We start from the raw sequence: 42,220 nt of genomic DNA, 5'->3' as shown, positions 1-42,220 counted from the left end.
GGGTGGATCTTGGCTGGGGGCGTCAGGGGCGGCTGGCTCGGTGTCCTGGGCTGGGCGGCGTTGGGGTCGGGCGGGCCGGGTGATCCCGGCTGGGGCATCACGGGTGGGCGCCCCCGGCCTCTTCCTCCGACGTACTGCGGGCGGTCCGGGTGGTTGCAGCCGGCAGGGGCGGCTCAGTCCAGCAGTCGAGCCGCCTCCTCCGCGCAGCCCCAGGCCACCGTCACACCCGCGCCGCCGTGGCCGTAGTTGTGGATCAGGGGCCGGCCGTCCGGCAGGGCGTCGCGCTCCAGGCGGACCGCGGGGCGCGTGGGGCGCAGCCCGACCCGGTGTTCCAGGACGCGCGCCCCGGCGATCTCCGGCCGCAGGGCCGCGCAGCGGCGGATGATCGCCTCGGCCGTCGCGGGGTCGGGTTCCAGCGACCACGCGTCCTCCTCCGCCGTACCGCCGAGGACGAGCCCGCCCGGCTGCGGAAACATGTACGCGTGCTCCCCGGCCGCGTCGGTGGAGGCCAGCCAGGTGTCGATCCCGGGGTTCTCCACGACGACCAGCTGCCCGCGCACGGGCCGCACGGACGGATCCGGCACCAGCTCCCGCGCGGCGAGCCCCGTGCAGTTGATCACGACCGGCGCGTCGGCCTCGGCCAGCCCGGACACCGTACGAGCCTCGACGACACCGCCCGCCGCCACCAACCGCTCCCGCAGCCACGGCAGATGAGCCGGCATGTCGATGAGCGGCAACCGCGCCCGGATCCCCGACCCCGCGTACTCCCCGGCCGTGGCCGCCCGCAGCTCCGGCACCCGCTCCGCCAGCCACCCGTCGACCTCGTCGAGACGGGTCTCGCCCAGTACTCCTTCGACCATGCGTACGCCGCTCGCCCCCGACCGCGCGGCCAGCTCCTCGTACACCTCGAGCGACCGCAGCGCCCACACCCGCGCCAGCGCGACCGGCTCGATCCGGTACGGCCACCACAGCGCACCCGCAACCGCTGAGGTGGTCGCCTCTACGGGGTCCCGCGTCCACACCCGTACCCGCCGCCCCCGCTCGGCGAGAACCACCGCGGTCGTCAGCCCGACCACCCCGCCACCGACCACCACGATCTCGCCACCGCGCTCACCATCCATGCCCGGACCGTAGCGGAATGTGTCATGCCGTGCTCACATCACGCGCAGTGTGGGGATACTCACAGCATGTGTGCCGAGTACACGACCTTCGGCCTGGCACCCGCGATGCGGGCCGGCGGAGTCCTCACAGACGGTGGTTACCAGGTCCACCGGGACTTCGTGGACTTCATCGTCGACGGACGCCCGCTGCTGTTCCAGCTCTCCGACCTCGACGCGGTCTCCCCGCTCGCCTCCGACGTACCACCCTCGATCTTCACCGCGCAGGTCCGCAGCCTGCTCCTGGAGAGCCCGGCACCGCTGCCCGGCGGCCGGTACGTCGTCTACGGCTGCCCCGAGTGCGAGGACCTGGCCTGCGGCGCCGTCACCGCGGTCATCCGCCGGGACGGCGAGGACTTCATCTGGCGGGACTTCGCCTGGCAGACCGACGAACACGCCGACCTGGAGCTCAACGGATACCACGGCATTGGCCCGTTCCGCTTCCGCGGCGCCGAGTACCGCGCGGCGCTGAGCGCCCTGCTGAACGGCTCCGCCCCGGACACCCGCCGCCGCGTCCTGCTGATCGGCGCCCGCGTCGCCGTCCTGGCCAAGCTCGCCGCGGCGCTGCGCACCATCGGCGTCGGCGCCGACATCGCCCACGACGCCGACCACGTGCCCGCCGACGAACTGCGCGGCTACGGCGCCGTCGTCTTCGGCCGCGGGACCGGCGAGCAGGAACGTGCCGCCGTCCGCCGCGCCTTCGAACGCGCCGAGGTCCCCGTCGCCCATGTCGACGGCCTCGCCCCGATCGTCCCCCTCCTCGTCGCCCAGATCGAACACGCCCTGGACCGCAGCCCGCAGGAGCAGCGCCGCCTCACCGGCCTGACCGCCACCGACGTCGAGGCCGACGTCGAGGTCACCTCCGCCTGCCGGGTCACCCTCACCGCGTACCGCCTCGACCGGTTCTCCCGCACCCACACCCACGAGATCTTCGACGGCGTCCTGGAACCGGGCCGCCACCGCATCGCTCTCGACCCCAAGGCGGTGAAGGGGCAGTCCTTCCTGGTGGCGCGCGCCGGCACCAGCGTGCTGGTGACGGCCGTGACCCCCTGAAACCCGTCCGCGGACCGCTCCGGACGGCCGTTAGGATCGCGGTCTGATGACTGCCACCCTCGTCGCCAAGAACCTCGCCGCCGGCCACGGCGACCGCTCCCTGTTCACCGGACTCGACCTCGTCGTCGCGCCCGGCGACGTGATCGGCCTGGTCGGAGCCAACGGCGCCGGCAAGTCCACCCTGCTCAGGATGCTCGCCGGACTCACCGCCCCCGAGCAGGGCGAGCTGCGCCTGTCCCCACCGACCGCCACCGTCGGCCATCTGCCGCAGGAGCCGGACCGCCGCCCCGGCGAGACCGTACGGGCGTTCCTGGCCCGCAGGACCGGCGTCGCCGAGGCCCAGCGCACCATGGACGAGGCGACCCAGGCCTTGGTCGACGGGGCGTCCGGCGCCGACGACGCCTACGCCGCGAGCCTGGAGCGCTGGCTCGGACTCGGCGGCGCCGACCTCGACGAACGCGCCGAGGAGGTCGCCGACTCCCTGGGCCTCGCGGTCGATCTCGACCAGCCGATGATGTCGCTGTCCGGCGGCCAGGCCGCCCGCGCCGGCCTCGCCTCCCTGCTCCTGTCCCGCTACGACGTCTTCCTCCTCGACGAGCCCACCAACGACCTCGACCTGGACGGCCTGGAGCGCCTCGAACGCTTCGTGAGCGGCCTGCGCGCCGGCACGGTGGTAGTCAGCCACGACCGCGAGTTCCTCACCCGCACCGTCACCAAGGTCCTCGAACTCGACCTCGCCCAGCGGCAGATCAACCTCTACGGCGGTGGCTACGAGGCCTACCTGGAGGAGCGGGAGGTCGCCCGCAGGCACGCCCGCGACGAGTTCGAGGAGTACGCCGACAAGAGGTCGGCCCTCCAGGACCGTGCGCAGATGCAGCGCTCCTGGATGGACAAGGGCGTGAAGAACGCGCGCCGCAAGGCGGGCAACGACAACGACAAGATCGGCCGCAAGTTCCGCAGCGAGGCCAGCGAGAAACAGGCCGCGAAGGCCCGGCAGACCCAGCGCATGATCGAACGGCTGGACGTGGTCGAGGAGCCCCGCAAGGAGTGGGAGCTGCGCATGGAGATCGCGTCGGCCCCGCGCTCGGGCGCCGTCGTGGCGACCCTGCGGGACGCGGAGGTGCGTCGCGGCGGCTTCGTTCTCGGCCCGGTGTCCCTCCAGATCGACTGGGCGGACCGGGTGGCGGTGACGGGCGCGAACGGCGCCGGCAAGTCCACCCTGCTCGCCGCCCTGCTCGGCCGTGTCCCGCTCGACGCCGGGCACGCGGGTCTCGGCTCGGGCGTCCTGCTCGGCGAGGTCGACCAGGCCCGCAAGCTGTTCCACGGCCAGGAGCCCCTGATGGACGCCTTCCGCGCGGCCGTCCCGGACACCGAACCGGCCGAGGTCCGCACCCTCCTGGCCAAGTTCGGCCTCAAGTCGGACCACGTCCTGCGCCCCGCGGCGACCCTCTCCCCGGGCGAGCGCACCAGAGCGGCCCTGGCACTGCTCCAGGGCCGCGGCGTCAACCTCCTGGTCCTCGACGAGCCGACCAACCACCTCGACCTGCCCGCCATCGAGCAGCTGGAGTCGGCCCTCGACTCCTACGAGGGCACGCTCCTGCTGGTCACCCACGACCGCCGCATGCTCGACGCCGTACACGTCACCCGCCGCCTCGACGTGGCGGACGGCAAGGTGACCGAGCGCTAACGAACCGTCAGACGGGTGGCCAGCGAGGGGTACTCCACGACGTACCCCTCCTCGTCGAACTCCAGCTCGCTGCGGAAGTCGCCGGAGGCGTACCGGACCTGCCCGGGTCCGAGATGCGTGTAGGTCTGCCGGGACGGCCGCACCGTCAGATCCGGCACCGACACCCAGGCCATCAGGAACTCCATCTCGCCCGGCGCCTGATGGAGCCCGTGCCGGAGCACCGGCATGGTGTTGGTGAGCGGGCACAGCCCGAGATCGCAGTCCAGGGCGCCGTCGACATCCGGGAGCCGCTCGCCGTCGGCGGTCCACGCGCCTCCGCCGTCGTGCCGCAGATCGAGCGTGCGGCTGCCGTCGGCGGACTCGGCCGTCACCCGCAGCCGACGGGTCACGAACCCGTCGGCCGTGTCGAGGTCGTACGTGACCCAGTACGGCTCCGGATCGGTCCCGACGGCTCGGCCGCGTGCCAGCAGCACGCCGTCCCCCACCTGGACCCAGGCGGTCTCGAACCCCCGGCTCGCGGACACTTCCCAGGTGATGGCACGCGAAGCGAACATGACGGTCACTCTAGGTGAGAAGGGCGCGTCGCGCCCCTTCAGGGGCGCGGGGAACTGCGCGACCAGCCCCAACGGACCCGCAGCTCCCCACGCCCCCCGGCGGAGCCGTCAGCGGCCGTTCTTCGGGTCGACCAGACCGGCGCGGCGCAGCGCGTCGGCCATCGCGCCGTTGGAGGGCGGGGGCGCCTGACGCGAACCGCCGCCGCCACGGCCGCCACCGCCGCCGCCACGACCGCCCTGCCGCTGCTGCGGCGGACGCCCGCCACGCTGCCGGCGCTCGCCGGAGCCGCCCTGCCCCTGCGGAGCCGCCTCGTCGTCCAGGCGCAGGGTCAGCGAGATCCGCTTGCGCGGGATGTCGATGTCGAGGACCTTCACCTTGACGATGTCCCCGGGCTTCACCACGTCCCGCGGGTCCTTGATGAACGTCTTCGACATCGCGGAGACGTGCACCAGACCGTCCTGGTGGACACCGACGTCCACGAACGCGCCGAACGCGGCGACGTTCGTCACGACACCTTCCAGGACCATCCCGGCCGACAGGTCGGAGATCTTCTCCACGCCCTCCTTGAAGGCGGCCGTCTTGAAGGCCGGTCGCGGGTCGCGGCCGGGCTTCTCCAGCTCCTTGAGGATGTCGGTGACCGTGGGCAGACCGAACGTCTCGTCCACGAAGTCCTGCGGCTTCAGCGAGCGCAGCACCCCGGTGTTGCCGATGAGACCCGCGACGTCCTGCCCGGCGGTCTTCACCATGCGCCGGACGACCGGGTAGGCCTCCGGGTGCACGCTGGACGCGTCCAGCGGGTCGTCACCGCCGCGGATCCGCAGGAAGCCCGCGCACTGCTCGTACGCCTTCGGGCCCAGCCGCGCCACCTTCTTCAGCTCACCACGGGACTTGAACGGGCCGTTGGTGTCCCGGTGCGCCACGATGTTCTCGGCGAGCCCGGAGGTGATGCCGGAGACCCGGGCGAGCAGCGGTGCCGACGCCGTGTTGACGTCCACGCCCACGCCGTTCACACAGTCCTCCACCACCGCGTCCAGCGAACGCGACAGCTTCACCTCGGACAGGTCGTGCTGGTACTGGCCGACACCGATCGACTTCGGGTCGATCTTCACCAGCTCGGCCAGCGGGTCCTGGAGCCGCCGGGCGATCGACACGGCGCCGCGCAGCGACACGTCCATGTCGGGCAGCTCCTGCGAGGCGAAGGCGGACGCCGAGTACACGGACGCGCCGGCCTCGGACACCATCACCTTCGTGAGCTTCAGCTCCGGGTGCTTGGTGATCAGTTCCCCGGCGAGCTTGTCGGTCTCGCGGGACGCCGTGCCGTTGCCGATGGCGATCAGCTCGACCGCGTGCTCCTTCGCGAGCCGGGCCAGCTTGGCGATGGCCTCGTCCCACCGGTTGGCCGGGACGTGGGGGTGGATGACGTCCGTGGCGACGACCTTGCCGGTCGCATCGACGACGGCGACCTTCACACCCGTACGGAAACCGGGGTCGAGACCGAGCGTCGCGCGCGTGCCCGCCGGGGCGGCGAGCAGCAGGTCGCGCAGGTTGGCCGCGAAGACCCGCACGGCCTCGTCCTCGGCGGCCGTGCGCAGCCGCAGCCGCAGATCGATGCCGAGGTGGACGAGGATGCGGGTGCGCCAAGCCCAACGGACCGTGTCCAGCAGCCACTTGTCGCCGGGCCGGCCCCGGTCGGCGATCCCGAACCGGTGCGCGACCATCCCCTCGTACGACGACGGGCCGTCGGTCGGCTCCTCCGGCTCCAGGACGAGGTCGAGGACCTCCTCCTTCTCACCGCGCAGCATCGCCAGGATGCGGTGCGAGGGCAACTCGGTGAACGGCTCGGCGAAGTCGAAGTAGTCGGCGAACTTCGCGCCCGACTCCTCCTTGCCCTCCCGCATCTTGGCAACCAGCCGCCCGCGCACCCACATGCGCTCGCGCAGCTCGCCGATCAGGTCGGCGTCCTCCGAGAACCGCTCGGTGAGGATCGCCCGGGCGCCGTCCAGGGCCGCCTGCGGATCGGCCACGCCCTTGTCGGCGTCGACGAACGCGGCGGCCGCGGCGACGGGCTCGACGGACGGATCGCCGAGCAGCCCCTCCGCCAGCGGTTCGAGACCTGCCTCACGGGCGATCTGCGCCTTGGTGCGCCGCTTGGGCTTGTACGGGAGGTAGATGTCCTCGAGGCGCGCCTTGGTCTCCGCGCCCTGGATCCGCGCCTCCAGTTCCTCGGTGAGCTTGCCCTGCTCGCGCACCGACTCCAGGATCGCCGCCCGCCGCTCCTCCAGCTCCCGCAGATAGCGCAGCCGCTCCTCGACGGTGCGCAGCTGCGCATCGTCGAGCATCTCGGTCGCTTCCTTGCGGTAGCGGGCGATGAAGGGCACCGTAGAACCGCTGTCGAGCAGCTCCACGGCAGCCCTGACCTGCCGCTCCCGTACGCCGAGCTCCTCGGCGATCCTGCCTTCGATGGACCCTACTTCGAGGGACCCGGGTGTCGTCACGATCCCGTACCGCCTATCCACTGAGGTTGCGCGGCAATTGTGGCAGGTGACACCGGCACTCGGGGGTCAGGGCGGCACCCGGCAGGTCGGGACGGCCTTTGGCAGACCCTGGTCAGACCCTGCGGCTGCGGGTGGAGGACGAAGCGCCGCCGAAGAGCCGGGCCAGGGCCCGGAAGGGCAGCGTCACGACAGTGGCGATGGCGCCGCCGATCTGGCGCAGCACGTCTGCAATGGCACGGAACACGTAATTCCCCTTTCTCGTTCCCGACCGCAGCGGCCGGGAGAGACCGGGTACCTCACCAAGGCCTCACCATGCGTCACGGTCGAACACACATGCCCGGCCCGGTGCGTATCGGGCTCGCCGTAAGGCCCTGCGGCCCTGGTGATCAGCGCTTGCCGAGCAGATCCGCCGGAAAGGCCCCGGCCGTGAGCGCCGTCTGCGCGAACGCCGCTCCCAGCTCGGTCAGCCGGGCCACCCCCTCCGCGCCCAGGTGCTCGTACGGTGCCCGGTCCAGGCGGTCCGTCTCCTGCTCGATCTCCTCACGCAGGGCGACACCGCGCTCGGTGAGTTCGCCGGTCGCGTCCAGCAGGCCTCGCTCGCGCAGCCGGCCCGTCGCAGCGTCCCAGTCCTCCCGGCTCCAGCCCCGGGTGCTGAAGATCCACTTCGGCGCCATGCCCTTGCCCGTCGCCGTGTGGGTCACCATGGCCTCCAGCCCGTCCAGCCCCGCGGACATCAGCACGGCCAGATGCCCGTCGCCCCGGTGCTCGCGCAGCAGGGTCGCCGCATGCCAGTACGCGAGGTGCGGCTCCTCGGGGACGGGCAGGTCGGCATGGGCGGCGTACAGTGGCCGCGCCCCGCGCGAGCAGGCCTCGGCGGCGCACAGCGCGAGCCGCGCGGCCTCGGTCATCTCCGCCGACGCCAGGGCCTCTCCGCCCAGCAGGCGGCGCAGCGTCGCGTCGACCGCACGCGCGCGTCCCGCCAGCACCTGGCCGGGCGTCGCGGTCTCCCACACCGCCGGCACGTGCCGGGCCACGAGCTCGTACTTGTAGTTGTAGAAGGCCGCCGTCACCGCCCCGGCCCCGACCGGCCCGAGGGCGGCGGCCCGCACGGCGAGGTTCACGGCGTGGGGATGAGTGATCCCGGCGGCACTCAGTTCCCGCCCCAGATCCGGCGAGAAGTAGTGCGTCGCGTGCAGGGAGTTGAGCACGTTCTGGCAGCGTCGGCCGGCGAGCGGCGAGAGGGCGGCAGTCGTCATGCCCGGCAGGTTACCAACCGCTTGGTATGCCCTCTAGGGCCCTACCCCTCATGGCAGAAAAGGTGGTGGACTCGTCATTGCAGCCACACCCCGGACCCGCGAAGAATCGACGGCATGGCCCAGCGCACCGTTCTCGCCGTCCTTTTCGAGGGCGTGCAGAGCCTCGACGTCACCGGGCCCGTGGAGGTCTTCGCGGGCGCGGAGCTGCTCTCTCCGGGCGCGTACCGGATCCGCACGGCGTCCCTGGACGGCGCGCCGGTGCGGACCACCAGCGGCCTGACCCTCGTGCCCGACGAGTCCCTGACCACCGCGTCCGACCCGGACATCCTCCTCGTCCCCGGCGGAACGGGCTCCCTGCGCCCCGACCCGCGCCTGGTCGACTGGGTGCGCGAGCACGGGCCGCGCGCCGCCCGGCTGGTTTCCGTGTGCACCGGCGCGGCCGTGCTCGCCGCAGCCGGCCTGCTGGACGGCCGCCGGGCCACGACTCACTGGGCGTACTGCGACCAGCTCACCCGTGACCACCCGGACGTCGAAATCGACCCCGACCCCGTCTACGTACGCGACGGACACATCGCCACGTCGGCCGGTGTCACCGCCGGCATCGACCTCGCCCTCGCCCTGGTGGAGGAGGACCTGGGCCGGGACGCCGCCCTCACCATCGCCCGCTACCTGGTCGTGTTCCTGCGCCGGCCCGGGAACCAGGCCCAGTTCAGCGCCCAGCTCGCGGCCCAGACCGCACACCGCGAGCCCCTCCGGGAGGTCCAGCGCTTCATCACCGAACGCCCCGACGCCGACCTCTGCGTCGAGGCCCTCGCCGCCCGCGCCCGCCTGTCACCCCGCCACTTCGCCCGCGCCTTCCGGTCCGAGACCGGCATGACGCCGGGCCGGTACGTGGACCGGGTCCGCCTCGAACACGCCCGCCGCCTGCTGGAGGACACCGCCGACGGCATCGAGGAGATCTCCCGCACCAGCGGCTACGGCACCCCCGAGGCCATGCGCCGGGCCTTCGTCAAGGCTCTGGGCACGCCCCCGGCCGAGTACCGCCGCCGCTTCCGTCCCGCGACGACCCCGTGAACCCCGCCGAACCAACGAAAGGGACCCATGCAGATCGCCATCGTCCTCTACGACGGCTTCACCGCCCTCGACGCCGTCGGCCCCTACGAGACCCTCGGCCGGCTCCCGGACGCGGAGACCGTCTTCGTCGCCGAGGAGACCGGCCCCGTACGGAACGACTCCCGGAACCTCGCGTTCCTCGCCGAACGGACCCTGGCCGACGTACCGAACCCCGACATCATCGTGGTCCCCGGCGGCCCGGGCCCGCTCCCCTCAGCGGCGGACGGACCCCTGCTCACCTGGCTGCGTACCGCCGACGCCACCAGCACCTGGACGACGTCCGTGTGCACCGGCTCCCTGCTGCTCGCCGCCGCCGGACTCCTCCAGGGGCGCCGCGCGACCTCCCACTGGCTGGCCCTGGAGGAGCTGAAGCGCCACGGCGCCGAGCCCACGGGGGAGCGGGTCGTCACCGACGGCAAGTACGTCACCGCCGCCGGCGTCTCCTCCGGCATCGACATGGGGCTGACCCTGCTCGGCCGGATCGCCGGCGACGACCACGCGCAGATCGTCCAGCTCGCCACCGAGTACGACCCGCAGCCGCCCTACGACGCCGGATCACCCGAGAAGGCGCCCACGCACATCGTCGAACTGCTCCGGTCGCACGCCGACGTCATCCTGGCGTAGGCACACTCCAGCCGAACCGCGGCTGCCTGCGCTCCAGGAACGCGGCGACGCCCTCCGCGGTGTCGCCGCTCTCGCGTGCCCGCGCGGCCCAGTGGGCGTCGCGGTCCGTGCGCCCGTTCGCGAACTCCTTGGCCGCGGCCTGCGTCAGCTGCGAACGGGACGCCAGGACCCGGGTGAACTCGGTGACCCGCTTGCCCAGTTCCCCCTCGGGCAGCACCTCGTCGGCCAGGCCGGTGCGCAGCGCCCGTTCCGCGTCGATCAGTTCGCCGGAGAACAGCAGGTACTTGGCGGTGGCCGGCCCGGCCAGGGAGACCAGCCGCCGGGTCGAGGACGCCGGGTAGACGATGCCGAGCTTCGCGGGCGTCACGCCGAACAGCGCCCCCTCCTCGGCGAACCGCAGATCACAGGCCGCCGCCAGTTGCGCCCCGCCGCCCACACAGTGCCCGCGCACCGCCGCCAGCGTCGGCTTCGGGAAGGCGGCGAGCGCCTCCTCCGCCTCCACGGCCAGCCGCTGCGCCTCCTCCGGCGAGCCCCGCAGCGTCGAGATGTCGGCCCCGGCGCAGAACGTCCCGCCCTCGCCGGTGAGCACCAGCGCCCGCACGGCCGGATCACCCGCGAGCCCCTCCAGCAACGGCGGCAGGGAGCGCCACATGGCGGCCGTCATGGCGTTGCGCTTCTCGGGATGGCGGATGACGACCGTCGCGACCGAGTCGGTCACGGTGTACAGCAGCTGCGGCTCCATGCGCCGGATGCTATCCGGATGCCAAACCCGTACAACCCGAATAGTTCGCCGAGACGGCACAACAGGGACAAGACCAGTCCCACAACTGACGGTGTCATACGCCAACGGTCAGAAGTGCTCGATATTTGCTGACTTCTGGTCAGTTCTGGGGTAGGGAGCGCATCGTTACCAACACTCGGGGTGTGGCGACAATCGAGCGCGAGGGTGGCGACCGGACGATGGACAACGACGGGCGTGGTTTCGGTCCACGCCCAGAGGGCGGCGCGGCGCCCCTCGGCCCCCGGCCCGAGGACCCGCTGCCGTACGAAGGGGTCTGGCGGTTCACCGCACCAGCGGTCGACGCCTCGGTGCCGCAGGCGCGGCACGCCGTACGGGACCTGCTGCTGCGTCAGGGGGTGCCCGTCTCGGACGACCTGGCCCAGGGGCTGCTGCTGATCGTCTCGGAGCTGGTGACGAACGCCGTGAAGCACGCGGCGGTGCTCTCGCCGACCATCGCCGTCGAGCTGGCCGTCGGCGCCGAGTGGCTGCGCGTGTCCGTGGAGGACAGCCACCCGTACCGGCCGACCGCACTGGAGACCGACCACGGCCGGACCGGCGGTCGCGGACTGCTGCTGGTGCGCGAGATCACCCGGGAGGCGGGCGGGGTGTGCGAGGTCGACTACACCGCGAGCGGCGGCAAGGTGATCTGGGTCACCCTGCCGCTCAAACCCGCGCGCTTCTTCTAGGGGGTGTCGTCAGGGCCGCCGTCACCAGCCGGCCGACGTGCCGGTCAGCTCCCTGATCGCCGGCCGGGCCGCGTCCAGGACGGTCATGAACCAGGACGAGAAGGTGTCCCTGGCGTGCCGCTCCGCCAGCTCGGGCGGGGTCACGAACGCCGTCGACGCCACCTCTGCCGGATCCGGCCGCAGTACGGCCTGCAGCATGCCGACGAAGAGGTGGTTGTACTCCTGCTCCACCAGGCCGGACTCCGGGTCCGGGTGGTTGTAGCGGACCGTGCCCGCCTCGGCCAGCAGGGACGGTGATGCGCCGAGCTCCTCGAAGGTCCGCCGCGCCGCCGCCGCGAAGGGTGCCTCACCGGGGTAGGGGTGGCCGCAGCAGGTGTTCGACCACACGCCGGGGGAGTGGTACTTGCCCAGCGCCCGCTGCTGGAGCAGCAGCCGGCCGTACTCGTCGAAGAGGAACACGGAGAACGCCCGGTGCAGCTGCCCGGGCGGCTGGTGGGCGGCGAGCTTCTCCGCCGTGCCGATCGTCACGCCGTCCTCGTCGACCAGTTCCAGCAAAATCGCGTCTGCGGTGCCGTTCGACGGGCTGTGCGTCGCGGTGGCAGGTGTGATCGGCATACCCATCCTTCACATCGGTCTTCGCGCCCCAAGTCTGCCGTACGAATCCGGCACTCCTGGCACTTCGCGCCGCGCCCGCATGTCCCGCGCGGCGGCACGGAGCGCGACGGCGCCGCTGGCCCCGGACGAGGGACCCAGTAGGTGAGCGTGCCCGGCACGGTGGGCCGAAAATCGTCCCCGCCGGTGCGGTGAGAGCCAGGACGCGGGCGCGCGCCGGAGGGCTCTGTACTCCGGCGCACTCAAGACCGAATGCGCCCCACCAGCGCCATCAGCCCCACATGCCTCAGAAGCGGACGGGTCAGTGACAGAGGTGCGCCTCGTGCTCCCGGTGTCCGCTCGGCTCGAGCTGGAAGGTGCAGTGCTCCACGTCGAAGTGGCCGCCGAGACAGTCCTGGAGCTCGTGGAGCATCTTCTCGTGGCCTATCGCACTCAGCACGTCCGAGCTGACGACCACGTGCGCCGACAGCACCGGCATGCCGGAGGTGATCGTCCAGGCGTGCAGGTCGTGGACGTCCTCCACCCCGTCGGTCGCCAGGATGTGGGCCCGCACCTCCGCCATGTCGACGCCCTTGGGCGCCGCCTCCAGCAGGACGTTCAGGGTCTCGCGCAGCAGCTTCACCGTGCGCGGCACGATCATCAGCGCGATGACGAGCGAGGCGATCGGGTCGGCGGCCTGCCAGCCGGTGAACATGATCACCAGGGCCGAGACGATCACCGTGACCGAACCCAGGGCGTCCGCCGCCACCTCCAGGAACGCGCCGCGCACGTTCAGGCTCTCCTTCTGGCCGCGCATCAGCAGCGCCAGCGACACCATGTTCGCGACCAGGCCGATGACACCGAACACGACAGCGAGGTGGCCCTCGGTGTCCGCCGGGGTGACGAAGCGCTGGACCGACTCGTACACGACGTACCCGCCGACCCCGAGCAGCAGCAGACAGTTGGCCAGGGCGGCGAGTATCTCGGCGCGGGCGTACCCGAAGGTGGCCTGGTCGCTGGGCGGTCGGTTCGCGAAGCGGATCGCGAGCAGTGCCATGCCGAGGCCCAGCGCGTCCGTCGCCATGTGCGCCGAGTCCGCGACGAGCGCCAGCGAGTCGGCGAGCACCCCGCCGACGATCTGGACGACCACGATGCCGAGCGTGATCGCCAGCGCGACCCGCAGCCTGCCGCGGTACGCCGAGGTCGCCGTACCGCCGGCCGACGCGCCGTGCGCGTGCCCGTGATCGTGCCCAGCCCCCATGAAAGCCGCCCTCCTGTGTTCGTCCGAGTACCGGTCTGTCGTGCTCGGGGCCCCAGTGAACTACGGGGAGGGGGTATGCGCAACGCGGCACTGAACACCGTTGTCATGTGCCCTGACCTGCGGAAATGATGCGCAGGTCAGGGCACCCTCAGGAGGTCGGGAGTCGCGCTCAGGAGCCGTGGTGCAGGAGCCAGCCCCGCCATGCCGACTCGGCCATCTCGGGCACCCCGCGCCGCGCGGTCCACCCGAGTTCCCCGGCCGCCCGGGCCGCCGAGGCCACCGCCCGCGGCGCGTCCCCGGGGCGGCGGCCCTCGACGAGCGGTGGCCGGCGGTCGCCGGTGACCTCGCCGATGACCGTGATGAGTTCGCGCACCGAGACGCCCTCGCCCCGGCCGATGTTGACCGTCAGATCGCCCGTGACGCCCCCGTCGGCGAGCCGCCGCGCCGCCGCGAGATGCGCCTCGGCCAGGTCGGCGACGTGAATGTAGTCGCGGATACAGGTGCCGTCCGGGGTCGGGTAGTCGTCGCCGAAGATCCTGGGTGCCTCGTCGCGCGTCACCCGGTCGAAGACCATCGGGACGATGTTGAAGACGCCGGTGTCGGCCAGTTCCGGCGCGGCGGCGCCCGCCACGTTGAAATAGCGCAGACATACGGTGGAGATCCCGTGCGCGCGGCCCGCCGCCCGCACCAGCCACTCCCCGGCGAGCTTCGTCTCGCCGTACGGGTTGACCGGCGCACAGGGCGTGTCCTCCGTGATGAGGTCCACCCCCGGGTCGCCGTACACCGCGGCCGACGACGAGAACACGAAGCGCTCGATCCCCGCCCCGGCGACCGCGTCCAGGAGGGTCACCAGGCCGCCCACGTTCTCCTGGTAGTACCGCGTCGGCCGCGCGACGGACTCGGCGACCTGCTTGCGCGCCGCGAGATGCACCACACCCGTCACGCCGTGCTCGGCGAACACCCGCTTCAGCAGGTCGCCGTCGAGCGAGGAGCCCTCGACGAGCGGTACGTCCGCCGGGAGCCGCGCGGGCACTCCGAACGAGAGGTCGTCCAAGGCGAGGACGCGCTCCCCGGCCTCGTTCATGGCCCTGGCCACGTGGGCCCCGATGTAGCCGGCCCCGCCGGTGATCAGCCAAGTCATGGTCGTCCACCCTATGCGGCCATGACCGGACCCGGTGCGATGTCCCCGATGTCCGGTCTGGGGGGCGCGGTTTGTGGGGCGGGCCCTGGATCACCGATGATGATCGCGGCAAGGGCTTATGCGAACCACGTAGATCGATCCGCCGAACAGGCGGTGAACGTGGCCCTCCCGGCATCCGATAGCCTCTGCCGACATGCCGCCCGGGAGCTTCCGGCGCGGGCGCCCCCACCATGTACAGCACTGGCGCGGACGCGTCGGTCCCCAGGGAGTGAATTCGGTTGTCGACCGCCATCCTCACCGGTCAGCCGGTCCCCGGATCGTCGATCGAGGACGATCTGCGGTCCCTCGGCTTCGACGTGCGGGTGGCGGCCGACGCCGCCGAGGCCGAGACCCTGCTCGCCGGGGTGCCGGGCGAGGAGAGGGTCGCCCTGGTCGACGCCCGGTTCGTGGGGCATGTGCACGCACTGCGCCTCGGTCTCACCGACCCCCGCTTCCCGCTCGCCGCGATCCCGGGCGCCGTCACGGCCCAGCCGGCCGGCCGCCAGGCCCTGACCCGGGCGATGGCCCGCGAGAACTCCGCGGGCGGCGGCACCACCCTCGTCGACAGCCTCGCCGACCGCATCCTCACCGCCCTGGACGCCGACGGCGCCGACGTGCACCGGCCCGAACTGGGCAGCCTCGTCGCCACCGTCCCCGCCGACCCGCAGGCCCGCAACGAGGCACGGCAGGCGGTCGCGGGCGTCGACGACGAGGCCGTACGCCTGAAGTCGGCCGTGAAGTCCCGCGACGGCTTCTTCACCACCTACTGCGTCAGCCCGTACTCCCGTTACATCGCCCGCTGGTGCGCCCGCCGCGGCCTGACCCCGAACCAGGTCACCACCGCCTCGCTCCTCACCGCCCTCATAGCGGCGGCCTGCGCGGCCACCGGCACCCGCGGCGGCTTCATCGCGGCCGGCGTCCTGCTGATCGCGTCCTTCGTACTGGACTGCACCGACGGCCAGCTCGCCCGCTACTCCCTGCAGTACTCCACGCTCGGCGCCTGGCTCGACGCCACCTTCGACCGGGCCAAGGAGTACGCCTACTACGCCGGACTCGCCCTCGGTGCCGCCCGCGGCGGAGACGACGTCTGGGCCCTCGCCCTCGGCGCCATGGTCCTCCAGACCTGCCGGCACGTCGTGGACTTCTCCTTCAACGAGGCCAACCACGACGCCACCGCCAACACCAGCCCCACCGCCGCCCTCTCCGACAAGCTCGACAGCGTCGGCTGGACGGTCTGGGTGCGCCGCATGATCGTCCTGCCCATCGGCGAGCGCTGGGCGATGATCGCGGTGCTCACGGCGGCCACCACTCCCCGTATCACCTTCTACGCGCTGCTCATCGGCTGCGCCTTCGCGGCGACGTACACGACGGCGGGCCGGGTGCTGCGCTCCCTCACCCGCAAGGCCCGGCGGACCGACCGCGCGGCGGGCGCCCTGGCCGACCTGGCGGACAGCGGCCCGCTCGCCCAGGGCTTCGCCGAGGCGCTCAAGAAGCCCGCGCGCACGCTGCCGGGCTTCACGGCGCCCGCCGTGGCCCTCCTCGGGGGCCTCGCCGTCGTCCTCACGTCCGCGCTGACCGGCTTCGGCGGGCCCTGGCCGATCGTCGCCGCGCTCGCCTACGCCCTGACCTCGGGCCTCGCCGTCGCCCGCCCCCTCAAGGGCGCCCTCGACTGGCTGGCCCCCCCGTTCCTGCGCGCCGCGGAATACGGCACCGTCCTCGTCCTGGCGGCCAAGGCGGACGTGAACGGAGCCCTTCCTGCGGCTTTCGGGCTGGTGTCCGCGGTCGCCTACCATCACTACGACACGGTGTACCGCATCCGCGGCAACGCCGGAGCGCCCCCGGCCTGGCTGGTGCGTTCCATCGGGGGGCACGAAGGACGGACGCTGCTCGTCACCGTCCTCGCCGCGCTGCTCACCGCCTCGCAGTTCACGGTCGCGCTCACGGCTCTCGCCGTGGCCGTGGCCCTGGTGGTGCTCGTCGAGAGCATCCGCTTCTGGGTGTCCGCAGGGGCGCCCGCCGTACACGATGAAGGAGAACCCGCATGATCGGCCTCGTGCTGGCGGCCGGCGCCGGACGGCGTCTGCGCCCCTACACCGACAGCCTTCCCAAGGCGCTGGTGCCGGTGGGGCCCGCGGGCATAGAGGGCGAACCCACGGTTCTCGACCTGACCCTCGCCAACTTCGCCGAGGTCGGCCTCACCGAAGCCGCGATCATCGTCGGCTACCGCAAGGAGGCCGTGTACGCGCGCAAGGAAGCGCTGGAGGCGAAGTACGGCCTCAAGCTCACCCTCATCGACAACGACAAGGCCGAGGAGTGGAACAACGCCTACTCCCTGTGGTGCGGGCGTGACGCCCTCAAGGACGGCGTGATCCTCGCCAACGGTGACACCGTGCACCCGGTCTCCGTCGAGAAGACGCTGCTCGCCGCCCGCGGCGACGGCAAGAAGATCATCCTCGCCCTGGACACCGTGAAGGACCTGGCCGACGAGGAGATGAAGGTCGTCGTCGACCCCGCCAAGGGCATGACGAAGATCACCAAGCTGATGGACCCCGCCGAGGCCAGTGGCGAGTACATCGGCGTCACCCTCATCGAGGGCGACGCGGCCGCCGAACTGGCCGACGCGCTGAAGACCGTGTGGGAGACCGACCCGCAGCAGTTCTACGAGCACGGCTACCAGGAGCTGGTGAACCGCGGCTTCCGTATCGACGTGGCGCCGATCGGCGACGTCAAGTGGGTGGAGATCGACAACCACGACGATCTCGCCCGTGGACGGGAGATCGCATGCCAGTACTGACCCGGCTCATCCCCTCGCCGCTGGTCGTGGACATCCGCCCGGGTGCCCTCGACGACCTGGCGTGCGTCCTCGCCGACGAGCGCATCTCGCACTCCGGCCGCCTCGCCGTCGCCGTCAGCGGCGGCTCCGGCGCCAAGCTGCGCGAGCGCATCTCGCCGAGCATGCCCGGCGCCACCTGGTACGAGGTCGGCGGCGGCACCCTCGACGACGCGGTCCGGCTGGCGAGCGACATAAAGGCCGGCCACTACGACGCGGTCGTCGGCCTCGGCGGCGGCAAGATCATCGACTGCGCCAAGTTCGCCGCGGCACGCGTCGGCCTGCCCCTGGTCGCCGTGCCCACGAACCTGGCGCACGACGGCCTGTGCTCGCCGGTCGCCACCCTCGACAACGACGCGGGCCGCGGCTCCTACGGCGTGCCGAACCCGATCGCGGTCGTCATCGACCTGGACGTCATCCGTGAGGCCCCGGTCCGCTTCGTCCGCGCCGGCATCGGCGACGCCGTCTCCAACATCTCGGCGATCGCCGACTGGGAGCTGGCCAACCGCGTCAAGGGCGAGCGGATCGACGGACTCGCCGCGGCCATGGCCCGCCAGGCCGGCGAGGCCGTCCTGCGGCACCCGGGCGGCATCGGGGACAACAACTTCCTCCAGGTGCTCGCCGAGGCGCTGGTCCTCAGCGGCATCGCCATGTCGGTCTCCGGCGACTCGCGGCCGTCCTCCGGGGCGTGCCACGAGATCAACCACGCCTTCGACCTGCTGTTCCCCAAGCGGGCCGCCGCCCACGGCGAGCAGTGCGGTCTCGGCGCGGCCTTCGCGATGTGGCTGCGCGGGGCGCACGAGGAGTCGGCGTACATGGCCGAGGTGCTGCGCCGGCACGGGCTGCCCGTGCTGCCCGACGAGATCGGCTTCACGACGGACGAGTTCGTCAAGGCCGTCGAGTTCGCCCCGGAGACCCGGCCCGGCCGCTACACCATCCTCGAACACCTCGACCTGAACACCGAACAGATCAAGGACACCTACGCCGACTATGTCAAGGCCATCGGTAGCTGAACTACGCCCCGTCGTTCACCCCGCGGGGGTGAAGGACCGGCGCAGCGGTGAGCACTGGATGGGACGCCTCTACATGCGTGAGGTGTCCCTGCGGGTCGACCGTTACCTGGTGAACACCCGGGTCACGCCCAACCAGCTCACGTACCTGATGACCGTCTTCGGTGTACTCGCGGCCCCGGCACTTCTCGTGCCGGGGATCCCGGGCGCCGTGCTCGGCGTCGTCATGGTCCAGATGTACCTCCTCCTGGACTGCGTCGACGGCGAGATCGCGCGCTGGAAGAAGCAGTACTCCCTCAACGGCGTCTACCTGGACCGCGTCGGCGCCTACCTCACCGACGCGGCGGTGCTCGTCGGCTTCGGCCTGCGCGCCGCCGACCTGTGGGGCAGCGGCCGGATCGACTGGCTGTGGGCCTTCCTCGGCACCCTGGCCGCCCTCGGCGCCATCCTGATCAAGGCCGAGACCGACCTCGTCGGCGTCGCCCGCCACCAGGCCGGGAAGCCACCGGTCAAGGAGGCCGCCGCCGAGATGCGCTCCTCCGGCATGGCGCTGGCCCGCAAGGCCGCCGCCGCCCTGAAGTTCCACCGCCTCATCCTCGGCATCGAGGCGTCGCTGCTGATCCTGGTCCTGGCGATCGTCGACCAGGCCCGCGGTGACCTGTTCTTCTCCCGGCTCGGCGTGGCGGTGCTGGCCGGGATCGCGCTGGTGCAGACGCTGCTGCACCTCGTGTCCATCCTCGCCTCCAGCAGGCTGAAGTGAGCGGCATGAAGGTCGGCGCCGTCATCATCACCATGGGCAACCGCCCCGACGAGCTGCGCGCCCTGCTCGACTCCGTCGCCAAGCAGGACGGCGACCCCGTCGAGGTGGTCGTCGTCGGCAACGGCTCGCCCGTGCCGGACGTGCCCGAGGGTGTCCGCACGATCGAACTGCCCGAGAACCTCGGCATCCCCGGCGGCCGCAACGTCGGCATCGAGGCCTTCGGCCCCGCCGGCCGGGACGTCGACATCCTGCTGTTCCTCGACGACGACGGCCTGCTGGCCGGCCACGACACCGCCGAGCTGTGCCGCAAGGCCTTCGAGGCCGACCCGAAGCTCGGCATCATCAGCTTCCGCATAGCCGACCCCGACACCGGCGTCACCCAGCGCCGGCACGTCCCCCGGCTGCGCGCCTCCGACCCGATGCGCTCCTCCCGGGTCACCACCTTCCTCGGCGGCGCCAACGCCGTCCGCACCCGGGTCTTCGCCGACGTCGGCGGGCTCCCGGACGAGTTCTTCTACGCCCACGAGGAAACCGACCTCGCATGGCGGGCCCTCGACGCGGGCTGGATGATCGACTACCGGTCCGACATGGTGCTGTACCACCCGACGACCGCTCCCTCGCGGCACGCGGTCTACCACCGCATGGTCGCCCGCAACCGCGTCTGGCTCGCCCGCCGCAACCTCCCCGCGCCCCTCGTCCCCGTCTACCTCGGCGTGTGGCTGCTGCTCACCCTGGTACGACGTCCCTCCCGCTCCGCCCTGCGGGCCTGGTTCGGCGGATTCCGCGAGGGTTGGACCACCCCGTGCGGACGCCGCCGGCCCATGAAGTGGCGTACGGTGTGGCGGCTGACCCGACTGGGCCGGCCCCCCGTCATCTGACAAGCTCGTATCCGGAAGTATCCGGGAGCTCTCGGGCCGTACCCTGGCCCCGGCTCATACCGGCCCGGACAGGCCGCGCATCTCGAAGACGAAAGTTTCCACTAGTGAGTGAGACAACGCACGACGCCACGGTCGCGGTGAGCGCGCCCGCGGCGCCCGACGAGGGACTCACGGCGAGGGAGCTCGCCGCCAAGTACGGGCTGAGCGTGAGCGGCGCCCGGCCGTCCCTCATCGAGTACGTCCGTCAGCTCTGGGGGCGGCGGCACTTCATCATCGCCTTCTCCCAGGCGAAGCTGACCGCCCAGTACAGCCAGGCCAAGCTCGGCCAGCTGTGGCAGGTGGCCACACCGCTGCTGAACGCGGCCGTGTACTTCTTCATCTTCGGCCTGCTCCTGGAGGCCGACCGGGGTATGTCCCGCGAGGTGTACATCCCGTTCCTGGTCACGGGCGTCTTCGTGTTCACCTTCACGCAGAGCTCGGTGATGGCGGGCGTGCGCGCGATCTCCGGCAACCTCGGCCTGGTCCGCGCCCTGCACTTCCCGCGCGCCTCGCTGCCGATCTCCTTCGCGCTCCAGCAGCTCCAGCAGCTGCTGTTCTCGATGATCGTGCTGTTCGCCATCGCGGTCGGCTTCGGCCACTACCCGGACCTGTCCTGGCTGCTGATCGTGCCGGTGCTCGCCCTGCAGTTCTGCTTCAACACCGGCCTCGCGCTGATCATGGCCCGGGCGGGCGCCAAGACCCCGGACCTCGCGCAGCTGATGCCGTTCGTGATGCGGACGTGGATGTACGCGTCCGGCGTGATGTTCTCCATTCCGATTTTCCTCCAGGACAAGCCGGACTGGATCGCGAACGTCCTCCAGTGGAACCCGGCTGCGGTCTACATGGACCTGATGCGCTTCGCCCTCATCGACGACTACGACTCGAACAAGTACCTGCCCGACCACATCTGGGCGGCCGCGGGCGGCTGGGCCGTGCTCTTCGCCCTGGGCGGCTTCGTGTACTTCTGGAAGGCGGAGGAGAGGTACGGCCGTGGCTGAGCGGAAGCAGGACGAACGGATCCCCACCGTCATCGCGGACGACCTGCACATCGTCTACCGCGTCAACGGCGCCAAGACCGGCAAGGGCAGCGCCACCGCCGCCCTCAGCCGCATCCTGAAGAGGGGCTCCGACGACACGGCGCGGGGCGTGCGCAAGGTGCACGCCGTACGAGGCGTCTCCTTCGTGGCGTACCGGGGCGAGGCCGTCGGCCTGATCGGGTCCAACGGCTCGGGCAAGTCGACCCTGCTGCGCGCCATCGCCGGTCTGCTGCCCGCCGAGCAGGGCAAGGTCTACACCGACGGCCAGCCCTCGCTGCTCGGTGTCAACGCGGCCCTGATGAACGACCTCACCGGCGAACGGAACGTCATATTGGGCGGGCTCGCCATGGGCATGTCCCGGGAGGAGATCAAGGAGCGCTACCAGGACATCGTCGACTTCTCCGGCATCAACGAGAAGGGCGACTTCATCACCCTGCCCATGCGCACCTACTCCTCCGGCATGGCGGCCCGCCTCCGCTTCTCCATCGCCGCGGCCAAGGACCACGACGTCCTGATGATCGACGAGGCCCTGGCCACCGGCGACCGCAAGTTCCAGAAGCGCTCCGAGGACCGCATCCGGGAGCTGCGCAAGGAAGCCGGCACCGTGTTTCTGGTCAGCCACAACAACAAGTCGATCCGCGACACCTGCAACCGCGTCCTGTGGCTGGAACGCGGTGAGCTGCGGATGGACGGCCCGACCGACGAGGTGCTCAAGGAGTACGAGAAGTTCACCGGCAAGTAGCCCGGCCCGTCCAGGGCCCCGCCGGAACTGTTCCGACGGGGCCCTGCGTCTGCAAAAGGAACGTCAACTCCGGCCCCGTTCAGGAATCTTGGGGCCAATCGGTGTGTTCTCGTGATGTGCGGAACACCCTGGCGAACCCCGATGCGTTGTACAACGTAAGCTGTACCGGTCCCGAAACACGGCAATCAGGGCGATAATGCGCGACACCGCTCGTCGGACCGCCGTGCGGACGGCTGGGCGGCGTGTCCGAAATAGTGTGTATTGGGTCGGCAGTGTAGAACGGGAGATGTGACGGCAATGGCTATGGAAACTCCCCAGCTCCACGCAGCACGTGCCGTCCTCGCGCCGGGCAGTCGGCGGTGACGGGAACCGACATGGCGCGCGCCCTCGATCCGGAGCGCGGCACGCTCGACAAGGCCGCGGGCGAGAACTTCCCGGTGGCCCCCTTCTTCCTGCCCCGGGCCTGGCGCACCGACCTCATGGCGGTCTACGGCTTCGCCCGCCTCGTCGACGACATCGGCGACGGCGACCTGGCCCCCGGCGGCGCCGACGCCCGACTGCTCGGTGTCTCCCCGCAGGAGGCCGAGGACCGGCTGGTCCTGCTGGACGCTTTCGAGGCCGACCTGCGCAGGGTCTTCGACTCGACACCGCGTCACCCCCTGCTGCGCCGCCTCCAGCCGACCGTCCGCCGCCGCTCGCTGACCCCCGAGCCGTTCCTCGGCCTGATCGCCGCCAACCGCCAGGACCAGCTGGTCAAGCGGTACGAGACCTACGACGACCTCCTCGCCTACTGCGAGCTGTCCGCCAACCCCGTCGGCCGCCTGGTCCTCGCCGTCACCGGTACCTCGACGCCCGAGCGGATCCGCCGCTCCGACATGATCTGCACGGCCCTCCAGATCGTCGAGCACCTCCAGGACGTGGCCGAGGATCTCGGCCGCGACCGCGTTTACCTGCCCGCCGCCGACATGAAACGCTTTCACGTCCAGGAGGCGGACCTTGCAGCGAAATCCGCCGGAGCGTCGGTCCGTGCGCTGACTGCGTACGAAGCGCAAAGGGCCCTGGAGCTCCTGAATGAAGGCGCCCCCCTGGTGGGTAGCGTCCACGGCAGGTTGAAGCTGCTGCTCGCAGGGTTCGTGGCGGGGGGACGGGCGGCCGTCCGCGCGATCGCCGCCGCCGGTTACGACGTACTTCCCGGCCCGCCCAAGCCCGGCAAGGTCCAGTTGCTGCGTGAGGTGGGCGTGACTCTGCGAGGAGAGGGGTGATCCGGACCGTGGAGTCGGAACCACACGCATCCCCACCGGTACTCGCCGCCTACAGCTACTGCGAGGCCGTCACCGGGCGGCAGGCCCGCAACTTCGCCTACGGCATCCGGCTGCTGCCGACGCCCCAGCGCCGTGCGATGTCGGCGCTGTACGCGTTCTCGCGGCGGGTCGACGACATCGGCGACGGGGCGCTCGCCGACGACGTCAAGGTGGCCAGGCTGGAGGAGACCCGGACGCTGCTCACCCGGATCCGCGAGGGCGAGGTGGCGGAGGACGACACCGACCCGGTCGCCGTCGCCCTCACGCACGCCGCCGGGCACTTCCCGATCCCGCTCGGCGGCCTGGACGAGCTCATCGACGGCGTCCTGATGGACGTACGCGGCGAGACCTACGAGACCTGGGACGACCTGAAGGTCTACTGCCGCTGTGTGGCGGGGGCCATCGGGCGGCTCTCGCTCGGTGTGTTCGGCACGGAACCGGGGGCGCGCGGTGTCGAGCGCGCGCCCGAGTATGCCGACACGCTCGGTCTGGCGCTCCAGCTCACCAACATCCTCAGGGACGTCCGCGAGGACGCCGTGGACGGGCGCACCTATCTGCCCGCCGACGACCTCGCCAAGTTCGGCTGCTCGGCCGGCTTCAGCGGGCCGCGGCCACCGGAGGGCTCCGACTTCGCGGGTCTCGTGCATTTCGAAGTGCGACGGGCCCGCGCTCTTTTCGCCGAGGGTTACCGGCTGCTCCCCATGCTCGACCGGCGCAGCGGCGCCTGTGTCGCCGCCATGGCCGGCATTTACCGCCGCCTCCTCGACCGCATCGAGCGCGACCCCGAGGCCGTGCTGCGCGGCCGCGTCTCCCTGCCCGGCCGGGAGAAGGCCTACGTCGCCGTGCGCGGCCTGTCCGGCCTCGACGCCCGCCATGTGGCCCGTCGCGCCGTCAGGAGGCGCGCGTGACGAACGAACCGGTCCAGGGAGATGCCGCCGACCACCGGTCCCACGCCTGCTGCGCGGGTGCAGTCCTGTGTTCCCGGGCAGCGCAGCAGACCGCGGTGCCGCACGCCACGCAGGCCTGCCGCGTGACCGAGCCGGTGCTTTCCCTGGCGCGTCGACGGGGGCGCGTTGCGGTCGTCGGCGCCGGGCCGGGCGGTTCCGCCCGCGTGGCTCTGGTGGCTGAGCGTGGCCACGAGGCCTGGCAGGTCCGGCGTGAGACGGAGCCGGTGCTTTCCCTGGCGCGTCGACGGGGGCGCGTTGCGGTCGTCGGCGCCGGGCCGGGCGGTTCCGCCCGCGTGGCCTCCGCGGCCGAGCGTGGGCACGACGCCCCTCTCGGCCAAACCGTCGAAGACAAGCGGCGGGCAACCCTCCGGCGTGGGACGGCGTCCCTGACGGAGACGGTCGGTCGCGCACCGTTCGAGCAGTGCGGCCGCCGCGCAGGGGAGGGTGCACGATGACCCACGGCACGGGATCACTGGGACCGGTCGCGGACGGGCGGCACACCGTCGTGGTGGGCGGCGGGCTCGCCGGCGTCACCACCGCGCTCGCGCTCGCCGACGCCGGCGTGCGCGTCACCCTGCTGGAGGGCAGGCCGAGACTCGGCGGCCTGGCCTTCTCCTTCCAGCGGGGAGAGCTGACCGTCGACAACGGGCAGCACGTGTACCTGCGCTGCTGCACCGCCTACCGCTGGTTCCTCGACCGCATCGAGGGCGCGGCGCTCGCTCCGCTCCAAGACCGGCTCGACGTTCCCGTCCTGGACGTCACGCGGCCCGCGGGGCGGCGCCTCGGCAGGCTGCGGCGCGACGCGCTGCCCGTGCCCCTGCACCTGGGCCGCAGTCTCGCCACCTATCCGCACCTGTCGCTCGCCGACCGCGCAAAGGTGGGCCGGGCCGCGCTCGCGCTCAAGGGGCTCGACCTCACCGATGCGGCCCTGGACACCCAGGACTTCGGCAGCTGGCTGGCCGCGCACGGCCAGTCGAAGCGCGCCGTCGAGGCCCTGTGGGACCTGGTCGGGGTCGCCACCCTCAACGCGGTCGCGGCTGACTCCTCCCTGGGACTCGCCGCGATGGTGTTCAAGACCGGTCTGCTGTCCGACCCGGGCGCGGCCGACATCGGCTGGGCGCGCGTCCCGCTCGGAGACCTGCACGACCGGCTGGCCCGCAAGGCGCTCGACTCCGCGGGCGTCCGCACCGAGGTCCGTACGCGCGTCACTTCTGTCTCCCACGACGGGAACGGTGGGTGGAGCGTTCAGGTTCCCGGCGAGACGCTCCAGGCCGACGCCGTCGTGCTCGCCGTACCGCAGCGCGAGGCGCACGGCCTGCTGCCCGCGGGTGCCCTCGACGCGCCCGAGCGGCTCCTGGAGATCGGTACCGCGCCCATCCTCAACGTCCATGTGGTGTACGACCGCAAGGTGCTCGGTCGGCCGTTCTTCACCGCCCTCGGCACCCCGGTGCAGTGGGTCTTCGACCGGACCGATGCGTCCGGGCTGCGCGAGGGGCAGTATCTTGCCCTGTCCCAGTCGGCGGCCCGGGACGAGATCGACGAGCCCGTGGCCGTGCTGCGCGAGCGGTACCTGCCCGAGCTGGAACGGCTGCTGCCGCTGACCCGCGGCGCCGAAGTGAAGGACTTCTTCGTCACCCGGGAGCGCACCGCGACGTTCGCTCCCACCCCCGGCGTCGGGCGCCTCAGGCCCGGCGCCCGCACCAAGGCATCCGGCCTGTACCTGGCCGGAGCGTGGACCGCCACCGGGTGGCCCGCGACCATGGAGAGTGCGGTCCGCAGTGGTGTGAGCGCGGCGGACGCCGTGCTGGGCGCCCTGGGCCGGCCCCGCCCTCGCCACCTCTTCGAGTTCGAGGAGGCGGCATGATGCTCGCTCAGGACAGCGCGGCGGGCGGCCCCCGCACCCCCGGTACCGCAACAAGAGGAGAGACTGTGCCCACTGTGCCCCCGGCCTCGAAGACTGCCGAGGCGGTGGACGTGACCGCGCTCCTGGAGCGCGGCCGGACCCTGGCCACTCCGGTACTGCGGGCGGCCATCGACCGCCTGGCACCTCCCATGGACACTGTTGCCGCCTACCACTTCGGATGGATCGACGCCCAGGGCCGGCCCGCGGCGGGGGACGGCGGAAAGGCCGTGCGCCCTGCCCTCGCGGTGCTGTCCGCCGAGGTCATGTCGGCCGCCCCCGAGACCGGCATCCCCGGCGCCGTCGCCGTGGAACTCGTCCACAACTTCTCCCTCCTCCACGACGACCTGATGGACGGCGACGAACAGCGCCGCCACCGCGACACGGTCTGGAAGGTGCACGGCCCCGCCCAGGCCATCCTGGTCGGCGACGCCCTGTTCGCCCTCGCCAACGAGGTACTCCTCGAACTCGGCACCGTCGAGGCCGGCCGCGCCACCCGCCGTCTCACCACCGCCACCCGTGCCCTGATCGACGGTCAGGCCCAGGACATCTCCTACGAGCACCGCGACCGCGTCACCGTCGAGGAGTGCCTGGAGATGGAGGGCAACAAGACCGGCGCCCTGCTCGCCTGCGCCAGCTCCATCGGCGCGGTCCTCAGCGGCGCCGACGACCGCACCGCCGACACGCTGGAGAAGTACGGCTACCACCTGGGCCTGGCCTTCCAGGCCGTCGACGACCTCCTCGGCATCTGGGGCGACCCGGTCTCCACCGGCAAGCAGACCTGGAGCGACCTGCGCCAGCGCAAGAAGTCGCTGCCGGTCGTGGCCGCGCTCGCGGCGGGCGGCTCCGCCTCCGAGCGGCTCGGCGAGATCCTCGCCGCCGACGCCGAGAGCAGCGACTTCGAGAACTTCTCCGAGGAGGAGTTCGCGGCCCGCGCCGCCCTCATCGAGGATGCGGGCGGCCGCGAGTGGACCGCCGACGAGGCACGTCGTCAGCACACCATCGCCATCGAAGCCCTCGACGCCGTCGACATGCCCGACCGGGTGCGGGAGCAGTTCACGGCGCTCGCGGACTTCGTCGTCGTACGAAAGAGATGATCACTATCGGTCGAATAGCCCTCGCGTAGTCGCCGGCCGGTGCCGCGAGAGACACGGAGCACCGGCCGACGGCGGACCCACAGCAGCTGCACACCTTGCACCACTGCACGAAGGGGAAGCCATGACAGCGACGACCGACGGAAGCACCGGGGCCCTGCCACCCCGCGCCGCCGCGGCCAGCGAAACCGACACCGACACCCCCGTGGCGGCCGGGGTGCCAGAAGCCGCCGCCCGCGCCGTACAGCGCGCCACGGACTTCCTGCTCTCGCGCCAGGACGCCGAGGGCTGGTGGAAGGGCGACCTCGAGACCAACGTCACGATGGACGCCGAGGACCTGCTGCTCCGTCAGTTCCTGGGCATCCGCGACGAGAAGACCACGCAGGCCGCCGCGCTCTTCATCCGCGGCGAGCAGCGCGAGGACGGCACGTGGGCCACCTTCTACGGCGGTCCCGGCGAACTCTCCGCCACTGTCGAGGCCTACGTCGCCCTCCGCCTGGCCGGCGACGAGCCCGGCGCACCGCACATGGCGAAGGCCTCCGCCTGGATCCGCGAGCAGGGCGGCATCGCCGCCGCCCGGGTCTTCACCCGGATCTGGCTGGCGCTGTTCGGCTGGTGGAAGTGGGAGGACCTCCCCGAACTGCCTCCGGAACTCATCTACTTTCCGAAGTGGATGCCGCTCAACATCTACGACTTCGGCTGCTGGGCCCGGCAGACCATCGTCCCGCTGACGATCGTCTCCGCGAAGCGGCCGGTCCGCCCCGCGCCCTTCCCGCTGGACGAGCTGCACACCGACCCGGCCCACCCGAACCCGGCCAGGCCGCTTGCCCCGGCGTTCAGTTGGGACGGCGCCTTCCAGCGGATGGACAAGGGCCTGCACGCCCTGCGGAAGGTCGCGCCGCGCCGGCTGCGCAGAGCCGCGATGAACAGCGCCGCCCGCTGGATCATCGAGCGGCAGGAGAACGACGGCTGCTGGGGCGGCATCCAGCCCCCGGCCGTGTACTCGATCATCGCCCTGCACCTGCTCGGCTACGACCTCCAGCACCCCGTGATGCGCGAGGGACTCGCCTCGCTGGACCGGTTCGCCGTGTGGCGCGAGGACGGGGCCCGGATGATCGAGGCCTGCCAGTCGCCGGTGTGGGACACCTGCCTGGCCGCGATCGCGCTCGTCGACGCCGGACTGCCGGCCGACCACCCGCAGTTGGTGAAGGCCGCGGACTGGATGCTGGGCGAGGAGATCGTCCGGCCCGGTGACTGGTCGGTGCAGCGGCCCGGACTGCCGCCCGGGGGCTGGGCGTTCGAGTTCCACAACGACAACTACCCCGACATCGACGACACCGCCGAGGTGATCCTCGCCCTGCGCCGGATCGCCCACCACGACCCGGTGCGGGTGGACAAGGCCGTCGGGCGCGGTGTGCGCTGGACCCTCGGCATGCAGTCGAAGAACGGCGCGTGGGCCGCCTTCGACGTCGACAACACCAGCCCCTTCCCGAACCGGCTGCCGTTCTGCGACTTCGGCGAGGTCATCGACCCGCCCTCCGCCGACGTCACCGCCCACGTCGTCGAGATGCTCGCCGTCGAGGGCCTCGCCCACGACCCGCGCACCCGGCGCGGCATCGAGTGGCTGCTGGCCGAACAGGAGCCCGACGGCTCGTGGTTCGGGCGCTGGGGCGTCAACTACGTCTACGGCACCGGGTCCGTCGTACCCGCCCTGGTCGCCGCGGGCATCCCCGCCGCGCACCCGGCGATCCGCCGGGCCGTGACCTGGCTGGAGTCGGTCCAGAACGACGACGGCGGCTGGGGCGAGGACCTGCGCTCCTACAAGTACGTCAAGGAGTGGAGCGGCAGGGGCGCCTCGACCGCCTCCCAGACGGCATGGGCGCTGATGGCCCTGCTCGCGGCGGGGGAGCGGGACTCCAAGGCCGTCGAACGCGGCATCGAGTGGCTCGCCGCCACCCAGCGGGAGGACGGTTCCTGGGACGAGCCGTACTTCACGGGGACTGGTTTCCCGTGGGACTTCCCGATCAACTACCACCTCTACCGGCAGGTGTTCCCGCTCACCGCGCTCGGCCGGTACCTGAACGGGGAGCCCTTCGCCGACCGGCACCAGGGGAGCGGGGCGGCCGGGAAGCCGCTCGCCGAGGCCAAGGGGAGCGGAGAGACCCGGATGCCGCTCGCCGAGGCCAAGGGAGCTGAATGAGCACCCAGCCCGCTCCAGCCCCGCTGCTGATCGCCTGCGCGCTCGGCATCGAGCAGCTCGCCCTGCGCGCGGGGGGCCGTGGCGGCGTCGGCGGGCCGGTCACCGTGCTGCGGACCGGCATGGGGCCGGCGGCGGCCGAGCGGTCCGTCACCCGGATGCTCGCCGACCCGGCCCTGCGCGACGCCGCCGTCCTGGCCACGGGCTTCTGCGCGGGGCTCGCGCCCGGCATGCACCCCGGTGACCTGGTCGTCGCCGAGGAGACCCGCGACCCGCGCGGTACGACCGCCTGCGTCGGGACCGACCTGCTGGTCAAGGAGCTGGGCCGCGCGGTGCCCGGGCGGACCGTGCACACCGGGCCGCTCACCGGCTCCGACCACGTCGTCCGAGGTCACGAACGGTCCGATCTGCGCGCGACCGGAGCGATCGCGGTCGACATGGAGTCGGCGGCCACGCTTTTGAGCGCCGTGCGCGCGGGCGAGCGCCCGGTTGCGGCCGTCCGGGTGGTCGTGGACGCTCCAGAACATGAACTCGTCAGGATCGGCACGGTACGCGGTGGAATATCGGCTTTCCGTGTCCTTCGTTCCGTCCTTCCCGCTTTCTTCGAATGGCACCGTTCCTTGCTGCTCCCCAGGAGGTGAGCCAGATGGCCATGCCGCTCCGACAGTCCATCAAGGTCGCTACGTACTTGGCTGAACAGAAGCTCCGCCGACGGGACAAGTTCCCGCTCATCGTGGAGCTGGAGCCGCTGTACGCCTGCAACCTCAAGTGCGAGGGGTGTGGCAAGATCCAGCACCCGGCAGGGGTGCTCAAGCAGCGGATGCCGGTCGCGCAGGCCGTGGGGGCAGTGCTGGAGTCCGGCGCCCCCATGGTGTCCATCGCCGGTGGCGAGCCGCTGATGCATCCGCAGATCGACGAGATCGTGCGTCAGCTGGTGGCCAAGCGGAAGTATGTTTTCCTGTGCACCAACGCCCTGCTCCTGCGCAAGAAGATGGACAAGTTCAAGCCCTCCCCCTACTTCGCCTTCGCGGTGCACATCGACGGGCTGCGCGAGCGGCACGACGAGTCGGTGGCGAAGGAGGGCGTGTTCGACGAGGCCGTGGAGGCCATCAAGGAGGCCAAGCGGCGCGGCTTCCGGGTGACCACCAACTCGACCTTCTTCAACACCGACACCCCGCAGACCATCATCGAGGTGCTGAACTTCCTCAACGACGACCTCAAGGTCGACGAGATGATGATCTCGCCCGCCTACGCCTACGAGAAGGCCCCCGACCAGGAGCACTTCCTCGGCGTGGAGCAGACCCGCGAGCTGTTCAAGAAGGCCTTCGCGGGCGGCAACCGGCGCCGCTGGCGGCTCAACCACTCCCCGCTCTTCCTGGACTTCCTGGAGGGCAAGGTCGACTTCCCGTGCACCGCCTGGGCGATCCCGAACTACTCGCTCTTCGGCTGGCAGCGCCCCTGTTACCTGATGAGCGACGGCTATGTGCCGACGTACCGGGAGCTGGTCGAGGACACCGACTGGGACAAGTACGGCCGCGGCAAGGACCCGCGCTGCGCCAACTGCATGGCGCACTGCGGCTACGAGCCCACCGCCGTCCTGGCCACCATGGGATCGCTGAAGGAGTCCTTGCGCGCCATGCGCGAGACGGTCTCCGGAAACCGGGAGTGACGCCATGACCGCTGTCCAGCTGGGCGTTCCCGAGGTACCGGTCCGGCCGATCGAGGAGCGGCGCGTCTCGCGCCGGATCCAGGTCGGTCCGGTGGCGGTCGGGGGCGGGGCCCCGGTGTCGGTGCAGTCGATGACGACGACGCGTACGTCGGACATCGGCGCCACCTTGCAGCAGATCGCCGAACTCACCGCGTCCGGCTGCCAGATCGCCCGGGTCGCCTGCCCGACCCAGGACGACGCGGACGCGCTCGCGACCATCGCCCGCAAGTCGCAGATCCCGGTGATCGCGGACATCCACTTCCAGCCGAAGTACGTGTTCGCGGCCATCGAGGCGGGCTGCGCGGCGGTCCGCGTGAACCCCGGCAACATCAAGCAGTTCGACGACCGGGTCAAGGAGATCGCGCAGGCCGCCAAGGACCGCGGCACCCCGATCAGGATCGGCGTCAACGCCGGGTCGCTGGACCGGCGGCTGCTCCAGAAGTACGGCAAGGCGACCCCGGAGGCGCTCGTCGAGAGCGCGCTGTGGGAGGCGTCCCTGTTCGAGGAGCACGACTTCCGGGACATCAAGATCTCCGTCAAGCACAACGACCCGGTCGTGATGATCGAGGCGTACCGGCAGCTCGCCGAGCAGTGCGACTACCCGCTGCACCTCGGGGTGACGGAGGCGGGTCCGGCGTTCCAGGGCACGATCAAGTCGGCGGTGGCCTTCGGCGCGCTGCTGTCGCGGGGCATCGGCGACACGATCCGGGTGTCGCTGTCCGCGCCACCGGCCGAGGAGGTCAAGGTCGGCATCCAGATCCTTCAGTCGCTGGGGCTGCGGCAGCGCAGGCTGGAGATCGTCTCCTGCCCGTCCTGCGGTCGCGCCCAGGTCGACGTCTACAAGCTCGCCGACGAGGTCACGGCCGGACTCGAGGGCATGGAAGTGCCGTTGCGGGTCGCCGTCATGGGGTGTGTGGTCAACGGACCCGGCGAGGCCCGGGAGGCCGATCTGGGGGTGGCCTCCGGCAACGGCAAGGGGCAGATCTTCGTCAAGGGCGAGGTCGTCAAGACCGTCCCCGAGTCGAAGATCGTCGAGACGCTGATCGAAGAGGCGATGAAGCTCGCCGAGCAGATGGAGCAGGACGGCGTGGGGTCGGGGGAGCCGGCCGTCACCGTGAGCTGAAGAGCACGGACCGAAGGGGGCCCGATCGTGACGATTCTGGAGACCATCCGGGGACCACGCGACCTGAAGGCGCTGTCCGAGGCGGAACTCGGCGAACTGTCCGACGAGATCAGGGAGTTCCTGGTGCACGCGGTCGCCAGGACCGGGGGTCATCTGGGGCCCAACCTGGGGGTGGTGGAGCTCACCGTCGCCCTGCACCGGGTCTTCGAGTCGCCGGTCGACCGCATCCTGTGGGACACCGGCCACCAGAGCTACGTGCACAAACTCCTGACCGGACGCCAGGACTTCTCCAAGCTGCGCGGCAAGGGCGGCCTGTCCGGCTACCCCTCGCGCGAGGAGTCCGAGCACGACGTCATCGAGAACAGCCACGCCTCCACGGCGCTCGGCTGGGCCGACGGGCTCGCCAAGGCCCGCCAGGTGCAGGGGGAGAAGGGCCATGTCGTCGCGGTCATCGGCGACGGCGCCCTGACCGGCGGCATGGCCTGGGAGGCGCTGAACAACATCGCCGCCGCCAAGAACCGCCCGCTGATCATCGTCGTCAACGACAACGAACGCTCCTACGCCCCGACCATCGGCGGCCTCGCCAACCACCTCGCGACCCTGCGCACGACCGACGGCTACGAGCGGGTCCTGGCCTGGGGCAAGGACGTGCTCCAGGCCACGCCCCTGGTCGGCAGCACCCTCTACGAGGCCCTGCACGGCGCGAAGAAGGGCTTCAAGGACGCGTTCGCCCCGCAGGGCCTGTTCGAGGACCTGGGCCTGAAGTACGTGGGCCCGATCGACGGGCACGACATCGGGGCCGTGGAGTCCGCGCTGCGGCGCGCGAAACGCTTCCACGGGCCGGTCCTCGTCCACTGCCTCACGGAGAAGGGCCGCGGCTACGAGCCCGCCCTCGCCCACGAGGAGGACCACTTCCACACCGTCGGCGTCATGGACCCGCTGACCTGCGCGCCGCTCTCGCCGGCGGGCGGCCTCTCCTGGACCTCCGTGTTCGGCGACGAGATCGTCAGGATCGGCGAGGAGCGGGACGACGTGGTCGCGATAACCGCCGCCATGCTGCATCCGGTCGGCCTGGGCGGGTTCGCCGAGCGGTTCCCGGACCGGGTGTGGGACGTCGGCATCGCCGAGCAGCACGCGGCCGTGTCCGCGGCGGGCCTGGCGACGGGCGGCCTGCACCCGGTCGTCGCCGTCTACGCCACCTTCCTCAACCGTGCCTTCGACCAGCTCCTGATGGACGTGGCGCTGCACCGCTGCGGGGTGACCTTCGTGCTGGACCGGGCCGGGGTCACCGGCGTCGACGGGGCCTCCCACAACGGCATGTGGGACATGTCCGTCCTCCAGGTCGTCCCCGGCCTCAGGATCGCCGCGCCGCGTGACGCCGACCAGCTGCGCGCCCAGCTGCGCGAGGCGGTCGCCGTCGACGACGCCCCCACGCTGCTGCGCTTCCCGAAGGAGTCCGTCGGCCCGTCGATCCCGGCGGTGGACCGGGTGGGCGGACTGGACGTGCTGCACCGTTCTCCCGAGCCGCAGGTGCTGCTGGTGGCCGTGGGCGTGATGGCGCCCGTCTGCCTCCAGGCCGCCGAGCTGCTCGAAGCGCGCGGTATCGGCTGCACCGTCGTCGACCCCCGCTGGGTCAAGCCCGTCGACCCGGCGCTCCCGGGCCTGGCCGCCGAGCACCGCCTGGTCGCCGTCGTCGAGGACAACAGCCGGGCGGCCGGGGTTGGCTCGGCCGTGGCGCTGGCCCTGGGCGACGCCGAAGTCGATGTCCCCGTACGGCGCTTCGGGATCCCGGAGCAGTTCCTCGCGCACGCCAAGCGCGGCGAGGTGCTCGCCGACATCGGCCTGACACCCGTCGAGGTCGCCGGACGGATCAGCGCGAGCCTGACCGTGAAGAAAGAGCTGTCCAAGGAGCCACAGGAATGACAACCGCCGAGTCCGCGCCGGAGTCGTCGCAGGCCGAGGCGTTCGACCTCGGCGCACTGCTCGCCGAACGCGGAGCCGAGCGCTACGAGCTGCACACCCGGTACCTCAACCACCAGCTCCCGCGCATGCTGCACACCATCGGCTTCGACAAGGTCTACGAGCGCGCCGAGGGCGCCTACTTCTACGACGCGGACGGCAACGACTACCTGGACATGCTCGCCGGGTTCGGGGTGATGGGTCTGGGCCGCCACCACCCGGTGGTGCGCAAGGCCCTGCACGACGTCCTGGACGCCCAGCTCGCCGACCTCACCCGGTTCGACTGCCAGCCGCTGCCCGGCCTGCTGGCCGAGAAGCTGCTCGCGCACAGTCCGCACCTGGACCGGGTGTTCTTCGGTAACAGCGGCACGGAGGCGGTCGAGGGGGCGCTGAAGTTCGCCCGGTTCGTCACCGGCAGGCCCAGAGTCCTGTACTGCGCGCACGCCTTCCACGGCCTGACCACCGGCTCCCTCTCCGTGAACGGCGAGGCCGGTTTCCGTGACGGCTTCGCCCCGCTGCTGCCCGACACGGCCGTACCCCTCGGTGACCTCGACGCGCTGGAAAGGGAGTTGAGGAAGGGCGACGTCGCCGCCCTGATCGTCGAGCCGATCCAGGGCAAGGGCGTGCTGGAGGCCCCGCCCGGCTATCTGCGGGCCGCCCAGGAACTGCTGCACCGGCACAAGGCGCTGCTCATCGCCGACGAGGTGCAGACGGGCCTCGGCCGCACCGGCGACTTCTACGGCTACCAGCACGAGGACGGAGTGGAGCCCGACCTGGTGTGCGTGGCCAAGGCGCTCTCCGGCGGATACGTGCCGGTGGGCGCCACGCTCGGCAAGGACTGGATCTTCAAGAAGGTCTACTCGTCCATGGACCGGGTGCTGGTCCACTCGGCGAGCTTCGGGTCCAACGCGCAGGCCATGGCGGCGGGCCTGGCGGTGCTGTCGGTGATGGAGAACGAGCAGATCGTCGCCGGCGTCCGTGCCACCGGGGAACGGCTCAGATCCCGGCTCGCGGCGCTGACGGACAAGTACGAGATGCTCGCCGACGTCCGCGGCCGGGGCCTGATGATCGGCATCGAGTTCGGCCGCCCGAAGTCGCTGAAGCTGCGCAGCCGCTGGGCCGTGCTCCAGGCCGCCCGCAAGGGACTGTTCGCGCAGATGGTCGTCGTACCGCTCCTCCAGAAGCACCGGATCCTCACCCAGGTCTCCGGCGACCACATGGAGGTGATCAAGCTGATCCCGCCGCTGATCATCGGCGAGCGGGAGGTGGACCGGTTCGTCGACGCCTTCACGGCCGTGATGGACGACGCGCACGACGGCGGGCTGGTCTGGGACTTCGGGAAGACGCTGGTCAAGCAGGCGGTGGCCAACCGATAAGCGCGTTTTTGCCTCAGAGGCAAGAAATTTGCCGCTGAGGCAAGGCTCCGGCTGAATGGAGGCATGAGCTCCTCCGAGACCGGGCGGTCCTCCGGGACCGACCCGTCGGCCGACCAGGCGGCCGGTGCGCTGCCCGCCGTCGCGCCGCAGCTGCGCGCCCTGCGGCGCCGGGCCTCCCTGACCCTGGAGGCCGCGGCCCGCGCCGCCGGGCTGTCGCCCGCCCACCTCTCCCGCCTGGAGACCGGGCAGCGCCAGCCCTCCCTGCCGATGCTGCTCGCGCTCGCCCGCATCTACGGTACGACGGTCTCCGAGCTGCTCGGCGAGACCGTCGCCGACCGGGACGCCGTCATCCGCGCCGCCGACATGGAACCGACCGCCGCGGGCGGCTGGACGTACTGGCAGGCCGGCGCCTCCGGGCGCGGGATGCAGGCCCTGCGCGTCCACGTCCCGTACGGCTCCCAGGGCGACATCGTGCGCGTCCACCCCGGTGAGGAGTGGCTCCATGTGCTCCGGGGGCGGCTGCGGCTGAGCCTCGGCGACACCACGCACCAGCTCGCGCCCGGCGACAGCGCACACTTCGACTCGCTCACCCCGCACCGCATCGCCGCCCAGGACCCGGACGGTGTCGAACTGCTCTTCGTCCACACCCTCTTGCAGAGCCCCACGGCCACCCTGTGCCTGGGCCCCACCCCTGGAGGCACGCCGTGAAGGACATGGAGGAGAAGTTCCCCCGGGCCCTGTGGGTGCGGCTGTTCATCTACCTCGTGGTGGGGCACATCTTCGCCGCGTTCGCGTACTTCCTGTTCGAGGCGGGGGCCCGCTAGCCGTGTTCCTCAGTCGAGCAGTCGCTCGCGCAGCCGCTCCCGGGTCTCCGGGGTGAGTCCGAGCCCCTTCTCCAGATAGGCGTCGACGCCGCCCCAGGTCTCCTCGATGGTGTCGAAGGCCGCCGCGAGGTACTCGGCGCGCGCGTCGAACAGGGGGCTGAGCAGGTCCATGACCTCGGGGGAGTAGGCCGAGGCGGCGGAGCTGCTGCGGTGCACCTTGTAGCGGCGGTGCTTGGCGTTGGACTTCAGGTAGTCGTCGACGATCGCCTCGCGCTCGACGCCCAGGGCGAGCAGCGTCACCGCGACGGACAGACCCGCGCGGTCCTTGCCCGCCGCGCAGTGCATCAGGGCGGGGACGCTGTCCTCGGCGAGCGCGCGCAGCACCTGGGAGTGCTCGGCCGTGCGGTTCCTGATGATCGTGCGGTACGAGGCGATCATCCGGTTGGCGCCCTTGCCGTCCGAGAGGATCGCGCGCAGCTGGTCCAGGTCGCCGTCGCGGACCATCCGCCAGAACTCGGCGCCGTCGGCCGGGTCGCTCAGCGGCAGGTTCACATTGCGCACGCCCGGCAGCTCGACGTCCGGCCCCTCCAGCTTCTGGTCCGCGGCGTTGCGGAAGTCGAAGATCGTGTGCAGGCCCAGAGTGGTGAGGAAGGCGGCGTCCTCACCGGTCGCATGCGCGAGGTGGCCGCTGCGGAACAGCACCCCCTGCCGCACCCGCCGTCCGTCCACGGTCGGCAGTCCGCCCACATCCCGGAAGTTGCGCACTCCGGCCAGCTCGGGCTCGGTCGACGGGACCTGCTGCGTCACGAGGGCTCCTCCCCTTCGGCGCCGCCGACGCGGCTCGTCGACGGGCACCACTCGACGATACGACATGCCTGCCTGGGGCAATGAGTTGTCCACAGACGTTGCCGGGAGCCCCCGCAGGCCTTGATGATGTTGGGGCCTGGTCGCACCTGATCGGGCCTGTTCGAATCTGTGAGGCCTTGATGCTCGACATCTCCGAAGACGGTCGTACGTGGGTGCTCTCGGGGCCGGCCAGTAGTTACGCCGTCCACGTCACCGACCGCGGCGAACTGCTGCACCTGCACTGGGGCCCCCGGATCGGCCTCGCCGACGCCGAGGCCCTCGCCGTCCGGCCGCTGCCGGACTACTGGCCCTTCGAGTCCCCGCTCGACGGGCGCGAGGAGTACCCGGTCGAGGGCGGCCCCCGTTTCGTCCGGCCCGCCCTGTCCGTACGTACCCCGCAGCGGCGCGGCACCGAGTGGACCTACGAGGGGCATGACGCCGGGGACGGCGAGCTGCGGCTGCGCTTCCGCGACGGTGATCTGAGCATCACGCTGCACTACCGGATACGCTCCTCGACGGACGTCGTCGAGCGCTGGGTGACCCTCGACAACCGCGGCCCTGCCGTCGAGGTGCTGCGCGCCGACTCCGCCACCTGGACCCTGCCCGACCGCGACACCTGGCGGCTGTCCCAGCTGCACGGCCGCTGGGGCGCCGAGTCCCGGCTGGAGCGCTCCGTCCTCACCCACGGCGAGAAGGTCATCGGCAGCCGCCGCGGCCACACCGGTCACCAGCACCTGCCGTGGGTCGCGCTCGACACCGACGCGACCGAGGAGCGCGGCGAGGTCTACGGATGCGCCCTGGGCTGGTCCGGGTCCTGGCGGATCGCCGTGGCCCAGCTCCCGGACGCGCGCGTGCAGATCACCGGCGGGGCCGGATACGACGACTCGGGCCTGGTGGTGCTCGGCACGGGGGAGTCGTACACGACTCCCGTCTTCGCCGGGCTCTGGACCGACGGCGGCTTCGGCGGGGCGAGCCGCGCCTGGCACGCCTACCAGCGGGCGTACGTGATCCCGGACGCCGACCAGGACCGGCCGGTGCTGTTCAACTCCTGGGAGGCCACCGAGTTCGACATCTCCGAGGAGCAGCAGCGGGCGCTCGCCGAGCGGGCCGCTGCCATGGGCGTCGAGCTGTTCGTGGTCGACGACGGCTGGTTCGGGGCGCGTACGAGTGACCGGGCCGGGCTAGGTGACTGGACTCCCAACCCGGACCGCTTCCCGGGCGGCCTCAAGCCGCTCGCCGACCATGTGCACGGCCTCGGCATGCAGTTCGGGATCTGGGTCGAGCCGGAGATGGTCAACGCCGACAGCGACCTGTACCGCGCGCACCCGGAATGGGTGCAGTACCAACCGGGACGAAAGCGGACGGAGTTCCGGAATCAGCTTGTACTGAACCTCGCCCGCGAGGACGTCCAGGAGTACCTCTGGCAACAGCTCGACGGGCTCCTCTCCAGCGCCCCGATCGACTACGTCAAGTGGGACTTCAACCGCTGCTTCACCGACGCCGGCTGGCCGGACGACCCCTACCCGCAGCGGCTGTGGGTCGACCACGTCCACGCTCTTTACGCCCTGCTGGACCGGCTGCGGGCCGCCCATCCCGGAGTGGCCTTCGAGTCCTGCTCGGGCGGCGGCGGCCGGATCGACCTCGGTGTGCTCAGCCGCACGGACCAGGTGTGGACCTCGGACAACACCGACCCGCTCGACCGGCTCGCCATCCAGCACGGCTTCAGCCAGATCCATCCGGCCCGGGTCATGGCCGCCTGGGTCACCGACAGTCCGAACGCCATGCTCAACCAGCGGGCCAGTTCCCTGCGGTTCCGGTTCGTCAGTGCCATGGCCGGGGTGCTCGGGGTCGGCGGCGACCTCACGCGGTGGACGCAGGAGGAGCTCGCCGAGGCGCGGGACTGGGTGGCGCTCTACAAGGAGATCCGGCCCGTGGTGCAGCGCGGCGATCAGTACCGGCTGCGCCCGCCGGAGGGCGGCCTGAGCGCCGTGCAGTACGCCCTCGGTGACGAGACCGTCCTCCTCGCCTGGCTCCAGGCGCAGCGCTACGGCGAGCCCGTCCCGGCGCTCCGGCTGCGGGGCCTCGACCCCACGGCATCGTACGAATGCCTCGAAACGGGCGAAGTTCACCGGGGTGCCGTGCTGCTCCATCACGGGCTGCGGGTCGGTCTGCGCGGGGATCTGGATGCCACTGTCGTCCGGCTTAAGCGTAAGTAGCCTTTCTGTCCGAATAGGGAGTGCTTCGGTTGTTTCGGCATAACGTGCCCCGATCGTAAAGGAGATGAGGTCGGGGTGCGTGAGCATCGTCATATTCGTGACGATGCGTTGTTGCCATGTGCACGTAATTCTGGCGATATTCAGGGGCATTGAGGAAAGCGGGAGATCGGTAATCCACGCTCCGTGACGGAAAATGTGCCGATGCGTCAAGAAAAACGCCGTCACAGGCAACCGCAAGCTTGTCCCTTTGCGTCTTGGTCGCTTACGTTCCACACCAATCCGGACGGACGCCTAATCCTGCCGCCGCCCGGAGCCCGCACACACTGACCCGTGTACGGCAGGAGCGGGGGACCCACAGGTAAGACGCCTGTTCCGGTTCCCGGAACGGCTTGGGGTTAAGCCGCGCCTCGGCGCGGCCGGGCATCTCCAGTCCGAACCCGACAGCTCACCTCGTAGGCGCCGGAGAGGAATTCGCCATGCCCGCGAAGGGTAAGCACCGCCGCCCGAAGATTCAGCGTTTCACCCGCTCCATCGCCGTCGCCGGAACCGGCGGGGCCGCTCTCGCCCTTCCGCTCATGGGGGCCGCCGGCGCCCACGCCGCCACCCCGCAGTCGACTCCGGAAAAGTCCGTCCAGTCCGCTCCGGCCGCCGAGAAGAAGGCCGCCGAAAAGGCCACGGGCGCCCGCACCTACACCGTGCGGGCCGGTGACTATCTCGCGAAGATCGCCGACGAGCAGAACGTCGACGGCGGCTGGAAGAAGCTCTACGCGGACAACCGTGACGCCGTCGGCGACGACCCGTCGCTGATCCACCCAGGCCTGAAGTTGTCGATCGGCAAGAGGGCGGCAGCGGGCGAGCCCAAGTCCTCGTCCCCGTCCCCGTCGAAGCCCTCGGCCTCCAAGCCCTCGGCTTCCAAGCCCTCGGCTCCGAAGCCGTCCGCCTCCGAGTCGTCCTCGAAGCCGGCTGCCGCCAAGCCGGCCGCCGCGACCTCCAGCGGCTACAGCGCCCCGGTGGACGGTGCCACCGTCGGCACCCCGTACCGGATGTCCGGCAGCATGTGGTCCAGCGGCTACCACACCGGTGTCGACTTCGTCGTCCCGACGGGCACCTCGCTCAAGGCCGTCGGCGCGGGCACGGTCGTCTCCGCGGGCTGGGGCGGTGCGTACGGCAACCAGGTCGTCATCAAGCTGAACGACGGCAGCTACGCGCAGTACGCCCACCTGTCCTCGCTCTCCGTCTCGGCGGGCCAGACCGTGAGCGCCGGACAGCAGATCGGCCTCTCCGGTGCCACCGGCAACGTGACCGGACCGCACCTGCACTTCGAGATCCGCACCACGCCGGACTACGGCTCGGACGTGGATCCGGTCGCCTACCTGCGCTCGCACGGCGTCTCCGTCGGCTGACCGACCGCACGACCACCTGCCTCACACGCAACCGTCGGCCGGACCCCGATCCCCGGGTCCGGCCTTCGGTGTGTGCGTGGGCTTGTGGTGATCGGCCGGCCCAAGGGATCGACAGCGGGCGGCAGTTGGGACACAGTGATCCCGTCCGGAGTGCAAGCGCTTTCTAGAGCCTTCCAGGCGGATCCCCAAGGAGACGTGTCCCGTGCCGACCACTCGCAGAGCGTTCGCAGCCCTGGCCGCCGGAGCCGGCCTGGCGGCCCTCGTCCCGACGGGCGCCGCCTACGCCGCGCCCCGGCACCGCCGCCTCATCGCCCACGACGACTTCTGCCACGGCCTCGCCCAGTGGGCGACCGAACTCCAGGACAGCGGGAGCGTGACCGCCTCTCGCGGCGTTCTGGAGATCGACGTACCGAGCGGGGCGACCGTGTGGTTCAGACGGCGGCTCGACGGGCCGTACGTCCTCGAGTACACCGCCACGCCGGTCTCCGAGGGCGGGGTCAACGACCGTGTCTCGGACCTCAACAACTTCTGGAACGCGACCGACGTACGCTCCCCCGGAGATCTCTTCGCCACGCCGCGCGGCGGGGCGCTGGAGGAGTACGACCACCTGACGACGTACTACGCCGGTTACGGCGCCAACTACAACACCACGACCCGGCTGCGGCGGTACGTCGGCGAGCCCGGTGTGCGGCCCTTGGTCTACGACTACACCGAGCCGCTGCTGGTCCCCAACGAGCCCAACCGGGTCCGGATCGTCTCCGACGGCTCGACGGTCAGGTGGTGGAACAACGGGCGCCTCGTCTTCGACTACGCGGATCCGCAGCCGTACACCAGCGGGCACTTCGCCTTCCGGACCGTGTGGAGCCACTTCCGGATCACGGGCTTCCGGGTGTGGCGACTGACCCCCCAACATCGCTGACGGGTGACCTATTCCGGAGTTGGCGAACACTTGGGAAGTGGCTTATCTCACCGCCCGTCAACCCCTGCCTACGGTCGCGTAGGTCACATTAGAGGGTGAATCATGAGCGGCTGTGGCAGACGATTCGAAGAGTGACAGCAGAGCAGTGATCGGGTCGTACGTGGCGGTGGGGGACAGCTTCACCGAGGGCGTCGGTGATCCCGGCCCCGACGGGGCGTTCGTCGGCTGGGCCGACCGGTTCGCCGTCCTGCTCGCCGACCGCCGGCCCGAAGGCGACTTCCAGTACACCAACCTCGCCGTGCGCGGGAAGCTCCTCGACCAGATCGTGGCGGACCAGGTTCCGCGGGCTGTCGACATGGCCCCGGACCTCGTCTCGTTCTGCGCCGGGGGCAACGACATCCTCCGGCCCGGTACCGATCCGGACGAGGTGGCCGAGCGTTTCGAGCGGGCCCTCGTACGGCTCACCGCCGTGGCCGGCACGGTGATGGTGACGACCGGGTTCGACACCCGTGGGATGCCCGTGCTCAAACACCTGCGGGGCAAGATCGCGACGTACAACGGGCATGTCCGGGCCATCGCCGACCGGTACGGCTGCCCGGTCCTCGACCTGTGGTCCCTGCGCAGTGTCCAGGACCGCAGGGCCTGGGACGCCGACCGGCTGCACCTGTCGCC

At 71.3% G+C, this 42,220-nt stretch carries 39 protein-coding genes and 1 riboswitch; of the genes, 29 read left to right on the top strand and 10 right to left on the bottom strand.

Annotated features, from left to right (window positions below; translation table 11 throughout):
- Nucleotides 1-173: 173 nt before the first annotated feature.
- Nucleotides 174-1,121, bottom strand: a complete 948-nt coding sequence (locus AOQ53_RS36420; RefSeq protein ID WP_059423986.1) for an NAD(P)/FAD-dependent oxidoreductase — start codon at nucleotides 1,119-1,121, stop codon at nucleotides 174-176.
- Between the two features lie 66 nt (nucleotides 1,122-1,187).
- On the opposite strand from AOQ53_RS36420, the gene AOQ53_RS36415 reads away from it, so the two are divergent.
- Both AOQ53_RS36415 and AOQ53_RS36410 read left to right on the top strand, forming a co-directional pair.
- Nucleotides 1,188-2,210, top strand: a complete 1,023-nt coding sequence (locus tag AOQ53_RS36415; protein WP_059423985.1) for a hypothetical protein — start codon at nucleotides 1,188-1,190, stop codon at nucleotides 2,208-2,210.
- 46 nt (nucleotides 2,211-2,256) lie between these two features.
- Nucleotides 2,257-3,897, top strand: coding sequence for an ABC-F family ATP-binding cassette domain-containing protein (locus AOQ53_RS36410; protein WP_059423983.1), 1,641 nt, complete (start codon nucleotides 2,257-2,259; stop codon nucleotides 3,895-3,897).
- On the opposite strand, the gene AOQ53_RS36405 is transcribed toward AOQ53_RS36410, so the two are convergent.
- From AOQ53_RS36405 to AOQ53_RS36395, 4 genes are all read right to left on the bottom strand, one after another.
- Nucleotides 3,894-4,451 (bottom strand): putative glycolipid-binding domain-containing protein, encoded by a 558-nt coding sequence (locus AOQ53_RS36405; protein WP_059423989.1) that lies wholly within the window; start codon nucleotides 4,449-4,451, stop codon nucleotides 3,894-3,896. The genes AOQ53_RS36410 and AOQ53_RS36405 overlap by 4 nt on opposite strands.
- A 108-nt stretch (nucleotides 4,452-4,559) precedes the next feature.
- Nucleotides 4,560-6,947, bottom strand: a complete 2,388-nt coding sequence (locus AOQ53_RS36400) for a Tex family protein (protein ID WP_059423981.1) — start codon at nucleotides 6,945-6,947, stop codon at nucleotides 4,560-4,562.
- A gap of 112 nt (nucleotides 6,948-7,059) precedes the next feature.
- Entirely contained in the window at nucleotides 7,060-7,191 is a 132-nt protein-coding gene (locus AOQ53_RS47580) for an LPFR motif small protein (RefSeq protein ID WP_010042827.1), read from the bottom strand.
- 142 nt (nucleotides 7,192-7,333) lie between these two features.
- A complete protein-coding gene (locus tag AOQ53_RS36395) occupies nucleotides 7,334-8,203 on the bottom strand; it encodes an SCO6745 family protein (RefSeq protein WP_059423979.1) in 870 nt (289 codons plus the stop codon).
- A 114-nt stretch (nucleotides 8,204-8,317) separates the two neighbouring features.
- On the opposite strand from AOQ53_RS36395, the gene AOQ53_RS36390 reads away from it, so the two are divergent.
- Together AOQ53_RS36390 and AOQ53_RS36385 are read left to right on the top strand one after the other, a co-directional pair.
- Entirely contained in the window at nucleotides 8,318-9,277 is a 960-nt protein-coding gene (locus tag AOQ53_RS36390) for a GlxA family transcriptional regulator (RefSeq protein WP_059423977.1), read from the top strand.
- Nucleotides 9,278-9,304: 27 nt separating this feature from the next.
- Complete coding sequence (locus AOQ53_RS36385) at nucleotides 9,305-9,940, top strand: DJ-1/PfpI family protein (RefSeq protein ID WP_059423976.1); 636 nt, start codon at nucleotides 9,305-9,307, stop codon at nucleotides 9,938-9,940.
- Here AOQ53_RS36385 and AOQ53_RS36380 read toward each other — a convergent pair.
- Nucleotides 9,927-10,682, bottom strand: coding sequence for an enoyl-CoA hydratase/isomerase family protein (locus tag AOQ53_RS36380; protein ID WP_059423975.1), 756 nt, complete (start codon nucleotides 10,680-10,682; stop codon nucleotides 9,927-9,929). The two genes, AOQ53_RS36385 and AOQ53_RS36380, sit on opposite strands and share 14 nt — an antisense overlap.
- A 218-nt stretch (nucleotides 10,683-10,900) precedes the next feature.
- Here AOQ53_RS36380 and AOQ53_RS36375 point away from each other — a divergent pair, with 218 nt between their 5' ends.
- On the top strand, nucleotides 10,901-11,407 hold the full coding sequence (locus AOQ53_RS36375; protein WP_059423988.1) for an ATP-binding protein: 507 nt from the start codon (nucleotides 10,901-10,903) through the stop codon (nucleotides 11,405-11,407).
- Between the two features lie 21 nt (nucleotides 11,408-11,428).
- On the opposite strand, the gene idi is transcribed toward AOQ53_RS36375, so the two are convergent.
- From idi to galE, 3 genes are all read right to left on the bottom strand, one after another.
- Entirely contained in the window at nucleotides 11,429-12,022 is a 594-nt protein-coding gene (gene idi, locus AOQ53_RS36370) for an isopentenyl-diphosphate Delta-isomerase (protein WP_059423973.1), read from the bottom strand.
- A gap of 298 nt (nucleotides 12,023-12,320) precedes the next feature.
- Nucleotides 12,321-13,259: a cation diffusion facilitator family transporter gene (locus tag AOQ53_RS36365; protein WP_059423972.1), complete on the bottom strand. Its 939-nt coding sequence runs from the start codon at nucleotides 13,257-13,259 to the stop codon at nucleotides 12,321-12,323.
- Nucleotides 13,260-13,428: 169 nt separating this feature from the next.
- Entirely contained in the window at nucleotides 13,429-14,400 is a 972-nt protein-coding gene (galE, locus tag AOQ53_RS36360) for a UDP-glucose 4-epimerase GalE (protein ID WP_059423970.1), read from the bottom strand.
- A gap of 278 nt (nucleotides 14,401-14,678) precedes the next feature.
- Here galE and AOQ53_RS36355 point away from each other — a divergent pair, with 278 nt between their 5' ends.
- The 20 genes from AOQ53_RS36355 to AOQ53_RS36260 all read left to right on the top strand — a co-directional run bounded on the left by AOQ53_RS36355 (nucleotide 14,679) and on the right by AOQ53_RS36260 (nucleotide 36,164).
- The gene (locus AOQ53_RS36355; protein WP_059423969.1) at nucleotides 14,679-16,484 is read left to right on the top strand and encodes a DUF5941 domain-containing protein; all 1,806 of its coding nucleotides are present in this window, start codon (nucleotides 14,679-14,681) and stop codon (nucleotides 16,482-16,484) included.
- Complete coding sequence (locus AOQ53_RS36350; RefSeq protein ID WP_059423968.1) at nucleotides 16,481-17,233, top strand: phosphocholine cytidylyltransferase family protein; 753 nt, start codon at nucleotides 16,481-16,483, stop codon at nucleotides 17,231-17,233. The genes AOQ53_RS36355 and AOQ53_RS36350 overlap by 4 nt, the downstream gene beginning before the upstream one ends.
- Nucleotides 17,221-18,282, top strand: coding sequence for an iron-containing alcohol dehydrogenase family protein (locus AOQ53_RS36345; protein WP_059423966.1), 1,062 nt, complete (start codon nucleotides 17,221-17,223; stop codon nucleotides 18,280-18,282). The genes AOQ53_RS36350 and AOQ53_RS36345 overlap by 13 nt, the downstream gene beginning before the upstream one ends.
- Nucleotides 18,260-19,039, top strand: a complete 780-nt coding sequence (locus tag AOQ53_RS36340) for a CDP-alcohol phosphatidyltransferase family protein (RefSeq protein WP_078945673.1) — start codon at nucleotides 18,260-18,262, stop codon at nucleotides 19,037-19,039. The genes AOQ53_RS36345 and AOQ53_RS36340 overlap by 23 nt, the downstream gene beginning before the upstream one ends.
- Before the next feature lie 5 nt (nucleotides 19,040-19,044).
- On the top strand, nucleotides 19,045-19,917 hold the full coding sequence (locus AOQ53_RS36335) for a glycosyltransferase family 2 protein (protein WP_059423964.1): 873 nt from the start codon (nucleotides 19,045-19,047) through the stop codon (nucleotides 19,915-19,917).
- A 104-nt stretch (nucleotides 19,918-20,021) separates the two neighbouring features.
- Entirely contained in the window at nucleotides 20,022-20,954 is a 933-nt protein-coding gene (locus AOQ53_RS36330; RefSeq protein ID WP_059423961.1) for an ABC transporter permease, read from the top strand.
- Nucleotides 20,947-21,735: an ABC transporter ATP-binding protein gene (locus tag AOQ53_RS36325; RefSeq protein WP_059423959.1), complete on the top strand. Its 789-nt coding sequence runs from the start codon at nucleotides 20,947-20,949 to the stop codon at nucleotides 21,733-21,735. The genes AOQ53_RS36330 and AOQ53_RS36325 overlap by 8 nt, the downstream gene beginning before the upstream one ends.
- A 374-nt stretch (nucleotides 21,736-22,109) precedes the next feature.
- On the top strand, nucleotides 22,110-22,997 hold the full coding sequence (gene hpnC / locus AOQ53_RS36320; protein ID WP_174523403.1) for a squalene synthase HpnC: 888 nt from the start codon (nucleotides 22,110-22,112) through the stop codon (nucleotides 22,995-22,997).
- Nucleotides 22,994-23,944, top strand: a complete 951-nt coding sequence (hpnD, locus tag AOQ53_RS36315) for a presqualene diphosphate synthase HpnD (RefSeq protein WP_059423956.1) — start codon at nucleotides 22,994-22,996, stop codon at nucleotides 23,942-23,944. The genes hpnC and hpnD overlap by 4 nt, the downstream gene beginning before the upstream one ends.
- A complete protein-coding gene (locus AOQ53_RS48305) occupies nucleotides 23,941-24,438 on the top strand; it encodes a DUF6380 family protein (protein ID WP_236711937.1) in 498 nt (165 codons plus the stop codon). The genes hpnD and AOQ53_RS48305 overlap by 4 nt, the downstream gene beginning before the upstream one ends.
- Nucleotides 24,435-25,847 (top strand): hydroxysqualene dehydroxylase HpnE, encoded by a 1,413-nt coding sequence (gene hpnE / locus AOQ53_RS36305; RefSeq protein WP_059423952.1) that lies wholly within the window; start codon nucleotides 24,435-24,437, stop codon nucleotides 25,845-25,847. Before AOQ53_RS48305 ends, hpnE begins: the two co-directional genes overlap by 4 nt.
- The gene (locus AOQ53_RS36300; RefSeq protein ID WP_408055225.1) at nucleotides 25,844-26,980 is read left to right on the top strand and encodes a polyprenyl synthetase family protein; all 1,137 of its coding nucleotides are present in this window, start codon (nucleotides 25,844-25,846) and stop codon (nucleotides 26,978-26,980) included. Before hpnE ends, AOQ53_RS36300 begins: the two co-directional genes overlap by 4 nt.
- Nucleotides 26,981-27,101: 121 nt before the next feature.
- Entirely contained in the window at nucleotides 27,102-29,177 is a 2,076-nt protein-coding gene (gene shc / locus AOQ53_RS36295) for a squalene--hopene cyclase (RefSeq protein ID WP_059423948.1), read from the top strand.
- The gene (locus tag AOQ53_RS36290; RefSeq protein WP_059423946.1) at nucleotides 29,174-29,815 is read left to right on the top strand and encodes a phosphorylase family protein; all 642 of its coding nucleotides are present in this window, start codon (nucleotides 29,174-29,176) and stop codon (nucleotides 29,813-29,815) included. The genes shc and AOQ53_RS36290 overlap by 4 nt, the downstream gene beginning before the upstream one ends.
- 5 nt (nucleotides 29,816-29,820) lie before the next feature.
- Nucleotides 29,821-30,843 carry an adenosyl-hopene transferase HpnH gene (hpnH, locus tag AOQ53_RS36285; protein ID WP_059423944.1) on the top strand — a complete coding sequence of 341 codons (1,023 nt, stop codon included), beginning with the start codon at nucleotides 29,821-29,823 and terminating at the stop codon, nucleotides 30,841-30,843.
- A gap of 4 nt (nucleotides 30,844-30,847) precedes the next feature.
- Nucleotides 30,848-32,005 carry a flavodoxin-dependent (E)-4-hydroxy-3-methylbut-2-enyl-diphosphate synthase gene (gene ispG, locus AOQ53_RS36280; RefSeq protein ID WP_059423942.1) on the top strand — a complete coding sequence of 386 codons (1,158 nt, stop codon included), beginning with the start codon at nucleotides 30,848-30,850 and terminating at the stop codon, nucleotides 32,003-32,005.
- A 27-nt stretch (nucleotides 32,006-32,032) separates the two neighbouring features.
- Nucleotides 32,033-33,928 carry a 1-deoxy-D-xylulose-5-phosphate synthase gene (gene dxs / locus AOQ53_RS36275; protein ID WP_059423940.1) on the top strand — a complete coding sequence of 632 codons (1,896 nt, stop codon included), beginning with the start codon at nucleotides 32,033-32,035 and terminating at the stop codon, nucleotides 33,926-33,928.
- Complete coding sequence (locus AOQ53_RS36270) at nucleotides 33,925-35,340, top strand: aspartate aminotransferase family protein (RefSeq protein WP_059423938.1); 1,416 nt, start codon at nucleotides 33,925-33,927, stop codon at nucleotides 35,338-35,340. Before dxs ends, AOQ53_RS36270 begins: the two co-directional genes overlap by 4 nt.
- A 63-nt stretch (nucleotides 35,341-35,403) precedes the next feature.
- Nucleotides 35,404-36,048, top strand: coding sequence for a helix-turn-helix domain-containing protein (locus AOQ53_RS36265; RefSeq protein WP_059423936.1), 645 nt, complete (start codon nucleotides 35,404-35,406; stop codon nucleotides 36,046-36,048).
- Nucleotides 36,045-36,164, top strand: coding sequence for a DUF6126 family protein (locus tag AOQ53_RS36260; protein ID WP_059423935.1), 120 nt, complete (start codon nucleotides 36,045-36,047; stop codon nucleotides 36,162-36,164). Before AOQ53_RS36265 ends, AOQ53_RS36260 begins: the two co-directional genes overlap by 4 nt.
- A gap of 9 nt (nucleotides 36,165-36,173) precedes the next feature.
- Here AOQ53_RS36260 and AOQ53_RS36255 read toward each other — a convergent pair whose 3' ends face one another.
- Nucleotides 36,174-36,971, bottom strand: a complete 798-nt coding sequence (locus AOQ53_RS36255; protein WP_059423933.1) for a tyrosine-protein phosphatase — start codon at nucleotides 36,969-36,971, stop codon at nucleotides 36,174-36,176.
- A gap of 179 nt (nucleotides 36,972-37,150) precedes the next feature.
- Here AOQ53_RS36255 and AOQ53_RS36250 point away from each other — a divergent pair, with 179 nt between their 5' ends.
- The 4 genes from AOQ53_RS36250 to AOQ53_RS36235 form a co-directional block, all read left to right on the top strand.
- Entirely contained in the window at nucleotides 37,151-39,226 is a 2,076-nt protein-coding gene (locus AOQ53_RS36250) for an alpha-galactosidase (RefSeq protein WP_059423931.1), read from the top strand.
- 311 nt (nucleotides 39,227-39,537) lie between these two features.
- Nucleotides 39,538-39,700: riboswitch (cyclic di-AMP (ydaO/yuaA leader) on the top strand.
- 2 nt (nucleotides 39,701-39,702) lie between these two features.
- A complete protein-coding gene (locus AOQ53_RS36245; protein ID WP_059423929.1) occupies nucleotides 39,703-40,629 on the top strand; it encodes a M23 family metallopeptidase in 927 nt (308 codons plus the stop codon).
- A 202-nt stretch (nucleotides 40,630-40,831) separates the two neighbouring features.
- Complete coding sequence (locus tag AOQ53_RS36240) at nucleotides 40,832-41,548, top strand: DUF6250 domain-containing protein (protein ID WP_059423927.1); 717 nt, start codon at nucleotides 40,832-40,834, stop codon at nucleotides 41,546-41,548.
- A 145-nt stretch (nucleotides 41,549-41,693) separates the two neighbouring features.
- Nucleotides 41,694-42,220: SGNH/GDSL hydrolase family protein (locus AOQ53_RS36235; RefSeq protein WP_059423925.1), on the top strand; the 527-nt coding region annotated here is incomplete at its 3' end.

Origin of the sequence: Streptomyces azureus (assembly GCF_001270025.1) — a bacterium.
GTDB classification, from domain to species: Bacteria; Actinomycetota; Actinomycetes; order Streptomycetales; family Streptomycetaceae; genus Streptomyces; species Streptomyces azureus.
The sequence above is the reverse complement of the archived record's forward strand: the minus strand, read 5'-3'. Positions and strand labels throughout refer to the sequence as shown.

What these genes read in the sequence shown, in the direction of transcription:
- AOQ53_RS36420 (WP_059423986.1), bottom strand. Translation starts at nt 1,121, where the DNA reads ATGGATGGTGAGCGCGGTGGCGAGATCGTGGTGGTCGGTGGCGGGGTG.
- AOQ53_RS36415 (WP_059423985.1), top strand. Translation starts at nt 1,188, where the DNA reads ATGTGTGCCGAGTACACGACCTTCGGCCTGGCACCCGCGATGCGGGCC.
- AOQ53_RS36410 (WP_059423983.1), top strand. Translation starts at nt 2,257, where the DNA reads ATGACTGCCACCCTCGTCGCCAAGAACCTCGCCGCCGGCCACGGCGAC.
- AOQ53_RS36405 (WP_059423989.1), bottom strand. Translation starts at nt 4,451, where the DNA reads ATGTTCGCTTCGCGTGCCATCACCTGGGAAGTGTCCGCGAGCCGGGGG.
- AOQ53_RS36395 (WP_059423979.1), bottom strand. Translation starts at nt 8,203, where the DNA reads ATGACGACTGCCGCCCTCTCGCCGCTCGCCGGCCGACGCTGCCAGAAC.
- AOQ53_RS36390 (WP_059423977.1), top strand. Translation starts at nt 8,318, where the DNA reads ATGGCCCAGCGCACCGTTCTCGCCGTCCTTTTCGAGGGCGTGCAGAGC.
- AOQ53_RS36385 (WP_059423976.1), top strand. Translation starts at nt 9,305, where the DNA reads ATGCAGATCGCCATCGTCCTCTACGACGGCTTCACCGCCCTCGACGCC.
- AOQ53_RS36380 (WP_059423975.1), bottom strand. Translation starts at nt 10,682, where the DNA reads ATGGAGCCGCAGCTGCTGTACACCGTGACCGACTCGGTCGCGACGGTC.
- AOQ53_RS36375 (WP_059423988.1), top strand. Translation starts at nt 10,901, where the DNA reads ATGGACAACGACGGGCGTGGTTTCGGTCCACGCCCAGAGGGCGGCGCG.
- idi (WP_059423973.1), bottom strand. Translation starts at nt 12,022, where the DNA reads ATGCCGATCACACCTGCCACCGCGACGCACAGCCCGTCGAACGGCACC.
- AOQ53_RS36365 (WP_059423972.1), bottom strand. Translation starts at nt 13,259, where the DNA reads ATGGGGGCTGGGCACGATCACGGGCACGCGCACGGCGCGTCGGCCGGC.
- galE (WP_059423970.1), bottom strand. Translation starts at nt 14,400, where the DNA reads ATGACTTGGCTGATCACCGGCGGGGCCGGCTACATCGGGGCCCACGTG.
- AOQ53_RS36350 (WP_059423968.1), top strand. Translation starts at nt 16,481, where the DNA reads ATGATCGGCCTCGTGCTGGCGGCCGGCGCCGGACGGCGTCTGCGCCCC.
- AOQ53_RS36345 (WP_059423966.1), top strand. Translation starts at nt 17,221, where the DNA reads ATGCCAGTACTGACCCGGCTCATCCCCTCGCCGCTGGTCGTGGACATC.
- AOQ53_RS36340 (WP_078945673.1), top strand. Translation starts at nt 18,260, where the DNA reads ATGTCAAGGCCATCGGTAGCTGAACTACGCCCCGTCGTTCACCCCGCG.
- AOQ53_RS36335 (WP_059423964.1), top strand. Translation starts at nt 19,045, where the DNA reads ATGAAGGTCGGCGCCGTCATCATCACCATGGGCAACCGCCCCGACGAG.
- hpnC (WP_174523403.1), top strand. Translation starts at nt 22,110, where the DNA reads ATGGCGCGCGCCCTCGATCCGGAGCGCGGCACGCTCGACAAGGCCGCG.
- hpnE (WP_059423952.1), top strand. Translation starts at nt 24,435, where the DNA reads ATGACCCACGGCACGGGATCACTGGGACCGGTCGCGGACGGGCGGCAC.
- AOQ53_RS36300 (WP_408055225.1), top strand. Translation starts at nt 25,844, where the DNA reads ATGATGCTCGCTCAGGACAGCGCGGCGGGCGGCCCCCGCACCCCCGGT.
- shc (WP_059423948.1), top strand. Translation starts at nt 27,102, where the DNA reads ATGACAGCGACGACCGACGGAAGCACCGGGGCCCTGCCACCCCGCGCC.
- AOQ53_RS36290 (WP_059423946.1), top strand. Translation starts at nt 29,174, where the DNA reads ATGAGCACCCAGCCCGCTCCAGCCCCGCTGCTGATCGCCTGCGCGCTC.
- hpnH (WP_059423944.1), top strand. Translation starts at nt 29,821, where the DNA reads ATGGCCATGCCGCTCCGACAGTCCATCAAGGTCGCTACGTACTTGGCT.
- ispG (WP_059423942.1), top strand. Translation starts at nt 30,848, where the DNA reads ATGACCGCTGTCCAGCTGGGCGTTCCCGAGGTACCGGTCCGGCCGATC.
- AOQ53_RS36270 (WP_059423938.1), top strand. Translation starts at nt 33,925, where the DNA reads ATGACAACCGCCGAGTCCGCGCCGGAGTCGTCGCAGGCCGAGGCGTTC.
- AOQ53_RS36265 (WP_059423936.1), top strand. Translation starts at nt 35,404, where the DNA reads ATGAGCTCCTCCGAGACCGGGCGGTCCTCCGGGACCGACCCGTCGGCC.
- AOQ53_RS36250 (WP_059423931.1), top strand. Translation starts at nt 37,151, where the DNA reads ATGCTCGACATCTCCGAAGACGGTCGTACGTGGGTGCTCTCGGGGCCG.
- AOQ53_RS36245 (WP_059423929.1), top strand. Translation starts at nt 39,703, where the DNA reads ATGCCCGCGAAGGGTAAGCACCGCCGCCCGAAGATTCAGCGTTTCACC.